General features: G+C 63.6%; 46 protein-coding genes and 2 pseudogenes. 20 read left to right on the top strand and 28 right to left on the bottom strand.

Going from position 1 to position 46,054, the window contains the following annotated elements; all coding sequences use genetic code 11:
- Both bamA and ACIPZH_RS25130 read left to right on the top strand, forming a co-directional pair.
- The coding region (gene bamA, locus ACIPZH_RS25135; protein WP_400638245.1) for an outer membrane protein assembly factor BamA at positions 1-1,098 on the top strand (1,098 nt) is incomplete at its 5' end.
- A 126-nt stretch (positions 1,099-1,224) separates the two neighbouring features.
- Entirely contained in the window at positions 1,225-1,632 is a 408-nt protein-coding gene (locus ACIPZH_RS25130; RefSeq protein ID WP_400638243.1) for a hypothetical protein, read from the top strand.
- On the opposite strand, the gene ACIPZH_RS25125 is transcribed toward ACIPZH_RS25130, so the two are convergent.
- Complete coding sequence (locus ACIPZH_RS25125) at positions 1,546-2,025, bottom strand: isochorismatase family protein (RefSeq protein WP_400638241.1); 480 nt, start codon at positions 2,023-2,025, stop codon at positions 1,546-1,548. The two genes, ACIPZH_RS25130 and ACIPZH_RS25125, sit on opposite strands and share 87 nt — an antisense overlap.
- Positions 2,026-2,258: 233 nt before the next feature.
- On the opposite strand from ACIPZH_RS25125, the gene ACIPZH_RS25120 reads away from it, so the two are divergent.
- From ACIPZH_RS25120 to ACIPZH_RS25100, 5 genes are all read left to right on the top strand, one after another.
- Entirely contained in the window at positions 2,259-2,657 is a 399-nt protein-coding gene (locus tag ACIPZH_RS25120) for a hypothetical protein (protein WP_400638240.1), read from the top strand.
- 377 nt (positions 2,658-3,034) lie between these two features.
- Positions 3,035-3,823 (top strand): formate/nitrite transporter family protein, encoded by a 789-nt coding sequence (locus tag ACIPZH_RS25115; RefSeq protein WP_241803599.1) that lies wholly within the window; start codon positions 3,035-3,037, stop codon positions 3,821-3,823.
- Positions 3,824-3,970: 147 nt separating this feature from the next.
- Positions 3,971-4,498, top strand: coding sequence for a (2Fe-2S)-binding protein (locus ACIPZH_RS25110; protein WP_400638238.1), 528 nt, complete (start codon positions 3,971-3,973; stop codon positions 4,496-4,498).
- Entirely contained in the window at positions 4,495-5,496 is a 1,002-nt protein-coding gene (locus tag ACIPZH_RS25105) for an FAD binding domain-containing protein (RefSeq protein WP_400638236.1), read from the top strand. Before ACIPZH_RS25110 ends, ACIPZH_RS25105 begins: the two co-directional genes overlap by 4 nt.
- Positions 5,493-7,694, top strand: coding sequence for a xanthine dehydrogenase family protein molybdopterin-binding subunit (locus ACIPZH_RS25100; RefSeq protein ID WP_400638235.1), 2,202 nt, complete (start codon positions 5,493-5,495; stop codon positions 7,692-7,694). Before ACIPZH_RS25105 ends, ACIPZH_RS25100 begins: the two co-directional genes overlap by 4 nt.
- A gap of 96 nt (positions 7,695-7,790) precedes the next feature.
- Here the strand turns inward: ACIPZH_RS25100 and ACIPZH_RS25095 are convergent, their stop codons facing one another.
- The gene (locus tag ACIPZH_RS25095; protein WP_400638233.1) at positions 7,791-9,338 is read right to left on the bottom strand and encodes a sensor histidine kinase; all 1,548 of its coding nucleotides are present in this window, start codon (positions 9,336-9,338) and stop codon (positions 7,791-7,793) included.
- A gap of 127 nt (positions 9,339-9,465) precedes the next feature.
- Complete coding sequence (locus ACIPZH_RS25090) at positions 9,466-9,990, bottom strand: hypothetical protein (protein WP_241803604.1); 525 nt, start codon at positions 9,988-9,990, stop codon at positions 9,466-9,468.
- Positions 9,991-10,185: 195 nt separating this feature from the next.
- Between ACIPZH_RS25090 and ACIPZH_RS25085 the strand changes: the two genes are divergently transcribed.
- Both ACIPZH_RS25085 and ACIPZH_RS25080 read left to right on the top strand, forming a co-directional pair.
- Positions 10,186-11,043 carry an SDR family oxidoreductase gene (locus tag ACIPZH_RS25085; protein WP_400638231.1) on the top strand — a complete coding sequence of 286 codons (858 nt, stop codon included), beginning with the start codon at positions 10,186-10,188 and terminating at the stop codon, positions 11,041-11,043.
- A gap of 39 nt (positions 11,044-11,082) precedes the next feature.
- Complete coding sequence (locus ACIPZH_RS25080) at positions 11,083-11,547, top strand: hemerythrin domain-containing protein (protein WP_241803606.1); 465 nt, start codon at positions 11,083-11,085, stop codon at positions 11,545-11,547.
- A 92-nt stretch (positions 11,548-11,639) separates the two neighbouring features.
- Here ACIPZH_RS25080 and ACIPZH_RS25075 read toward each other — a convergent pair whose 3' ends face one another.
- The 6 genes from ACIPZH_RS25075 to ACIPZH_RS25050 all read right to left on the bottom strand — a co-directional run bounded on the left by ACIPZH_RS25075 (position 11,640) and on the right by ACIPZH_RS25050 (position 16,717).
- The gene (locus ACIPZH_RS25075; protein WP_400638230.1) at positions 11,640-12,404 is read right to left on the bottom strand and encodes a hypothetical protein; all 765 of its coding nucleotides are present in this window, start codon (positions 12,402-12,404) and stop codon (positions 11,640-11,642) included.
- A 105-nt stretch (positions 12,405-12,509) separates the two neighbouring features.
- A complete protein-coding gene (gene crcB / locus ACIPZH_RS25070) occupies positions 12,510-12,893 on the bottom strand; it encodes a fluoride efflux transporter CrcB (protein ID WP_267816315.1) in 384 nt (127 codons plus the stop codon).
- Positions 12,887-13,066: a DUF2986 domain-containing protein gene (locus tag ACIPZH_RS25065; protein ID WP_241803609.1), complete on the bottom strand. Its 180-nt coding sequence runs from the start codon at positions 13,064-13,066 to the stop codon at positions 12,887-12,889. Before ACIPZH_RS25065 ends, crcB begins: the two co-directional genes overlap by 7 nt.
- A gap of 76 nt (positions 13,067-13,142) precedes the next feature.
- Positions 13,143-13,343 carry a DUF1289 domain-containing protein gene (locus tag ACIPZH_RS25060; protein ID WP_241803610.1) on the bottom strand — a complete coding sequence of 67 codons (201 nt, stop codon included), beginning with the start codon at positions 13,341-13,343 and terminating at the stop codon, positions 13,143-13,145.
- A 76-nt stretch (positions 13,344-13,419) separates the two neighbouring features.
- A complete protein-coding gene (locus ACIPZH_RS25055) occupies positions 13,420-14,070 on the bottom strand; it encodes a methyl-accepting chemotaxis protein (protein ID WP_400638251.1) in 651 nt (216 codons plus the stop codon).
- A 1,714-nt stretch (positions 14,071-15,784) separates the two neighbouring features.
- Complete coding sequence (locus tag ACIPZH_RS25050; RefSeq protein ID WP_267816321.1) at positions 15,785-16,717, bottom strand: LysR family transcriptional regulator; 933 nt, start codon at positions 16,715-16,717, stop codon at positions 15,785-15,787.
- Positions 16,718-16,848: 131 nt separating this feature from the next.
- Between ACIPZH_RS25050 and ACIPZH_RS25045 the strand changes: the two genes are divergently transcribed.
- A complete protein-coding gene (locus ACIPZH_RS25045; RefSeq protein ID WP_400638249.1) occupies positions 16,849-17,118 on the top strand; it encodes a DUF2790 domain-containing protein in 270 nt (89 codons plus the stop codon).
- A gap of 1 nt (position 17,119) precedes the next feature.
- Here the strand turns inward: ACIPZH_RS25045 and ACIPZH_RS25040 are convergent, their stop codons facing one another.
- The gene (locus tag ACIPZH_RS25040; RefSeq protein ID WP_400638228.1) at positions 17,120-17,815 is read right to left on the bottom strand and encodes a tRNA (adenine(22)-N(1))-methyltransferase; all 696 of its coding nucleotides are present in this window, start codon (positions 17,813-17,815) and stop codon (positions 17,120-17,122) included.
- Between the two features lie 150 nt (positions 17,816-17,965).
- On the opposite strand from ACIPZH_RS25040, the gene ACIPZH_RS25035 reads away from it, so the two are divergent.
- The 3 genes and pseudogenes from ACIPZH_RS25035 to ACIPZH_RS25025 all read left to right on the top strand — a co-directional run.
- A complete protein-coding gene (locus tag ACIPZH_RS25035) occupies positions 17,966-18,325 on the top strand; it encodes a RidA family protein (protein WP_400638227.1) in 360 nt (119 codons plus the stop codon).
- Between the two features lie 152 nt (positions 18,326-18,477).
- Positions 18,478-20,478: a U32 family peptidase gene (locus ACIPZH_RS25030; protein ID WP_400638226.1), complete on the top strand. Its 2,001-nt coding sequence runs from the start codon at positions 18,478-18,480 to the stop codon at positions 20,476-20,478.
- Between the two features lie 147 nt (positions 20,479-20,625).
- A pseudogene (locus ACIPZH_RS25025) lies at positions 20,626-20,742 on the top strand (hypothetical protein); the annotation flags it as partial.
- Here ACIPZH_RS25025 and ACIPZH_RS25020 read toward each other — a convergent pair.
- From ACIPZH_RS25020 to ACIPZH_RS25010, 3 genes and pseudogenes are all read right to left on the bottom strand, one after another.
- Positions 20,722-22,038 (bottom strand): annotated as a pseudogene (locus ACIPZH_RS25020) (aspartate aminotransferase family protein); the annotation flags it as partial. The pseudogenes ACIPZH_RS25025 and ACIPZH_RS25020 overlap by 21 nt on opposite strands.
- Positions 22,039-22,060: 22 nt before the next feature.
- On the bottom strand, positions 22,061-23,551 hold the full coding sequence (locus tag ACIPZH_RS25015) for an aldehyde dehydrogenase (RefSeq protein ID WP_241803617.1): 1,491 nt from the start codon (positions 23,549-23,551) through the stop codon (positions 22,061-22,063).
- 69 nt (positions 23,552-23,620) lie between these two features.
- Positions 23,621-24,469 carry a helix-turn-helix transcriptional regulator gene (locus ACIPZH_RS25010; protein ID WP_241803618.1) on the bottom strand — a complete coding sequence of 283 codons (849 nt, stop codon included), beginning with the start codon at positions 24,467-24,469 and terminating at the stop codon, positions 23,621-23,623.
- Positions 24,470-24,592: 123 nt separating this feature from the next.
- On the opposite strand from ACIPZH_RS25010, the gene ACIPZH_RS25005 reads away from it, so the two are divergent.
- Positions 24,593-25,504, top strand: a complete 912-nt coding sequence (locus ACIPZH_RS25005; protein WP_241803619.1) for a LysR substrate-binding domain-containing protein — start codon at positions 24,593-24,595, stop codon at positions 25,502-25,504.
- Positions 25,505-25,552: 48 nt separating this feature from the next.
- Here the strand turns inward: ACIPZH_RS25005 and madM are convergent, their stop codons facing one another.
- From madM to mdcA, 9 genes are read right to left on the bottom strand one after another with little or no spacing between them, the layout of a single operon-like run.
- Positions 25,553-26,317, bottom strand: a complete 765-nt coding sequence (madM, locus tag ACIPZH_RS25000) for a malonate transporter subunit MadM (protein WP_241803620.1) — start codon at positions 26,315-26,317, stop codon at positions 25,553-25,555.
- Between the two features lie 5 nt (positions 26,318-26,322).
- Positions 26,323-26,724: a malonate transporter subunit MadL gene (madL, locus tag ACIPZH_RS24995; RefSeq protein WP_241803621.1), complete on the bottom strand. Its 402-nt coding sequence runs from the start codon at positions 26,722-26,724 to the stop codon at positions 26,323-26,325.
- Between the two features lie 60 nt (positions 26,725-26,784).
- Entirely contained in the window at positions 26,785-27,705 is a 921-nt protein-coding gene (mdcH, locus tag ACIPZH_RS24990) for a malonate decarboxylase subunit epsilon (RefSeq protein WP_400638224.1), read from the bottom strand.
- A complete protein-coding gene (locus ACIPZH_RS24985; protein WP_400638223.1) occupies positions 27,702-28,316 on the bottom strand; it encodes a malonate decarboxylase holo-ACP synthase in 615 nt (204 codons plus the stop codon). Before ACIPZH_RS24985 ends, mdcH begins: the two co-directional genes overlap by 4 nt.
- 1 nt (position 28,317) lies before the next feature.
- A complete protein-coding gene (gene mdcE / locus ACIPZH_RS24980) occupies positions 28,318-29,109 on the bottom strand; it encodes a biotin-independent malonate decarboxylase subunit gamma (RefSeq protein ID WP_400638222.1) in 792 nt (263 codons plus the stop codon).
- Positions 29,106-29,954 (bottom strand): biotin-independent malonate decarboxylase subunit beta, encoded by an 849-nt coding sequence (locus ACIPZH_RS24975; RefSeq protein ID WP_400638221.1) that lies wholly within the window; start codon positions 29,952-29,954, stop codon positions 29,106-29,108. The genes mdcE and ACIPZH_RS24975 overlap by 4 nt, the downstream gene beginning before the upstream one ends.
- A complete protein-coding gene (locus ACIPZH_RS24970; protein ID WP_012314731.1) occupies positions 29,947-30,246 on the bottom strand; it encodes a malonate decarboxylase subunit delta in 300 nt (99 codons plus the stop codon). Before ACIPZH_RS24970 ends, ACIPZH_RS24975 begins: the two co-directional genes overlap by 8 nt.
- Position 30,247: 1 nt before the next feature.
- Entirely contained in the window at positions 30,248-31,186 is a 939-nt protein-coding gene (locus ACIPZH_RS24965; RefSeq protein ID WP_400638220.1) for a triphosphoribosyl-dephospho-CoA synthase, read from the bottom strand.
- Positions 31,186-32,847: a malonate decarboxylase subunit alpha gene (gene mdcA, locus ACIPZH_RS24960; RefSeq protein WP_400638218.1), complete on the bottom strand. Its 1,662-nt coding sequence runs from the start codon at positions 32,845-32,847 to the stop codon at positions 31,186-31,188. The genes ACIPZH_RS24965 and mdcA overlap by 1 nt, the downstream gene beginning before the upstream one ends.
- A 282-nt stretch (positions 32,848-33,129) precedes the next feature.
- On the opposite strand from mdcA, the gene ACIPZH_RS24955 reads away from it, so the two are divergent.
- Entirely contained in the window at positions 33,130-34,200 is a 1,071-nt protein-coding gene (locus tag ACIPZH_RS24955) for an enoyl-CoA hydratase/isomerase family protein (protein ID WP_400638217.1), read from the top strand.
- 16 nt (positions 34,201-34,216) lie between these two features.
- A complete protein-coding gene (locus ACIPZH_RS24950) occupies positions 34,217-35,368 on the top strand; it encodes an acyl-CoA dehydrogenase family protein (RefSeq protein ID WP_267816353.1) in 1,152 nt (383 codons plus the stop codon).
- 93 nt (positions 35,369-35,461) lie between these two features.
- Here ACIPZH_RS24950 and ACIPZH_RS24945 read toward each other — a convergent pair whose 3' ends face one another.
- Positions 35,462-36,418, bottom strand: coding sequence for an AraC family transcriptional regulator (locus tag ACIPZH_RS24945; protein WP_400638215.1), 957 nt, complete (start codon positions 36,416-36,418; stop codon positions 35,462-35,464).
- Between the two features lie 310 nt (positions 36,419-36,728).
- Between ACIPZH_RS24945 and ACIPZH_RS24940 the strand changes: the two genes are divergently transcribed.
- Complete coding sequence (locus ACIPZH_RS24940; protein ID WP_400638213.1) at positions 36,729-37,613, top strand: alpha/beta hydrolase; 885 nt, start codon at positions 36,729-36,731, stop codon at positions 37,611-37,613.
- A gap of 6 nt (positions 37,614-37,619) precedes the next feature.
- Here ACIPZH_RS24940 and ACIPZH_RS24935 read toward each other — a convergent pair whose 3' ends face one another.
- Together ACIPZH_RS24935 and hisN are read right to left on the bottom strand one after the other, a co-directional pair.
- A complete protein-coding gene (locus ACIPZH_RS24935; protein ID WP_400626860.1) occupies positions 37,620-38,351 on the bottom strand; it encodes a hypothetical protein in 732 nt (243 codons plus the stop codon).
- Positions 38,352-38,522: 171 nt separating this feature from the next.
- Positions 38,523-39,314 carry a histidinol-phosphatase gene (hisN, locus tag ACIPZH_RS24930; protein ID WP_400638211.1) on the bottom strand — a complete coding sequence of 264 codons (792 nt, stop codon included), beginning with the start codon at positions 39,312-39,314 and terminating at the stop codon, positions 38,523-38,525.
- 158 nt (positions 39,315-39,472) lie between these two features.
- Between hisN and ACIPZH_RS24925 the strand changes: the two genes are divergently transcribed.
- Both ACIPZH_RS24925 and ACIPZH_RS24920 read left to right on the top strand, forming a co-directional pair.
- Positions 39,473-40,363: a universal stress protein gene (locus ACIPZH_RS24925; protein ID WP_241803634.1), complete on the top strand. Its 891-nt coding sequence runs from the start codon at positions 39,473-39,475 to the stop codon at positions 40,361-40,363.
- Positions 40,364-40,564: 201 nt separating this feature from the next.
- Entirely contained in the window at positions 40,565-42,700 is a 2,136-nt protein-coding gene (locus ACIPZH_RS24920) for a TonB-dependent siderophore receptor (protein WP_400638209.1), read from the top strand.
- Between the two features lie 32 nt (positions 42,701-42,732).
- Here ACIPZH_RS24920 and ACIPZH_RS24915 read toward each other — a convergent pair whose 3' ends face one another.
- Positions 42,733-43,254, bottom strand: coding sequence for an acyloxyacyl hydrolase (locus ACIPZH_RS24915; RefSeq protein WP_400626428.1), 522 nt, complete (start codon positions 43,252-43,254; stop codon positions 42,733-42,735).
- A 172-nt stretch (positions 43,255-43,426) separates the two neighbouring features.
- Positions 43,427-44,293, bottom strand: coding sequence for a putrescine utilization regulator PtrR (locus tag ACIPZH_RS24910; protein WP_012314743.1), 867 nt, complete (start codon positions 44,291-44,293; stop codon positions 43,427-43,429).
- 105 nt (positions 44,294-44,398) lie between these two features.
- Here ACIPZH_RS24910 and ACIPZH_RS24905 point away from each other — a divergent pair, with 105 nt between their 5' ends.
- A complete protein-coding gene (locus ACIPZH_RS24905) occupies positions 44,399-45,784 on the top strand; it encodes an aldehyde dehydrogenase family protein (protein WP_400638207.1) in 1,386 nt (461 codons plus the stop codon).
- A gap of 163 nt (positions 45,785-45,947) precedes the next feature.
- On the opposite strand, the gene ACIPZH_RS24900 is transcribed toward ACIPZH_RS24905, so the two are convergent.
- A partial coding sequence (locus tag ACIPZH_RS24900) for an IS3 family transposase (RefSeq protein ID WP_400638247.1) occupies positions 45,948-46,054 on the bottom strand: 107 nt, incomplete at its 5' end.

Below are 46,054 nucleotides of genomic sequence, written 5' to 3'. Positions count from 1 at the left end.
GGCTCGATCACTGCCAGCGTGGGCTTCGCCCAGAGCGCCGGCCTGATCCTGGGCGGTTCGATCAGCCAGACCAACTTCCTCGGTACGGGTAACAAGGTTTCCATCGGTTTGACCCGCTCGGAATACCAGACCAAGTACAACTTCGGCTTCACCAACCCGTACTTCACCGACGATGGCGTAAGCCTGGGCTCCAACCTGTTCTACAGCAGCACCGACTACAGCGATTACTACGATGACGGGGTTTCCTACTACGCCATCAACAGCTATGGCGCGGGCGTCAGCCTGGGCTACCCGATCAGCGAAACATCGCGCCTGACCTACGGCCTCACCCTGCAACACGACGACATCTCACCCGGCACCTACAGCGCCGACGAGATCTATGACTTCATCCAGCGCGAGGGCGAAAGCTTCAACAACCTGAAGGCTTCGATCGGCTGGTCCGAGTCGACCTTGAACAAAGGCGTGCTGGCAACCCGAGGCCACTCTCAGAGCCTGACGCTGATGGCCACCACGCCCGGCAGCGATCTGTCGTTCTACAAGCTCGACTACAGCGGCCAGACCTATCTGCCGCTGAGTGACCGCACCACGCTGCGCCTGCATACCAGCCTGGGCTATGGCAATGGGTACGGCTCCACCGAAGGCCTGCCGTTCTATGAGAACTACACAGCCGGTGGCCAGGGCTCGGTGCGCGGCTTCAAGGATGGCTCGCTGGGCCCACGCAATACGTTGTCCACCGGTACTTACGCAAGTGCCGGTCAGGCCTATTACTCCGACCGCGACACCGATGCACTGGGCGGCAACATCCTCATAACCGGCGGCGCCGAGTACATCTTCCCGATGCCCTTCATCAAGGACCAGCGGCAGCTGCGCAGCTCGGTTTTCGTGGACGCTGGGAACGTGTTTTCCGACACCTGCTACCTGTCCACCACCCAGGGTTGCGGCAGCGTGAGCCTGGACCAACTGGCGGTGTCACTGGGCGTCGGGGTGACTTGGTACAGCCCCATGGGGCCGCTGACGTTCAGTCTTGCCACGCCGGTGAAGAAGCCGGAGAACGCCGAGACGCAGATATTCCAGTTCTCGTTGGGGCAGACCTTCTGACTTTGCCAGGAGCGGGGTGGTGCCCTGGGCGCGAGTCTTACACGCTTTTACCCCGGCTTAACCCAAGTTGACAGTCCGTTTGCCTAAGCTGACTCCCCCTAGAACTCGCCTGTCAGGTATCCCTCCATGCTGCAACAACAATTACCCCACGCGTTGCTAGAGCAGGTGCAGCGACGCCTGGCCACGGTGCTCGGCCCAAGCTGCATCGTGACGCTGGCCAGCAGCCAAAACGACCACGGCGTGAACCACTACCATCTGGCGATCCAGCACGAAGGTCATGGTGTGTCCGTGGAAGACAGCGGCATCATCAACGCAGATTTCGCCGACCACCTGCTTGCCAAGGTCGGCCAGGTAAGCGCCATGCTCGATTCAGAAACATTCAAGCGCATGGCCAGCGCTGATCCATCGCGCCCACTCGTGTGGATCAGCGACCAGCCTGGACCGTGTTCAGTCGCCCCGTTCGGCCAGCACCTGAGCCCGGGTGATGACGTTACCGAAGTGGTGCTTCCACAACGCGATGCCCATTTTCCCTGAGCGATCCAGGGAAGACCCCACTGTCAGGTCGGTGATCAACGTCGGCATGAGCCCTGCGTCGAACAGCGCGAAGCCGGCGGCAAGCACACACGTCTCGGTCTGCAACCCGCAGACCAATACCCGTTCCACGCCTAGCGCCCTGATGTACTCGATGGTCTCGGCAGTCTGCCTGTAACCATGCTTGATAAAGACCTTGTCGGCCTCCACCAGGCTCTCGTCTTCTGCTGCCGGGTGCCAGCCCAGTTGCCGCTCGAACGGCGTGACCTGTTCATCGTGCAACTGCACCGAGGCAATGGTCGGGATCATCGCAGACAGCGCACGCACACCATCGACCAGCCACTCGGGCGGGCTGAAGGTGGACTGTACGTCGATGATGAGTAAAACCTGCCGCATGGCTGTCTCCGGGGCGCTGGCAAAGGTACGGAGTATACCGTTGCTGGCGGCCGATGACGCCCTTGGACGAGCACACGGCGTTGCAACCCAGATGACTAAGTTACGGTTTTCCAGAACTTTTTTTTGATTACGGGTCTATGTGAACAGGCAGATGAACGTCGCTGGCTGCCCCTGGGTTTGCCCGCGACGCCATGGCCCAACGTCCCGATGTCCATCAGAGGTTGTCTTCGCTCATGAAATTCCAAGTTCCACGGACAGTGCTGCTGGGCCTGTTCGCGTTCGCGGCAATGGGCTCGGCCTGCGCAACACCGGCGAAGGCACCCGCGCCGCGCCTTGCCACCGAAGCTACCCCTGTTCAGGCGTACAACGAGGCCGCCAACAACCCTTGGCCGAGCCTGGCGAGCATGGCGGCCGCCCAACCCGGCGCGCTACTGGCTCATGATGACCGTTACCGGCGCGACGGCCACTGGCACGACCGCAGAGACGACTGGCGTCGTGACCAATGGCGCCGCGACCAGTGGCGCCGTGAGCAGGCGCGCCGTGAAGCCGAACGCCGCCGCGAGTGGCACCGCCGCCATGAGCGGGCCATGCACCACCGCTACGAAGCCGATCACCACTACTATCGCCGCTGATTTTCGGTGCAATCGAGGCCTCGGGGGTTTCCCGCAGCGTGGCCCCCAGCACTACCTCCTGAGTTTTCTCAACAGCCCAAGCCCCACGTTTTCAACGGTGGCCGGTTCGATGCCGGCACGCGCTGCGAACCCTGACAGGTATCAGGCCAGCGCCCACATTTCCCCCATCATCGAGTGCCTCTATCAAGCCATCCAGTCTATCGATTTGACTGCGTCAAATTGCCTCAGATAACGTGCCCCGCTCCACGAAGTCGATCGAGTTTGTCTGTGTTGCCCTTCTGCTGAATACCTCGCTGACTGCCCTGCGCCCTCTGTTAACCCCCGACCGCGAACATGCCTCATGGCGTGACCGCCGTCCTTGCGTTCGAGTTACTGAAATGTCCGTCAATACCCCCTCCCGCATCACCGAGCTGGTCATCGAAGCCGGCACCCGCAAAGCCCACATGCCCGCCCGTGCCACGCTCATCCTGGGCTTTCTGGCCGGGGCCTTCATTTCAATGGGGTTTCTGCTGGACATCCATGTCAGCGCCATGATCCCTGCGCCCTGGGCCTCGTTGGGCAACTTGCTGGGCGCCGCGGTATTCCCGATCGGGCTGATCCTGGTCATCCTGGCCGGCGGCGAGTTGCTCACCGGCAACATGATGAGCCTGCCCCTGGCGATGTTCGCCCGGCGCATCCGCCTGGTGGACGTCGCGCGCAACTGGGGCCTGGTGACCGTGGCAAACCTGCTGGGCGCGCTGTTCGTGGCCTACTGCTTTGGCCACTTGCTTGGGCTCACTGAAGGTGCCTACCTGAGCAAGACGCTGGCCGCGGCAACCAGCAAGGCCAGCGCCGATTTCCTCCATGCCTTCGTTTCCGGCATCGGCTGCAACTGGCTGGTGTGCCTGGCTGTGTGGCTGGCCTACGCCAGCCGTGAGATGAGCGGCAAGGTGCTTGGTATCTGGTTTCCGATCATGGCCTTCGTCGCCATCGGCTTCCAGCACGTGGTAGCCAACATGTTCCTGATCCCGGCAGCGATCTTCGCCGGTTACCTGAGCTGGGGGCAGCTGGTGCACAACCTGGCGGCAGTCTTCCTTGGCAACGCAGTGGGTGGCGCGATCTTCGTGGGGTTGGCGTACTACCTGTCCTTCGGCGCCTCGGCAGAAGAACAAGCCGTCGCCCGTTGAGCCCGTTTGCCATGGATGGCTTAGCCTGCCGGCACGGCGCATGACCGCGAGCCCCAAATAAAACCTGAACGTTTGGCAAAACCCTCCAGTCGCAGGGAATAGACGCACTTGATTGCGCGAATGCATTCCTGACCGTGAGGTTTTCCCATGAGCACCAACTCCCAACAGGGTGTCGATGGGCATCCCATCAGCCTGACACTCAATGGCACACGCACGTCGCTGCACGTCCAACCCTGGACCACCCTGCTCGATCTGCTGCGTGAGCAACTCGACCTGATCGGCAGCAAGAAAGGCTGTGACCATGGCCAGTGCGGCGCCTGCACGGTGCTGCGCGACGGCAAGCGGGTCAATGCCTGCCTGACCCTTGCCGTGATGTGCGACGGCGCCGACCTGGTCACGGTCGAGGGGCTGGCCCAAGGCGAGCAACTGCACCCCATGCAGCGCGCCTTCATTACCCATGACGCCTTCCAGTGCGGCTATTGCACACCCGGCCAGATCTGTTCTGCCGTCGGGCTGGCCCACGAAGGCCGCGCCGTCACCCGTGAAGACATCCGCGAACACATGAGCGGCAATCTCTGCCGCTGCGGCGCCTACAGCAATATCATCGCGGCGGTCGAAGAGGCATTGCCGCTGATGCAGGCTGCCGCCGAGCCGCAGGGAGGGCCGAAGCCATGACCCCTTTCAGCTACCACAGGCCATCTTCTGTCAGCGAAGCGGTGAACCTGGCGGACGGCGCCAGCCGTTTCATTGCCGGCGGCACCAACCTGGTCGATCTGATGAAGGAAAACGTGGTCCGCCCGGCGCGCCTGATCGACATCACTGCCCTGGACTTGAAAGGTATCGAGCCCACTGCGAACGGCGGGGTGCTGATCGGCGCATTGGTCAGCAACGCCGACCTGGCCTGGAATGCCTTGATCGAGCAGCACTACCCGTTGCTGTCCCAGGCGATCCTTGCCGGCGCATCGCCGCAGTTGCGCAACATGGCGACCACCGGGGGCAACTTGCTGCAGCGCACCCGCTGCTATTACTTCTATGACACCGGCACCCCCTGCAACAAACGTGAGCCGGGCAGCGGGTGCCCTGCCCGCTCGGGCCTCAATCGCAGCCACGCCATCCTGGGCGCCAGCGATGCCTGCGTCGCCACCCACCCTTCGGACATGTGTGTGGCACTGGCAGCACTCGATGCGGTGGTCCACGTGCAAGGCCGGGCGGGCACGCGGCAGATACCCTTTGCCGACTTTCACCGTTTGCCGGGCGACACACCACAACACGACAACCACCTCTCAGCCGATGAGCTGATCACCGCGATCGAGTTGCCGCCCCCTGAATTTGCGCAGCACGCCCGCTACCTGAAGATTCGTGACCGTGCCTCCTACGCATTTGCCCTGGTGTCCGTCGCTGCCGCACTGAAACTTGATGGCGAAGTGATCCGGGACGCCCGAGTGGCCCTGGGAGGCGTGGCACACAAGCCTTGGCGAGACCGGGCCGTGGAAATGACCCTGCAAGGGCAAAAGGTTTCCGAGGCGCTCTTCGACCGCGCAGCCCAAGCGTGGCTACAAGCGGCTCAACCGCTGAGCCACAACGCATTCAAAGTGGAACTCGCCAAGCGCGCGATCGTCCGTGCGCTCAGTGAAGCCGCTGGTGGCGCCAGCATTCAGAGGACAACGCCATGACCCAGACGACCAACGTGGTGGGCAAACCCCTGGACCGAGTGGATGGCGTGGCCAAGGTGACTGGCACAGCGCGGTATGCCGGTGAGTACCCCGAGGCGGGGCTGCTGCACGCCAGTGTGGTATCGAGCACCATCGCCCGCGGCCGGGTGCGCGCCATCGACACGACCCAGGCAATGCAGTTACCCGGCGTGGTCGCGGTGCTGCACCACGCCAATCGCCCACGCATTTCCAGCTATGACGACGATTACAGTGATGCCGACTCGGCCGAAGGCTCCCCGTTCCGGCCGCTGTTCAACGACCGTGTGCTGTACAGCGGGCAACCGCTGGCACTGGTGGTCGCCGAGAGCCTTGAACTGGCACGCCATGCCGGCGCCCTGGTGCGCATCGACTACAGCGAAGAGCCGCACCAGACCGACCTGGGCGCGGTGCTCGACCAGACGCACACGGCACCCGCTGAAACGCCAGAGCCCCGCGGTGATTTTGCTGGGTATTACGCTCAAGCCGCAGTACGGGTCGATGCCACCTACGACACGCCCATCGAGCATCACAACCCGATGGAGCCCCACGCGTCGACCGTTTTCTACAAAGCGGGGGACACCCTGGAAATTCATGACAAGACCCAAGGCACGCAGAACTGCCAGGACTACCTGCACAAGGTGTTCGGCCTGCCCAAACAGAACATCAGGGTGCTCGCCGCTTTTGTCGGCGGTGCCTTCGGCTCCGGGCTGCGGCCGCAATACCAGTTGCCGCTGGCCGTGATGGCAGCCCTGCACCTGAAACGTTCGGTGCGCCTTACCCTCACACGCCAACAGATGTTCACCTTCGGCTACCGCCCCCGTACCCAGCAACGGCTGCGCCTGGGCGCGGCGGCCGATGGCAAGCTGCTGGCGATTGCCCACGACGCGCTCGGCCAGACCTCGCGCTTCGAAGACTTCACCGAACACCTGGTGGAATGGAGCGGCATGCTCTACCACTGCGACAACGTTGCGCTCAGTTATCGCCTTGCGCCGCTGGACGTCTACACCCCGCTGGACATGCGTGCGCCGGGTGCCGCGTCCGGCGTGCTGGCGTTGGAGTGCGCGATGGATGAGTTGGCATGTGCCGCGAACCTTGACCCCCTCGAACTGCGTCGCCGCAACTTCGCCAGCCACAATGGCAACGACGGCAAACCCTATTCCAGCAAAGAGCTGTTGGCCTGTTATGACCAGGGCGCCGCGCGCTTCGGCTGGGGCAAACGCACTACAAAGCCACGCAGCATGCGCCAGGGCCAGCAATTGATCGGCTGGGGCGTGGCAGGTGGGGTCTGGGAAGCGTTGCAGATGAAGGCCAGCGCCAGGGCCTGCTTCGACAGCCGCGGGCATTTGACCGTCAGTAGCGCTACCACCGACATAGGCACCGGCACCTATACCGTGATGACCCAGATTGCTGCGGACGCTGCCGGGGTCTTGCCACAGGACGTAACCTTCCTGCTGGGCGACTCCTCACTGCCGCCCGCGCCGTTGCAGGGTGGTTCGTTCACGGTGTCCTCAGTGGGTTCGGCGGTGCAGCAGGCCTGCCAGACCCTGCGCACCAAGGTCCTGGAACTCGCACGGCAGAATTTCCCCGAAATAGCTGCAATACCGGTAGAGAATGTGGCCTTCGCGCAAGGCTACCTGCAAGCGGGGGAACACCGTATCGCCATCGCCAGCATCGCCGCAACGGCCAGGGACGGCGAGCTGCAGGTGCAGATCGACGCCGAGCCTGGTGCCGGACGCACGCCGTTCTCGACCGCTACCCATTCGGCCGTCTTCGTAGAGGTACAGGTGGACGAGGCCCTGGGTACGATCAAGGTCACCCGGGTGGTCAGCGCAGTGGCCGCCGGGCGTGTGGTCAACCCGAAAACCGCCCGTAGCCAGATCCTCGGGGGCGTGGTCTGGGGCTTGGGCATGGCGTTGCAGGAAGCGACCCAAACCGATCATCAGCTCGGGCGCATCCTCAACCACAACCTGGCCGAATACCACATCCCGGTGCACGCCGATATCGCTGATATCGAGGTGATGTTCGTTGAGGAGGATGACGACATCGTCAATGAGCTTGGCTCCAAGGGGGTGGGCGAGATCGGTATCGTGGGGGTCGCGGCGGCGGTTGCCAATGCCGTTTACCATGCCACCGGCAAGCGCGTCAGAGCGTTTCCGATAACGCTGGACAAAGTGCTGTAGCAGCAGGCGGGGCTCAGGGGATCGGGCGCCGCACAGGCGGCGCTCGATTCACGGGTATCAGTGCATTCCAGACATGACGCCGGGCGCGCTTGGCCGTCAAAGTTTGAAGCGAACGTGGATGGTGCTTTTGCCTTTGTAGGCATCGATCGAGATCGCCGAGCTCCCATAGCCTGAGTAACTTCTGACAAGCCGCATTCCAAGGCCCGTCCCACTCGGTTTGGGATAAGTAGCAGGAAAACCATCACCCTCGTCGGTCACCGTGATCAAGGCGTGGTCACCGGCATCGCGCACACTGACTTCGATGGTGCCTTTGCCGTACTTCAGGGCGTTGGTGATCAGTTCTGAAATGACCAGCCCCAGCGGTGCCATCCTTGCCGGCAACAGGGTGAACGGGTCAGCGTCAAGGACGATCTTGCGGTCGGCCAGCGCCCTTCCCAGGTCACCGAGCAAGGCGCTGAGGTAGTCGCAGGCAAGTACCTCCTGGTCGGCCGTCTGATAGAGCCGTTCGTGCACGCTGGCAATGGTCAAGACCCGCCCCGCTGCCGTCTCCAGCTGCAGCTTTACCGCGGCATCCGGCGTCAGGTTCGCTTGCAACAGCAGCAGCGTATTGACCAGGTGCAGGCTGTTCTTGACGCGGTGATGGATTTCTTCGAGATGCAGGTCGGTCTTGTTGAGCCTGGAATTCTGAGAATCGATCAGCGACAGCAACTGCGCCTCGTAATAGTGCCGTTCGGTGATGTCTCTGGATACGGCAATGATCTTTTCCAGCTGGCCATCGACGCCCAGGACCGGGGCGACCGTGACGTCCCACCATTTGAGCACTTGCTGGCCAGTAGGGCAGACCCCTTCGAAGCGGGTCGACTCGCCTCTGGCGACCTTTTCCAAAGCCTCCTGCACCGCCGGGCGCGAATCGTCAAGCCAAAGCTGCAACCATGGCTGGCCTTTGACCTGCGCCAGGTCGTCGATGTGCATCAACGCCAGCCCGGCCTCGTTCATGAACTCGATGTCACCGCTGCTGGACAGCACGTTCACACAGTCCGGGCTGGCGTTGAGCATGCTTTCCGAATAGGGGTCGACCAACTGAGCGTCAGCCCCTGCGGTCAGCCGCTCTACCGCCATGGAGATGACGTTGGAGATACCTTCAAGGAAGACCAGATCGCTTTCAATGAAGTCTTCACCATCGCTACTGTCCGCCTCAAGTACCCCAAAAGGCAGCAATGCGCCCCTGATAGGCACGTTGATGGCACGCTCGATACCGTACTTTTTCAGCAAATCCGGCGTTCTGAAGCGCTGTTCCTGGCCCAGATGATTGGAAATCACAGGCCGGTAGGTCTGGATGGCAAACCCGGCAGGGCTGGCCTCGTCGGCGCCCACGGTGGCGTGGCCGATATCGGCTTCATCCCACCCTACCCCATGCGTCAGCAGGAACCGGTCAGTATCGGGAATGGGCATGAGGATCTTGGCGAATCGGGTTTGCATGCCTTTTGCGACCAATGCGCAAGCCTGGTCCAGCAAATCATCCAGGTTGGTGGATTTAAGCGACATGACCGCGTACTCGACCACCAGCTCATGCTGCCTTTGCAGCCGGGCTTGGGATCTCCTGAGGGCGGCACGGATGGTCTCATCAGGGGGCAGCTGCTGCATCAATAGTCTTCCAGGGCGCTGAGAAATGCCGTTCTAAGGTTAGCCCCTGCAGAAGCGGCTGTAGGCTACATCGGATCTGGTGTACCACCGCTTATCGCTTTGGTGCAACTCCCAGCAGTGAATCTGATCATGCCAGCTGGATATAAATCGAGTAACTGCCCAGCAACAGCCAGAAACCGAGAAAAAGCCAAGGCGTACGCAGCGAAAAGAGCAGTGACTTGCGGTGCCCTGCACGGGAGGTTTCCGCCTCGCAGAACAGCGGCGATTCATCGTAGGCCAAGCCCATCATGGGCTCACTGAGCAGCAGGTTGCTTTGCTTGACCTGCCAGTGATCGATGATGCGATATGCCGCGCGAATGCCTGGCCAGGCATTGAGCGTACTCATCACGCCCAGCAAGGCCAGAAAGGCAGGCACCAGGAGGGTGAACATCTCCCCCCAGCTCTGGTTGAGGTTGCCCATGGACGACACGAAAGCGATGACCAGGAATGACTGAGCGGCCAGATAGGCATCGGTGCGGTTGGCCAGGATGGTGGTTTCGTACTGGATTTCCCTGCGGTAGAAGTCCAGCCGCTCCTTCGGCGAACCAAACATCCTCGCATTGTGTGCATCGATCTCGTGTTCAGGGGTGGTAGGGGTGATGATTCGCGGCACGTGGCGACTCCTGGCACTGGCTGAGCCATACCCCGGATGGCGGTAGGCGCTTGAGCGGTAGAACCGGGTGGGCAATGAAAATTCAGTCACGATGCCGACCCAACCGCTCGTCGGTCCAATGCGCGATCGCGCTCAACAAACCCTTGGGGCATCTTTCGAACAGGTATGCGCTTTCCAACTGCAGGAGCTTGCACCATGCGTGACTACCCCACCCCTCCGTTTCCCTCACAACCGCAAAGCGTTCCGGGTTCACAGCGCAAGATGGAGCCCACCCCGGACTGCGGAGAGCACACCTACACCGGCAGCGGTCGGCTCACCGGCAAGATAGCGCTGATCACCGGCGCCGACAGCGGGATCGGCCGTGCAGTCGCCATCGCCTACGCCCGCGAAGGCGCGGACATTGCCCTCGCTTATCTCGATGAGCACGACGATGCGCAGGAAACCGCCCAGTGGGTCCAGGCTGCTGGCCGGCGCTGCCTCCTGCTGCCTGGGGACCTGGCCCATAAACAGCACTGCTACGACATCGTTGACAAGACCGTGGAGCAGTTCGGTCGTATCGACATCCTGGTCAATAACGCCGCGTTTCAGATGGCGCACGAAAACCTCGATGACATCGACGATGACGAATGGGTCATGACGTTCGACGTGAACATCACGGCCATATTCCGCATTTGCCAGCGGGCGCTCCCGTCGATGCCCAAAGGCAGCTCGATCATCAACACCAGTTCGGTCAATTCCGATGACCCGTCACCCCAGTTGCTGGCCTATGCCACTACCAAAGGTGCCATCGCCAACTTCACCGCCGGGCTGGCCCAGTTGCTGGGAGACAAAGGCGTGCGGGTCAACAGTGTGGCACCAGGCCCGATCTGGACCCCACTGATCCCTGCCACCATGCCCGATGAGGCGGTGAAGAACTTTGGGTCAGCCTATCCGATGGGCCGGCCGGGCCAACCGGTCGAGGTGGCCCCGGTTTACGTCCTGCTGGGCTCCGATGAGGCCAGCTACATCTCCGGCGCGCGCTATGCCGTGACTGGCGGCAAACCCATTCTTTGATCCCAAGGCCTTGATTCCCCAACCGTGATGAGGTGCAACATGAACGCTATCGATCTGCTGATCCAGGACCACAAGCTGGTTAAGAAGCTGCTGGACGAACTGTCTTCGACCACCGAACGCGCCGTGAAAAAGCGTGCCGAACTCCTGCACCGGATCGAACAGGAGTTGCAGATCCATACCGCACTGGAAGAGGAGATCCTTTACCCAGCCATCAAACAGGCCGGGGGCAAGGAGGAAGCGAAAATGTATTACGAGGCGAAAGAGGAACACCGCACCGTCGACGCGCTGGTGTTGCCCGACCTGCTGCACACCGAAACCGGCACGCTCGAATTCGCTGGCCGGGTCAAAGTGATGAAAGAGTTGCTCGAGCACCATATCGAAGAAGAGGAAGACGAGTTGTTTCCCACTGCGAAAAAGCTGTTGAGCAAAGACCTGCTGGAAGAAATGGGCCAAGCCATGCAAGCGCATAAAAAGATGCTCAAGGGTGAGCAGCGCGCCGCGTGAAGCAAAAACTGCAAAGCAGAAGGCCTGAAATGCGCTGGCAGATGCTGCAGGGCCTGTGGGCAGGGCTTTGAAACCCTACGCCTGCCCTCCCCTCAGCGTTTGCCGAGCATTTTTGCCAGCACGAACGTTGCCACCACGGCCAGCACGACTGCACCCGTAATGGACGGCACCGTACCCAACGGCTCGATCGAGCTTTTCACCGCCAGGTAGAAGCCCAGCACCCCTACAGCGCCGATGGCATTGCCACGCACGATCGCCCCCAGTTCCTGATGGCCGCCCTGAACATGGGCGAACACCGCCAGCGGCCAGGCGATCACCGGGATGGGTGCCAGCAGGCCGCTGGCTACCGGCCCCAGCCATTGGGCACTGGCAGTGATCGCCAGCAACAGCAGGGTTGCCGTGAGCATGCGCATGGGAATCACCCAGCGCGGCAATGGCACAACCTTGGCGACGCCGGTCTGCGTGTTGTTCGAGCTGAGGATGATGATCAGTGTAAGCAGGACCAACGTCACGCCGACGGACAATGCCACCCCACCCAAGCGGCTCATCATAAAGGCGGTACAGGCGTAAACCGCCAGGGCCGTGATGCAACCGGTGAAGGCGGACACACGCCGTGTCACCAGGAAGTAGAACAGATAGGTTGCCTGTACCGCAGCCACCCCTGCCAATGCGCCAGGCACCGCCTGCAAGGCAAAACCCGGGCCCTGTTCAAGGCTGAGGAACAACATGACCAATGCCGAGGTGACTGGCAACCCGGAGAGCAGCCCACCGATCTGCGTGCCCCAGCGCCTGGCCGCCAGTGAGATGGCCAGCATGAGGGTCGGGGTGATCAGGAACTTGAGGTAGAAGGCAGTCATTGAGGGCAGCGTCGGTTTCAAAAGACAAGGGTGGGCTCATCGTGCCTGAAAGGCAGCAGACAAGCGCCCAATGCTAATGGAACCGCAGCAGCTTTACTCCGATTTTTAGCGCCCGCTGAAGAAGTAGAACGTCGCAAGGCCTGCTGCAGTCATCAACAAAGAACCCGTGACATGCACAGCGATGGAGCCCAGGGCCCATGAAATACGCCCCTCCTGAATAAGCGACACGACCTCTGCGGAAAAAGTGGAGAACGTGGTCAAGCCGCCACAAAACCCGGTGATCAGCAGCAGGCGCCATTCGGGGCTGAGCGACGGCGATGCAGAGAAGAAGGCGATGGACAAGCCAATGATGTAGCCACCAATGAGGTTGGCCAGCAGCGTACCGGGCGGCACGGCGGGGAAAAGTGCATTGAGCTTGACGCCCAGCCCCCAGCGTAGCCAGGCACCGACCATGGCACCGACGCCAATGGCCAATAGCGACTTCAACATACGGCATCACGCTCCGGGCAAAGAGTTGGCGGGCACTCGGTAGCGGCTTCAGCTGCCAGCTTCAACCGATCGGCCTTGCAAATGTATTTAGGCTTGCTGCGCGGTGCCAGTTTGGCGGCGGCCTTTTTCTGGTGTGCTTGCAGCAACTGTTTGATTTTCTTGCGACGGTTCATGGTGCCACTCGGTACAAAGGGTTGATCAGGCAGGCAACATCTTGGGATGTATTCTGGCCCTGGGCGCTGGGGTGAATCACTCGTTGCCCTGGCGCTTGGCGTTTTTCTTGACGATGGCCTTCATCCGCGTCGCAGCGCGCTGCACGGTGGCCATCTTCTCCGGGCGTTTCATGCCGCGCCACTTGCGGATTTCATCACGTGTTCGGCCACAGCTTACGCACAGTTCGCTGTTGAGCTGGCAAAGCGAGACGCAAGGGTTATCGATGTCTTTGGCCATGGGCTGCTCCGGTCGTGGCCGCGGATGATAACGTACGGCGGCCAGATGCGGTGAAACCGGAACGTCCCAGTGGCCCTCAAGCCGCCGCGGCCGGCCTGGTGTCGCTGCTGACCTCGAACTGCCCGACCAGTTTCTGCAGCTTGCTGGCATTGGCCTTCACCGTCTCAGCGCTGCTTTGCAGGACCACCGCCGTCTGGCGCATTTCGCTGGAAGACTGGTTGACCTGCTCAATGGTCTTGCCATAAGCCAGGCTGCGCTGGTTGAGCTGCTGGATGATCAGGAACATGCTCTCTACCGCCTGGTGCAGCTGGACGTTCTCCGATGAAGCGTCCTCGGCCAGGCGCAGGCTGTCATCGACGTTCTGTACGCCCTGCTCCATGAAGCTGACGGCTTGCCCGGTTTCGCTCTGCAGCCCGGTGACCATGTGCCGGATGTCGTCGGCCGCGCGCGCCGTGCGCGCCGCCAGGCTGCGCACTTCATCGGCCACCACCGCGAAACCTCGGCCATGCTCGCCCGCGCGGGCGGCCTCGATGGCGGCATTGAGGGCCAGCAGGTTGATCTGGTTGGTGATGTCGCTGATCAGCCCGCTGATGTTGCTGATCTGCGCCATCCGGCTGTCGAGCAGTTGCACACTGGAAGACGAGCGCGCTACCACATCCCGAATCGACTGGGTGCCCGCCTGCACCGCCAGGTACTGCTCGCGGGCACGGCTGACCACCTCGTCCATGGCCTGCTTCATCTGCTCTGCGCTGACCGAGGCCTGCTGCAGCTCGCCCAGTTGCTCCTCCATGATGATCATCATCTGGTGCACCGCCTCGGCCACCTCGGTGGAGGTGACGCTCGCTTCGTGGCTGCGGCCCAGCATCATCTGGTTGGTGGCGCCCACCGTGCGGCTGGCCTTGACCACCTGGCCTACCACCGAGTCCAAGCGGTCGATGAAACTGTTGATCCAGCGCGCCATGTCGCCACTTTCGTCATTGGCCATGGTCGTGGTATCCAGCCGTTGGCGCAGGTTGCCCTCACCCTCGGCGATGGTACGCAGCACATCGGTCATGCCATTGAACCTGGCAGCCAGCCGCCTTGGCCCCACTGCACTGAACAGCAGCGTGGCAGCCAGCATGGCCAGCGCCAGCAACGCATCGGCGATGCCTTGCCCGAAGCCCGCGTAGTGTTGCACCAGAAAGTTGCAACCAAACACGCCCGCCATGATGGCGATGTAGGGCTTCATCAACCCGTAGCTGAGCGAGCGGCGCCGATAGACCTCCTCCAGATCGGCTTCGCACATCATGCCCCACCGGTCCGGCGAGCCCGGCACCTGGAAAGTGACGCCTTTGCCCACCACGGGCACATGGCGATAGTCCGAATAGCCAGGGTAAGTCACGAACAGGTTGGCGCCCTGGCGGATGGTTTCCCGAACACCGGGATGAAGCTCGCCGGTGGCAGGGTCGGTAAACCGCAGTTCGAGCTCTGTGTGGCGCTGGACCTGTACGGTGCTCCACGCCGTATGCACCCCACTCTTGAGGTTCTCCCCGTGGGTGAAGGTGCCATCCTCGAAACGTGAGCGCGACAGGGCGGTACCCGGTGCGATAGCAGGGTCGAAATGCGATTGCGCCATGAACAGGTAATTGTCACCGGACTCGGCATAGATATGCCCGGCTTCGCGCTGGATCAGGTCGCCCACCACATCGTTGGGCACCCGGCCGCAGAGGCAACCGTAAACCTTCCCTTGGGCTTTGAGCGGTTGGTAGAACATCAACGTGACTTCATCGTGAAACCGCGATGAAGAAGGGCCGATCTGCAAGGTCAGCGGATCGACATACGGGCCGTGCAGGAACGGCGCTTTCAGCCCTTGGGCCAACGCGCCACGCTGTGCGATGGGTTGGCCATTGCTTCGTTGCGCCCAGCTCGACAGCACAACCCTGCCATCGGTATCGACGACGAAGAGTTCCGAGAAATCGTTCGCCTGGGCGAGCTTGTCCAGTAAAACAGTGCAGTCGGCGTGAGCCAATGACGGGGCAAGGTTCTCAGCGAGTTCGGCCAGGTGCTCCCACTGTTCTCGCGCCCAGCTTTGCAACAATTGCACGCGCGTCTGGGCCATGGCTTCGAAAGTCTGTTCGATGACCGGATACATCGCTCGGTTGAGCCCGCATGACCAGCCCATGCTGAGCTTGCCGGTTTTTCCGAACCACGGCAGCCAACGCTGCTCACCCGATGACAACTGCATGGAACCACTTGAAAGCGACATTATCTTCACCATACGCGACACCACAATGGCAAAGTGACAGCAAGCACTGCGCCAACTCGTATGCAAGCTAATGATTAGGTAGGTAGCCATGCCCTCTGGACGCCAACTTTGCACCAATGCCGGGCAAAAATTGGCACATGGTCCAATAGGGGTCGGTGTTTACTGCCACCTTTTCCGCGAGAGCCCCGGATCTGATTCAACGCCAGTACTGGGTGTCATCGACAATCTGTTCATGCCCCGCAAACAGCGCCGGCAGCTGCTCCTTGAGATAGTCGATCCAGGTCCGCACCTTGGCATCCAGGTAGTGCCGCGAAGGGTACATGGCATACAGCGCACACTCGCGCAGACGGTAAGGCGCCAGCAGCCGCCGCAAGCGCCCCTGCTCGATCGCCTGGCTGGCGGTGTAGAACGGCAATAGCCCGATGCCCATGCCCAGTTCACTGGCCACCAGCATCGCGTCGGCGACGTTGGTCATGAAGCCGTCGCGCGGCGATATCACGCAATGGTCCAACCCCTCCGGGAATACCCAGTCGCCTTCATACATCGGGTACGCCATACGCAGGCACCGGTGCTCATGCAGGTCTTCGGGCCGCTCGGGAACGCCATGGGCATCCAGGTAACTCGGCGCGGCGCAAGGGATACTGAACACCGTGCCCAGCGGCACAGCGATCAGCTGCGAGTCGGGCAGCGCCTCGTTCAGGGTGATCACCACGTCGTGGCCTTCGACCAGCGGGTCGGGGTTGCGCTGGGACAGGGTCAGCTCCACCACCACCTCCGGGCATAGGGCGTTGTAGCCGGCCACCAGCGGCATCAGCAACAGGCCAAGGCCGTGCGGGCAATGCAGGCGCAGCCTGCCACGGGGGGTCAGGTGCGCGCCACGCGCTTCGCCCACCGCCTCCTCGGTCAACAGCATGATCTGCCGCGAGCGTTCCAGAAACCGCTCGCCGGCCTCACTCATGCGCAGGCGCCGGGTGGTGCGGTGCAGCAGGCGGGTCTGCAGCTGGTTTTCCAGCTCGGCGACGATCCGCGACACCTGGGCGGCAGAAATGTCCAGGGCGTTGGCCGCGGCGGCGAAGCTGCCGCACTCCACTACCCGGGTGAAGGTACGCATGGCGTGCAGCATGTCCATGGGGCTGGTCTCCTTGGTTCGTGCTTATTCGTACACTAAAGGCAGGAATCTATCACGATTTAGCCCATTTATTGTGCACAGCAAAACAATACATCATGGGTTAAACATTGATGAAGGAGCTTTCCATGAACATCAAACGCTCGATCGCGTTGCTTGCCTTCTCTGCCGTCTTTGCTTCGTTCGGTGCCTTGGCCGCCCCGGCCGCCGCCCAACCTGCCGCCAGCGACAGCGCCAACTACGAATACGGCATGCCGCTGGATGTCGCCAAAGTCGTCTCGATCTCCCCGGCCAGCAACATTGCCGATTGCCAGGTGGGCACCGCGCACATGGTCTACGTCGACCATCAGGGCCAGACCCACGAGGTCAACTACCGGGAAATGGGTAACTGCTCGCAGCAATGAATCAGGCCAGCACCTGGGTGATCCAGCCAACCTGCCTGGCAAAGTCCTGCAGCTTGTGTGGCGCGATCGCATCCCGGGCGCGTTCGAAGTTGGCCAGGGTCTGCTGCTTCTGACGCAGCATGCGTTGCCACTTGGTGACGAACGCTGGGCTTTTCTCGCGCATCAGCACCGGCCCGAAATACAACTCTTCGGCACTGTAGACCACCGCTGCGCCCGGCTCGGCAACGATGATCTCGTAATCGAAGCGGTTTTCACGCAACACCTCTTCGCAGACGATCCGATACCCGTTGGCCATCAGCCAGGCCCGTAGCTCGCGCTCACCGCCGTTGGGCTGCAGGATCAAACGCTCGCCGCCGCTCAGGCGTGCCTTGCCCCGCTCCAGGATTTCGCACATGGTGTCGCCACCCATGCCGCAGATACTGACCGCCGAGATGCGGTCCTGCGCCTGGATCGCCTCCAGGCCATCGGCCAGGCGAATGGTGATGCGTTGCTCAAGGCCGTTGCGGCGCACATTGCGCTGGGCCGACGCATAAGGCGTATGCGCCACTTCCCCGGCCACGGCCGCTTCGATCGTGCCACGCAGCGCCAAGGCCACCGGCAGGTAGCCGTGGTCCGAGCCGATATCGGCCAGGCGCGCGCCTTGCGGCACATGCGCCGCCACGCGTTCCAGGCGCATGGACAATGTCTGTTCGTTCAACTCAAGCCCCTTGCTCAACAATCGGCGCGATTCTGACCGCCGTGGCGCGGTATTACAATGCGCATGGGCCAAGCGGCGCCCTGTGGCTCGACCCCTGCGCCGTGCTCGCGTAGGCTTGCGGCTTTCCTTCCGTCGCAAGGCAAACACTTCATGACCGACATCATCTTCACCCCCGACTCCGATGCCGAATCCATTTCTTCCGACGTCGCCGAGTTCAACGGCGTGCTGGTCACCACCCAGATTCCTGCTGATCTGGACGGCGATATCGTGCAGCAGAGCGAAAGCACCCTGCAGGCCCTCAAAGAGGCCCTGGAAAAGGCCGGCAGCGGCATGGACCGGGTCATGCACCTGACCATCTACCTCACCGACATGGCCGACCGCGCCGCTTTCAACGAGGTGTACCAGCAGTTCTTCAGCAAGCCGTGGCCGGTGCGTGCTGCCGTGGGCGTGGCGGCGCTGGCGTACCCGCAAATGCGTGTGGAAGTGACCGCCATGGCCGCCAAGGGCTGACACAGCCGGTACCACCGCCAGGGGCTGCAAAGCGGCCCCAACCCAAGCAGCACGCAGTACCGGCCAAGCACCTCCGGGCAGGCAGAGCATGCCACTGGCCCATTTCCCCGCTACAATGCCGCCCTACCGTGACAGCCCGAACCTATAACGACATGTCCCTTCCAAAGAATCACCTGGAACTGCTCAGCCCTGCCCGTGACGTGGCCATCGCCCGTGAAGCGATCCTGCACGGCGCTGACGCCATCTACATCGGTGGCCCGAGCTTTGGCGCGCGCCACAACGCCTGCAACGAAGTCGGCGAAATCGCCGAGCTGGTGGCGTTCGCCCGGCGTTACCACGCCCGCGTGTTCACCACCATCAACACCATCCTGCACGACAACGAGCTGGAACCGGCGCGCAAGCTTATTCATCAGCTGTACGATGCCGGCGTCGATGCACTGATCGTGCAGGACCTGGGGGTGATGGAACTGGACATCCCGCCGATCGAGCTGCATGCCAGCACCCAGACCGACATCCGCACCCTGGAGCGGGCCAAGTTCCTCGACCAGGCCGGCTTCTCCCAGCTGGTACTGGCCCGTGAACTGAACCTGCAGCAGATCCGCGCCATCGCCGCCGAGACCGATGCAGCCATCGAGTTCTTCATTCACGGCGCGCTGTGCGTGGCCTTCTCCGGCCAGTGCAACATTTCCCACGCCCAGACCGGCCGCAGCGCCAACCGTGGCGACTGCTCGCAGGCCTGCCGCCTGCCGTACACCCTCAAGGACGACCAGGGCCGCGTGGTGGCGTTCGAGAAGCACCTGCTGTCGATGAAGGACAACAACCAGACCGCCAACCTGCGCGACCTGGTCGATGCCGGGGTGCGCTCGTTCAAGATCGAGGGCCGCTACAAGGACATGGGCTATGTGAAGAACATCACCGCCCATTACCGCAAAGAGCTCGACGCCATTCTCGAAGACCGCCCGGACCTGGCCCGTGCCTCCAGCGGCCGCACCGAGCACTTCTTCGTCCCCGATCCCGACAAGACCTTCCACCGCGGCAGCACCGACTACTTCGTCACCGACCGCAAGGTGGATATCGGCGCCTTCGACTCACCCACTTTCACCGGCCTGCCGGTAGGTGTGGTGGAAAAAGTCGGCAAGCGCGACCTGCAGGTGGTCACCGAAGTACCGCTGACCAACGGCGATGGCCTCAATGTGCTGGTCAAGCGTGAAGTGGTGGGGTTCCGAGCCAACATCGCTGAGCCGCGTGGCGAGTTCGAAGAAGACGGCCACAAGCGCTACCGCTACCGGGTCGAACCCAACGAGATGCCTGAAGGCCTGCATAAGTTGCGGCCCAATCACCCGCTGTCGCGCAACCTGGACCACAACTGGCAGCAGGCCCTGCAGCGCACCTCGGCCGAGCGCCGTGTCGGTGTGGAGTGGCACGCCGTGCTCACCGAGCAGCGCCTGATGCTGGGTGTTTGCAGTGAGGAAGGCGTCAATGTGCAGGTCGCTCTGGATGGCCCGTTCGGCGTAGCCAACAAGCCCCAGCAGGCCCTGGACCAGTTGCACGACCTGCTCGGCCAGTTGGGTACCACGATGTACCACGCCAACGCCATCGTGCTGGACGCACCGCAGGCTTACTTCATCCCCAACTCGCAGCTCAAGGCCCTGCGCCGCGAAGCCATCGAGGCGCTGACCGAAGCGCGCATCAAGGCCCACCCGCGTGGCGGGCGCAAGGCCGAGACCACGCCGCCGCCGGTTTACCCGGAGTCGCACCTGTCGTTCCTGGCCAACGTGTACAACCAAAAGGCCCGCGACTTCTACCACCGCCACGGCGTGCAATTGATCGATGCGGCGTACGAAGCGCACGAGGAGCATGGTGAAGTGCCGGTGATGATCACCAAGCACTGCCTGCGTTTCTCGTTCAACCTGTGCCCCAAACAAGCCAAGGGGGTGACCGGCGTGCGCACCAAGGTGGCGCCGATGCAGCTGATCCAGGGTGATGAAGTGCTGACCCTGAAGTTCGACTGCAAGCCATGCGAAATGCATGTGGTTGGCAAGATGAAGAGCCACATCATCGACCTGCCGACACCCGGCAGTGCCGTGGCACAGGTAGTCGGGCACATCAGCCCGGAAGACCTGCTCAAGACCATCCCCCGGGCACCGCACTGAGGGTGGGCCTGTAAAGGCCCATCGCCGGCAAGCCGGCTCCCACCACGACCGCGCAGTTCTTCAGGCCTGCGCTTTACCTGTGCAAGCAACGGTCTTGCCCAATTTCCAAAAGCCGGCGCAATCCAGGTGGGAGCCGGCTTGCCGGCGATGGCTCGCAACGCGAGCCTCCTCGGAACCTTACAAAATCCCCAGGCCCCGCGCCGTCCGGTCCACGGCAATGCGCGTCTTGTCCACCAGCTCATCGAGCTCGCCATGCGTGGCCACCAGCGCCGGCGCCATGATCATCCGCCCCAGCGTCGAACGAATGATCACACCTTCCTCGAACCCGTAGGTGCGGCACTGCCAGGCCAGGTCATTCTCATTGGCGTAACGCTTGCGGCTGCCCTTGTCCTCGGCGAACTGCAACGCCGCCACCAGCCCCGCGCCCTGCACCTGGCCAATTAACGGATGGTTGGCAAATACCTCACGCAGGATGCGCTGCAGGTACGGGCCAGTATCGTCCTTGACCTGGCGCACGATGCCTTCGTCGCGCAGCGCCTTGAGGTTGGCGATGGCCACTGCGGCTGCCACCGGGTGGCCGGAATACGTCAGGCCGTGGGCAAATACCCCGCCCCGCTCCACCAGCGCCTCGGCGATGCGCTTGCTCAGCACCAGGCCACCCATGGGCACATAACCCGACGTCAGGCCTTTGGCGATGGACAGCGTGTCAGGCTCGAAACCGAAGTACTCATGGGCGAACCATTCACCGGTACGGCCAAAGCCACCAATCACCTCGTCCGCGCACAGCAACACATCGTACTGGCGGCAGATACGCTGGATTTCCGGCCAGTAGCTTTCCGGCGGGAAGATCATCCCGCCTGCGCCCTGGAACGGCTCGGCGATGAAACCGGCAACGTTCTCTGCACCCAGTTCAAGGATCTTTTCCTCCAGTTGCAAAGCACAGCGGCGACCGAACTCGGCCGGGCTCAGCTCGCCGCCTTCGGCGTACCAGTACGGCTCATCGATGTGCGCCACATCCGGAATAAGCCCACCCATCTCATGCATGAACTTCATGCCGCCCAACGCTGTGGCGGCCAGGGTCGAGCCGTGGTAGCCGTTCCAGCGGCCGATCATGACCTTCTTGTTCGGTTGCCCGACCACCTGCCAGTAACGGCGGACGGTGCGGATCAGCACCTCGTTGGCCTCGGAGCCGGAGTTGGTGTAGATCGCGTGGCTGTAGTGCCCGGGCAGCAGGCTGAACAACAGTTCGGACAGCTCGATCACCGCCGGGTGGGTGGTGTGGAAGAACATGTTGTAGTACGCCAGCTGGTCCATCTGCGCGGCGGCGGCGGCAGTCAGGTCCTTGCGGCCGTAGCCCAGCTGCGTGCACCACAGGCCGGACATGCCGTCCAGGTAGCGCCTGCCGTCGTTGTCCCACAGGTACAGGCGCTCGCCGCGGGTGATCACCCGCGGGCCTTCGGCGTTGAGCGCCTTCTGGTCAAGGAAGGCGTGGATGTGGTGGGCCGCGTCACTGGCCTGGTAGTCGCGGGTGTCGCGTTGCGGCTGGAAGGGGGCGTTCATTGTTGTTCTCCGTGAGTGAGGGTCAGCGCAGCTGGAACCAGGTGGTCTTGAGCTGGGTGTACTTGTCGAAGGCGTGCAGCGACAGGTCGCGGCCAAAGCCCGACTGGCGGCCACCACCAAAGGGCACCGCCACATCGAGGGCATCGACCGTGTTGACCGAGACAGTGCCCGCCTTCAACTGCCGGGCCACGCGGTGGGCGCGGTTGAGGTCGTCGCTCCACAGCGAGGCGGCCAGGCCGTAAACGCTGTCGTTGGCCAGGCGTACGGCCTGCGCTTCGTCGTCAAAGGCGGTGATCGCCAGCACGGGGCCGAATACTTCTTCGCGGGCCAGGGCCGAATCCGGGCGCACGTCGGCGAACACCGTCGGCGCGATGAAGTTGTTCGAGCCGTTGAAGCTCAGCCGCTGGCCGCCGCACAACAGGCGGGCGCCGTCGCCCTGGGCCTGCTCGATGGCCGCCATGACGCGTGCGCTCTGCGCGTCGTCGACGATGGCGCCGGCACGGCTGGCCGGGTCCAGGGGATCGCCGGGCAGCCACTGGCGGGCCTTGGCCAGCAGGCGCTCGACGAATTCGTCGTGGACCGAGCGCTGCACATAAAGGCGCGAATTGGCAGAGCACACCTCGCCCTGGTTGAAGAAGATGCCGAAGGCCGCTTTCTCCGCTGCCAGGTCCAGGTCCTGGCAGTCGTCGAACACCAGGTTCGGGCTCTTGCCACCACACTCCAGCCACACCTGCTTGAGGTTTGATTGCGCCGAGTACTGCATGAAGTACTTGCCCACCTGGGTCGACCCGGTGAACACCAGGCAATCCACATCCGGGTGCAGGCCAAGGGCACGGCCAGCGCTTTCACCCAGGCCCGGCACCACGTTCAGCACCCCTTCGGGCACCCCTGCCTCCAGCGCCAGCTCGGCCAGGCGCAGGGCAGAGAACGGCGACTGCTCGGCGGGCTTGAGCACCACACTGTTGCCGGCGGCCAGTGCCGGGGCGACCTTCCAGGCAGCCATGTCCAGCGGGAAATTCCATGGCACCACGGCGCCGACCACACCCAGCGCTTCACGCGTGACCGTGGCCAGGGCATTGCCAGCCGTTGGCGCGACCTGGTCGTAGACCTTGTCCAGCGCCTCACCGTACCAGGCGAATACGTTGGCCGCGCCTGGCACGTCGATGGTGTAGGCGTCCATCACGGGCTTGCCCATGTTCAGTGAGTCGAGCAGCGCCAGCTCCTCGCGGTGGGCCATCATCAGTTCAGCCAGGCGCAGCAACACGCCCTTGCGCGCCGCAGGTGCCATGCGCGCCCAGGGGCCTTGCTCGAAGGCGCGCCGCGCGGCACGCACTGCCTGGTCGATTTCGGCATCGCCGCACGCGGCGACCTGGGCCAGCAACTGCCGGTTGGCCGGGTTGATCGCATCGAAGGTCTCCCCGGACTGCGGGGCCAGCGGGCGGCCGTCGATCAGCGCCGTGGTGATGAAGCTTTGCCGTGCAGCGCGCTGCTGCCAATCGCTTTTCGTATGCACGCAGGTCTCCCTTTCGGCCGCGCGTGCGGCCGGTTGCAGGTGTTGTAGAGGTGGGTGGACGTGGCGCCGTCAGCGCCTTCGCAGGTAACTTTCCAGCGGGTCCTTGCTCAGGCCTTCCTGGGCCTGGGCCAGCGAATCGATGAACAGCGAAAACAGCTCGGACTGCTTGGCGATGTCCAGCTTGGTGTAGAGATTCTTGCGATGGGTCTTGACCGTGTCTTCACTGATGCCCAGGCGCTCGGCCAGCGAGCGTGTCGAGTGGCCGCGCAGCAGGTACTGGGCGATACGGCACTCGCGCTCCGTGAGCAGTGAAGAGCCGAAGTTGTTCAGCGCGGCGTTGATCTGCCGGCCCAGGGCACTTTCGAAGCGCCCGCCCACGGCGTCGACATCCAGGTGGCTCCACTGGCGACGCACCACGGCCACCACCCAGGGCGCCACACACTTGAGGTCACTGACCTGCTGACGGTCCAAGCGGCGGGTACTGGCCAGGGCCACGGCGATGGTCAGGTGTTCATCCAGAGGGACGATGAAGTTCAGTTCGTCCTCAAGGTGTGCGTGCTGGTAGAACGACAGGTAGTACTCGCTGCGCTTAAAATGGTCCGGGGCAACGTCGCTGAGGCGAAAGCAGCCGGCCGCCACACCGTCCATGCAGGCACGGTAGAACGGGCACAGCAGGTAGTAGCCTTCCAGGTAGCGCTGCACGTTGCCTTCCGGCAGCCAAGGGCCCTCCTCGTCCTTGACGAACAGCGCCGAGGGCAGGCCCTTGCGTGGGTAAAGAAACACCGTGATGGCCTGGCACGGCGCCAGCAACTTGAGCGCGGCGAACAACGCCTCGACAAAACCCGGCGTGCCTTGGGCGTCGATGACACGGCCCATCTGCGCGTACCAGTCGGGCGATTTCAGCCGGTCTTTGCTCATTGTCGTTGTCCCATGCCGGGGTGGTCATGGTTGGGATTCTTGCATGGGATGCCGGGGCCGGCCATCACCCTTCGGGGTGAGGTTGTGGCATGCTCTGCAGCTCTTTCATTTCAGGGCCTGAACATGCTGATCGACGAAGAACTGACCCTGAAAAAGCTCGAGACCTTCCTCGCGTTCATGCGCAGCGGCAACCTCGGCCGCGCCGCCGCCGAGTTGTCCACCAGCGCAGTCAGCGTGCACCGGGCCATTCATTCGCTGGAAAGCGCCCTGCGCTGCCCGCTGTTCAAGCACGAAGGTCGTCAGCTGATTCCGCTCGAAAGCGCCTATGTGCTGGAGAAGAAGGCCCGCCAGTTGATCCAGGACGCTGAGCAGATGGTGCGCCAGACCCGCGAGGCGGCCGGCTTCTACGCCGAACGCTTCCGCCTCGGGGCGCTGTACTCGCTGACCGTCAAGACCGTGCCCAAACTGGTGATGGGCCTGAAGCTGCGGCGCAGTGCACTGAACATCGACCTGACCCTGGGCTCGAACGTCGACCTGCTGCAGCGGCTGAAAAATCATGAACTCGAAGCGGTGCTGGTGTCGCTGGATGAAAGCGTGGCCGACCCTGCCTGCGAGCAGTTGCCGCTGTTCTCCGACGATATCTACCTCGCCGTGCCCACCGATTCGCCGTTTGCCGAGCAGCAGGAAGTGGACCTGGCGGACCTGGCCGAGTCCACCTTCATCACCCTGACCCAAGGCTTTGCCACCCACCGTGATGGCGCACGGGTGTTCCAGCAGGCAGGGTTCGAGCCGAAGGTGGCGATGCAGGTGAACGACATCTTCACCCTCCTGAGCATGGTCAGTTCGGGGGTGGGCTTTGCACTGTTGCCCGGTCGCATTGCCGCGGTGTACGAAAACCGTGTGAAGCTGATTGCGCTGCAGCCGCGTTACCGGCTGCAGCAGCATATCGGTGTGGTGTTCCTCAAGGCCCGCGAGCGCGAGCCCAACCTGCTGGCACTGCTGGCGGAGTGCCGAATGTACAGCCGGGAAAACTGAGCGCCGCGCACCGCGGCGGTTCGGCAGAACCACCACGGCAAGGCGCGGCTAGGCCATCAGGCCACGCATGCAGAAGTACAGCAGCGAAGGGCCCAGCAGGCAGCCCAGGGCGGTGTAGAACGCTGCGGTCAGGCAGCCATAGGGGACCAGCTTGGGGTCGGTCGCCGCCAGGCCGCCCGCCACGCCGCTGGAGGTGCCCATCAAGCCGCCGAAGATCACCGCAGTGCGCGGGTTGTTCAAACCGATCATCGGGGCCACGAAGGGCGTCACCACCATGACCAGTATGGCTTTGACCAGTCCGGCGGCAATCGACAGCGCCATCACCTCGGAACTTGCACCAATCGCAGCGCCCGTCACCGGCCCGACGATATAGGTCACTGCCCCGGCGCCGATGGTGGTCAGGCTGACCGCATCGGTGTAACCAAAGGCCATGGCCACCCCTACCCCTGCGACGAACGAGGTGCCGATACCGAAGAACAACGCGATCACCCCGGACAGCCCGGCGCGCTTGAGTTCTTCGATGTTGACGCCAAAAGCCGTGGCGACGATGGCGAAGTCGCGCAACATGGCCCCACCCAGCAGGCCGATGCCAGACAGCAGCGGAATGTCCACCAAGCCTTTCTGCCCGCCGGTCATCACCCCACCGACGTAAGACAACGCCAGGCCGAGGAAAATCGCGATGGCAGAGCCATGCAAACGCCCGCGGGTCAGCTTGTCGGACATCCAGTAGGACAGCCACATGGTTACGCCGATCACTGCGAAACCACTGACCAGGCCATACCCGTTGATCACTTTCATCATCGATTCGTACATGGCGGTCACCGTTGCGCAGCAGTCAGGGGTTTGTCGGTGCCCGCCTCAGGCTTCTTTTGCCCGATGCGGTCCAGCAGCGGCACCATGGCGAAGCTTGCGATCACCGCCACGACGCCGGCCGTTATCGCCATCGGCCCGCCGGACAGCGCACCCAGTACGTTCTGCTGGGCGGCCATGGCGACTACGATGGGAATGTAGATGGCGCTCCAGAATTCCACGCCCTGTTCGGACTTGGCCTTGATCAGGCCACGCGTGTTGAGGTAACTGCCGATGAAGATCAGCAGCAGCATGGCGATGCCGACTCCGCCGACGTTGGCCGGGACACCCAGGAGCTTGCCCAGGAGTTCGCCGATGAACAGGCCTACAAGGGTACACAGGGCCAGAAAGGCCACACCGTAAATGATCATTGTTGTTGTCCTCGCGTTGGGTCGAAGTTGCTTGTTGTTGTCCTTCGAAAAACACGGCATTTATGGGCGCTGGCTGACCTCCTGACGCAGCAGGGCGTCCACTGTATCGAATCGGGTTTGCTCCAGGGCAAGTACACGCCCCTGCTCGAACACCGGGCGGGCCAGGCCGGTCAGCACGCTGCCGGGCGGTAGCTCCAGGTGCAGGCGCACGCCGCGCTCATAGGCGTTGCGCAACGTAGCACGCCAATCGACGAGCCGGGCCATGTTGCCGGCCAGGTCGTCACGCAGGCGTTGCGGATCGAACAGCGGCCGCGCGCTGCTGCCACTGAGGTAGGTGATGTGCGGGCGGATTATCTGCACACCTGCAAATGCCTGTGCCAGCTCGGCCGCCGGGCCGTCGAGCAAGCGGCAATGAGACGGCACGCTGACCGCCAGGCGCCGGGCCACGCCCTGGCCACGGCTGCGCGCCTTGGCGGCGACCTCGGCCATGGCCTTGTCGCTGCCGGCGATGACGATCTGGTTGTCGCTGTTGAGGTTGGCCAGGTACACCTCGCCGCCCACCTGGGCCAGCAAGCGCTCGACACTGGCCAGGTCCAGGCCACTGAGGGCGGTCATGCCGTAGCCTTGAGGGTAGGCCCGTTGCATCAGCTCACCGCGCAGCGCCACAAGGCGTACGGCATCGGCAAACGCCAGGGCGCCCGCCGTGACGGCGGCAGGGTAGGCGCCGATCGACAGCCCTGCCACATACTCAGGCGCCGGGCTGCGCTGCAACAACGTGCGCGCCCAGGCCACCCCGGCCAACAGCAGGCACAACTGCACGGCGCGGGTGGTTTGCAATGCCTGCGGGCTGTCCAGGGCCAGCACCTGTTCCCCGAGGGTGTCACTGGCCTCCTCCAGCAACGCTGCCGAGCCCTCGGGAAGGCGGTGAAGCATCCCCGCCTGCTGGGCGCCCTGCCCAGGGAACGCGAACAGGCTGCTCACGCTGCGCACTCCAGCAGGTTCCACGGGTCGGCCACCAGCCGGGCACCAAGCGCCGACTTGAGCAGCACACGCGGTGCCGCCCCGGCCCATTCACGCAGGGCGATGCCACCTGCGGGGGTTTGCAGTTGCACATCGATTCCGCAAGGCCCGCAGTCGAGGCTATCGAGCAACTCACGCGCCGCGGCCCGGCTCATGGGCCGCGGTGTGCGTAGCAGCAGGTCAAGGTCGCTGGCCGCGTGCAGCACCTCGACCCCGGTAGCCAGCTGGTAACCCACCCCGCCTGTCGGCCCCCAGGCCAGCCCGCTGGCGTCGAGCAGCGGGGCCACGCTGGCCAGCGCCTGTAGCGCTGGCCAGGGGCTCGCGCCCTGCCCGCGCAAGGCTTCCGGGCGCAGATGCCGGCGAATGTCCGCCAGGCGCATCTGCACACCCAGGCGCTGGGCGCGCCCCTCCCCGCGCAACCCCACCGCCACCCACCCTGCCGCGCAGAACGCTCGGCGCACCACCACCGGTTGCCCGGCTGCCAGTACCTGCGTCGCCCAGGCAGGGGCATCGGCAGGGAGCGCGGCCGGGGGCATCCCCCAGAGCAGGTCATGTGGCTGTGGCGCGCTCATCTCAGGCCTCCTGCCAATGGCTGCGCAAGCGTGCACGCACTTCGCGCGAAGCGCTGCGGTGCTCGCCGGCCAAACGTGACGTCAGGTCGGTGCTGTTGCCGATATCGCGCAGCGCTTCGGCCAGGCAGGCACGCACCTGGGCCAGATCGCTTGCGCTCGGGGTATCCGCGTTATCCACGCGCAGGCGCCGCCACAAAAGGCCCAGCGAGGCATAGCTGGCCAGGTCGTAGGCCATCGGCGGAATCTCGGCGGCCAAGGCCTCCAGTTCGTCGACGCTGCGCAAGGTGATCCGCGCCGCCGCCGCCTTGCCCATGGCGTGCACCATCACCCCGCTGTCATCCAGTGCGATCAGCCGCTGGGCCTGGTAGCCGTGGGCCAGAAACGCGCCAGACATGGCCTTGCCCACCAGCAGGCCGATCACCGGGTGGCCGGCCAGGCGTGCCTGGGCATAGGCCTGCACGGCAGCGGCCAGCGCCTGGTGGATGCCCAAGGCTTCCTCGCGGCGGCCGTAGGCCTGGCTGGGCACATCGATGACCGCGACGATGGCGCGCTTCTCGCCATCGCGGTCCAGTTCGATCGCCTCGCTCACCGCCTTGGCCAGCGCCCAGCCTTCGAGCAGGCCGACTTCACCGTTGCGCGCCCGGGGGAACGGGTTGTGCGCATCCGGCACCACGGCGATGAAGCGCGCCGGGCGGTTGTCCAGTTCGCCATCGATGACCCGCAGCGAGGCGGGATAACCCGACAGTGCTTCGCCGCCGGCCAGGCCTGGCAGCCAGTTCAGGGCACGGTTCATGGGGCATCTCCTTGATAAAGGGCGCGTACGGCAGCGGCATCCAGTTGCGGGCAGGTGTTGCCCAGGCTTGCGAGCCGTTCGAGGTACCAGGCATGACGACCTGCACGGTCGGCACTGGGGGCGTCGAGCAACTGCAGCAGTTGCTGGCGAACGCTGTCGACGTCATCGGCCACATACGCATCCACCAGGCCACTGGCGTACCGCTGCTCGCCACCGGTCAGGCTCCAGATGAAGGGACGGTCCTTGGCGTCGTACTCGGCGATGCCGGCTTCCTGCTCGATCACCTGCGGGCCATTGAGGCCCAGGCGCGCCTCTCGGGTCACCAGCAGGTGGCTACACAGGCCCGCAGCGATGGACATGCCGCCAAAACAGCCCACCGACCCTGCGACCAGGCCCACCACCGGCTGATAGCGGCGCAGCTCGACGATGGCTGCCTGGATCTCGGCAATCGCCGCCAGGCCAAGGTTGGCCTCCTGCAGGCGCACCCCGCCGGTTTCCAGCAGCAGCACGGCGCAAGTCGGGATGCCGTTGCGGTTGTCTTCGATGGCCAGCTCCAGGGCACCGGCAATCTTGGCACCGCCCACTTCGCCCATGCTGCCCCCCTGGAAGGCGCCTTCGATGGCGGCGATGACCGAGTTGCGGCCACCCAGCAAGCCCTTGGCGATGACCACGCCGTCGTCGGCCTGGGGCACGATGCCCTGGCGCGGCAACCACGGCGACATCAGCCGCTCGAACGGGCCGAGCAGCTCGCGAAAACTGCCCGGGTCGAGCAAGGTGCGGGCACGCTGGCGCGCCCCCAGTTCGACGAAGCTGCGGCTTTGCAGCAGGCGTTGGGTGTCAGTCATGGGCGATCTCCTCGAAACCTTGCTCAAGGCGCAGGCGTACCACCCCAGGCGTGGCGCCAAAGTCATGGATGTCGATGTTTACCGCCGGCCATGTGCGCCCTTGGAACAGGCGCTGGAACAGTTGCTCCCAGCGGGCGCCGCTGCCGTTGACCGAGGTCACCACCTGAATGTTCAGGCTGCCGGCGGTGCCGGGTTCCATCAGGACTTCCAGGTCGCCCGAGCTGACGCAACCCACCAGGGTGCGGCCACGGCCAGGCTCGGCGGCAGGGAATTGAAAGGTCAGGGTTTCCATGTCACAGGCTCCCGGCTTTGTCGAGAAACAGGCAGGCGGCCAGCAGGTCGGCGGCACCGCCCGGTGAGGCGTTCAGTTGCAGCAGTTGGGTGTCCAGCAGACGCAAGTGGCGGCGGCCGTCGAGGGTGGCACTGCCACCGGCTGCGAGCACACGGCGGGCGCCCTGCTGCAGCGTTTGCAGGCCCTGCGGGCCGGCGCGCCAGAGCACGCAGGTATCACTCAGCGCGGCCATGATCGCCAGCAAGGCATCGAGGCGTGCGTGGTTTTCGCTGGCACCGTTGGCGCGGCTGCGGCGCAGTTGCGGCAGGCCGTGGCCGATGACGGCAGGAAAGCCCTGCTGCGCCTGTTCGCGGGCACCGCCGGCGCCGTAACGGCGGCGTACCTGGGTGCCGTGGCTGTCCTGGGCGGAGGCGGCTGGGTCCTCGATCAGGGCGATGCGCCCGGCACGGGCTGCGACGGTACTCGCGTCGGCCGTGGCATCCAGGGCCTGGGCGGCCACCAGCAGGCCCAGGGCCCAGATCGCGCCACGATGGGTGTTGACGCCGCAGGTGGTGGCCAGCATCGCGGCCTCCCCTTCACGGCCGATACGGCCCAGCTCGATGCGCAGCGCCGGGCCAACCTCGCCGTGGGCCTGGGCGGCGCCGGCCATTTGCCGCAAGCAAGGCCAAAGGGCAAGCGCCGAGGCATGCATCATGGCCAGCGTCATGTCGCTGTGCGCGCCGCTGCTGCGCCGGTCCACCAGGCCAGGCTTGGGTGACAGGTCGGCCTCGTCGATCAGCGCTTCCACCGCCAGGTCGGCCAGGTGGTCGGCAAGGGGAATTGCGCTTTCAGCGGCCGGCGTGATCACAGGCAAGCCGGCTGCCAAAGGGATCGGGCAGTGTTCAAGCGGGCGCGCGGCCCGGTGAAACGGAGCATAGGGTTGCAGATTGAATAGTTGCATCACCAGCTCCTGAACCGTGCAGGTGGGTTGTACAGGCCACCGGACCACTCCACCAGGTCGGCGATGCTGCGTGCCGCGAGCAGTTCGCGGTTGGCATCGGTGCGGCGGATGCCGAGGTCTTCGGGCAAGGCGACGAGGCCTTGCTGGCGCAGACGTAAAGTGTCCTTGGGGTCGTGGCGCAAGCCAATGGCGGTGACCCCGGCCACGGCGGCAATCATCTGCTGGCGCTCTTGCAGGCTGCGCGCCTTGTACAGGTAGGCGATCCCCTCTTCGGTCAGCAGGTGGGTGACGTCATCGCCGTAGATCATCACCGGTGCGAGCGGCATGCCGGCCTTCTTCGCCACGTCCACGGCGTCCAGGGTTTCGACGAAGGTCGGTTTGCCGCCTTCCTGGTAGGTTTCGACCATCTGCACCACCAGTTTGCGGCCGCGTTCGAGCAAGGTGTCGGGCACCGTCATGTCGAGCCAGGCCGCAGTGGCGTGGCGCCGGCCGCGGGGGTCATGGCCCATGTTCGGCGCGCCGCCGAAGCCGGCCAGGCGGCCCCGGGTGACGGTCGAGGAATGGCCATCACCATCGACCTGCAAGGTGGCGCCGATAAACAGGTCGACCGCGTACTGCCCCGCCAGCTGGCACATCATGCGGTTGGAGCGCAGCGAGCCATCGCGGCCGGTGAAAAACACGTCCGGGCGTTGCGCGATGTAGTCCTCCATCCCCAGTTCAGTGCCAAAGCAATGCACGCTTTCGACCCAGCCGGTCTCGATGGCCGGGATCAGCGTGGGGTGCGGGTTGAGCGTCCAGTTGCGGCAGATCTTGCCTTTGAGGCCCAGCGACTCGCCGTAGGTCGGCAAGATCAGCTCGATGGCGGCCGTGTTGAAACCAATGCCGTGGTTGAGCGACTGCACCTTGTGCTTTTCATAGATGCCACGGATGGCCATCATCGCCATCAGCACGTGCACCGGTTTTATGTGCCGCGGGTCGCGGGTGAACAGTGGCTCGATGTAGAACGGCTGGTCGGCGACCACCACGAAGTCTACCCAGGAGGCCGGAATGTCCACCCGTGGCAGGTCGTCGACGCGCTCGACCAGCTGGTTGACCTGCGCGATCACCAGGCCATCGCTGAAGGCTGCCGGCTCCACCAGGGCCGGGGTGTCCTCGGTACTGGGGCCGGTGTACAGGTTGCCGTCACGGTCGGCCATGAACCCGGCGACCAGCGTGACATTGGGGATCAGGTCGACCAGCAGGCGCGAATACAACTCGATGTAGGTATGAATGGCGCCGACTTCGAGCAGGCCGTCTTCGAGCAGTTGGCCGATGCGCAGGCTCTGGGGCCCTGCGAACGAAAAGTCGAGCTTGCGTGCGATGCCCCGTTCGAACAGGTCCAGGTGCTCGGCACGGCTGACGCTGGGCATGATCATGTGCAGGTCGTGCAGCTGCTCGGGGTTGGCCTTGGCCAGCGAACGGGAGAGGAAGTCGGCCTGCTTCTGGTTGTTGCCTTCGAGCACCACCCGGTCACCTGGAGCGATCAACAGCTCCAGTGCCTCGACGATGCGTTCGGTCGGCAGCACCACACCGTCGGCCAGGTGACGGACCCGCTCCAGGCGGCGCAGCTTCTCGGCGCGCCGCCTGGACCACTGCGGCGGTGGATTCTTCGTTATGGTCATGGGTGACTCCACGGTTCGCTGTCGTAGAGGCACAGTAGGACTGGGCGGTTGAGCGATCAATCAAGCTGGCGGCGTGATCGTTACGCTCAGGGTAATGATTGCACTTAGCTTGCCTGCGGTGCACTAGCCTGAAAGACTCAACGCCGGAGCCCTGGCAAAAACGCACGCCTCACCTGCAGATATATCCATTGTGCAGGGCAATTTTGCATGACAGGATCCATCGATCCTCCAGCGCACTCCAGACTTCACTTGGAAAATCAATAACAAAGCAGGGAGAACGCGATGACCGCGCACGCTCATACCTCGGCAACGGCCCATGTTCTGGCCGAGGTCCGCAACCAGATAGGCCACCTCACCCTCAACCGCCCCAGTGGCCTCAATGCCCTGACCCTCGACATGGTGCGCAGCCTGCGCCAGCACTTGGACCGCTGGGCCGATGACCCGCACGTGCAAGCCGTGGTGCTGCGCGGCGAAGGCCCCAAAGGCTTTTGCGCCGGCGGCGACATCCGCTCGCTGCATGACAGCTACAAGGCCGGCGACACGCTGCACGAAGACTTCTTCGTCGAGGAATACGCCCTGGACCTGGTGATCCACCGCTACCGCAAACCGGTACTGGTGCTGATGGACGGCTTCACCCTCGGTGGCGGCATGGGCCTGGCACAGGGCTGCGACCTGCGTATCGTCACCGAGCGCAGCCGGCTGGGGATGCCCGAGGTCGGCATCGGCTATTTCCCGGACGTTGGCGGCAGCTACTTCCTCTCACGCATCCTGGGCGAGCTGGGCACCTATCTGGGCGTCAGTGGCGCGCAGATCCAGGCGGCGGACGCGCTGTATTGCGGGCTGGCCGACTGGTACCTGCCAAGCGAAAAACTTGCTGAACTCGATGAAGGCCTCGACCGCCTGGACCTCGGCGCCCATCCGCTCAAGGCCCTGCAGGGGCTGCTGGCCAGGCTGGGCAAGCAGGTGCTGGACGACGCACCACTGGAAAGCCTGCGCCCGGTCATCGACCACTACTTCGCTCAGCCTGATGTGGCAGCGATCATCGAGCAATTGCGGGCAGTGAGCATCGGCGACAGCCACCAATGGGCACTGGCCACTGCCGACCAGCTGGAAAGCCGCTCGCCACTGGCCATGGCGGTTACCCTGGAGATGCTGCGCCGCGGCCGTCATCTGCCGCTGGAAGCCTGCTTCGCCATGGAGCTGCACCTGGACCGCCAATGGTTCCGCCACGGCGACATCATCGAAGGCGTGCGCGCCCTGATCATCGACAAGGACAAACAGCCACGCTGGAACCCGCCGACCCTGGCGGGGCTGCAACGCCAGCGCGTCGACCAATTCTTCGAAGGCCTGTGAGCCGGGGAGTACTCAGATGCAAGACGTAGAACTGAGCGAAGAGCAGATCATGATCCGCGACATGGCCCGGGACTTCGCCCGCGGCGAAATCGCCCCGCATGCCCAGGCCTGGGAAAAGGCCGGCTGGATCGATGACGGCGTGGTGCGCAAGATGGGTGAACTGGGGCTCCTGGGCATGGTGGTGCCGGAAGACTTCGGGGGCAGCTACACCGACTACGTGGCCTACGCCCTGGCCGTGGAGGAAATTTCCGCAGGCTGCGGCGCCACCGGGGCGATGATGAGCATCCACAATTCGGTGGGCTGCGGCCCGCTGCTGGCCTACGGCACACCCGAGCAGCAGCAAGCCTGGCTGCCGCGCCTGGCCAGCGGCGAAGTGATCGGCTGCTTCTGCCTGACCGAGCCGCAGGCCGGCTCTGAAGCGCACAACCTGCGCACCCGCGCCGAATTGATCGACGGCCAATGGGTGATCAATGGCGCCAAGCAGTTCGTCAGCAACGCCCGCCGCGCGGGCCTGGCCATCGTCTTTGCCGTGACTGACCCAGCGCTTGGCAAGAAAGGCCTTTCGGCATTCCTGGTACCCACCGACAACCCGGGGTTCAAGGTCGACCGCAGCGAGCACAAGATGGGTATCCGCGCCTCCGACACCTGCGCCGTCACCTTCGACCATTGCCGCATCCCCGCCGCCAACCTGTTGGGTGAGCGTGGCAAGGGCCTGGCCATTGCCTTGTCCAACCTTGAAGGCGGGCGTATCGGCATCGCGGCCCAGGCCTTGGGTATCGCCCGCGCCGCGTTCGAGGCGGCGCTGGCCTATTCCCGCGACCGGGTGCAGTTCGGCAAGCCGATCAACGAGCACCAGAGCATCGCCAACCTGCTGGCCGACATGCAGGTGCAGGTCAATGCCGCACGCTTGCTGATCCTGCATGCCGCACGCCTGCGCAGCGCGGGCAAACCCTGCCTGTCGGAGGCGTCGCAGGCCAAGCTGTTCGCATCGGAGATGGCAGAGCGGGTGTGTTCGATGGCGATCCAGGTGCATGGCGGCTATGGCTACCTGGAAGACTACCCGGTCGAGCGCTATTACCGTGACGCGCGCATCACGCAGATCTATGAAGGGTCGAGCGAGATCCAGCGGATGTTGATTGCCAGGGAGTTGAAGCACTATCCGTTGTGATGGTTCTCACCGGGCCCCAGGTCAAGCCCTGCCCGCCAGGCCGGCAGGGCTTTATTCGAAGTGGCTGGCTTGCCAGCGATTGCCCCCGTCAACTCAGCGCCGTTGCTTGAAGGTCTGCGAAGGCAGCTGCCCAAAACGCTCACGGTAGGTGTCGGCAAACCGCCCCAGGTGCAGGAAGCCGTAATCCATCGCCAGTTCCGTCACACTGCGCACCGCGCAACTGCTATCGCTCAGGCACGCATGCACCCGCTCCAGTTTACGTTGCCGTACGTACTGTTTGGGCGTGGTGCCCAGGTGGCGATCGAACAACGCATAAAGTGAGCGCACACTCATGCAGGCCTGTTCGGCCAGGGTCTCGGCTGCCAGCTCCAGTTTGAGGTTGCGCTCGATGTAGTCGAGGATCCGCTCCAGGCTGGCCCCCGGCGTGCCCAGGCTTTCCCGGCGGATGTTGGTGCTCATCAGCGTCAACAGCTTGCTGGCGACGATCTGGCTGTAGTGGCCCTGCACCCGCGGCAGCGCATCACTCACCTCGGCCTCATGGCAGACCATGGCCAGCAGGTTGACGAAACCGTCCAGCTCTTCGAGCCGGTAGTGGTTGCGCAAAAAACGCACCCCGCCCGCAGGCCGCTGCCAGCGCTGCTCCTCGCAGATCGAGTCGAGCATGTGCGTCGGTACCTTGAGGATGAACTTCTCGCAGTCTTCGGAATAGGTAAGGTCCACCGGGTCGTCGGGGTTGATCAGCAGCAGTTCGCCTGGCACCAGGTGATGTTCGCGCTGTGGCCCGCGCCACAGGCAGTTGCCATGGAGCAGCACCTGCAGGTGATAAATGGTTTCCAGGGCCGGTGACGTGACCCGCACGCTGCCCCCGTAGCTGATACGGCAGAGGTCGAGTTCGGCGAACTTGCGGTGGCTGAGGCTGGCCTGCGGGTGGGTGCTGCGCGACAGGCCGATGCAGTGCTGGCCGACGTGGCGGTTGACGTAATCGGACACCGCATAGGGGTCGGCGTGATGGAACACGCTACTGCGCTCGCTCAGCAGGCGGCTTTCCATAGGCAAGGCACTCGGTATCGTTATTGTTCTGGGCGCCGCGTCCTACTGGCCCGGGGCCTGTGGTTGCGGTCAACGGTCATTCTACCGGGCCGGGGTCGGATTTCAGGGGGCAGCTGACCGCCGGTGGCTTGATGACACACTAAGCAAATGAGCGGAGCTGGGCAATGCGATGTTCAGATTGGGTGGGCGGCTATCGGATAGGCGAAAGCAGCGTTTGGGCGGTTATCGCACGAAACAGTTTGCAACCAAGCTGCACGTCCACCCGGTAACTTTTCCGACATCCTAACCTGCGTATCTGTTAAAAAACCGCATGTCCATTTCCTTACGCACCCACCTGCGCCGTCGCTGGTTCACCTGGCTGTGCGCCACCTTCCTGGTTGTCGGCCTGCCAGCCGGCTGCGCCGTGCTGCAGCACAAGGAACGTGAACTGGTGTTCCGCATCGAGCCGGGCCAAGCAAGCTGGTTCCGTGGCCTGCCCAGTGGCGTGCAGGAACTGGACCTGCGCCCGCGCAGCTTCGCCGCCAACCAGAGCCTGCACGCCTGGTGGTGGCCGGCCCGCCGCGCCGATGCGCCGGCCATCCTCTACCTGCACGGCGTACGCTGGAACCTCACCGGCCAGCTGTTTCGCATCGAACAGCTGCATGCCATGGGGTATTCGGTGCTGGCCGTGGATTACCGAGGTTTCGGCCAAAGCCGCGGCGGCCTGCCGTCCGAGGCGACCGTCTATGAAGACGCACGCATTGCCTGGGAGCGTTTTGCCCAGCTGCAACCGGATGCGGGCAAACGCCTGATCTTTGGCCATTCGCTGGGCGGCGCGGTAGCGGTGGAGCTGGCTGCCGACCTGACGCGCCAGGCGCAGAAAGAAGGCGGGGCAGTGCCCGCACGGGGGCTGATCCTGGAGTCGACCTTCACGTCACTGGGCGATGTCGCCGCTGCCGTGGCCGATACCACCCTGCCGGTGCGTTGGCTGCTGTCGCAGAAATTCGATTCGCTGGACAAGATCAAGGACGTCGGCCTGCCGCTGCTGCTGGTGCACGGCCTGGACGACCGTTTCGTGCCGCCGCGTTTCAGCCAGCAGTTGTTCGAGGCAGCGCAGCAGCCCAAGACCTTGTTGCTGGTACCGGGGGCCAGCCACAACAACAGCATGAGCCGCGCCGGCCAGCGCTATCGAAATGCGATTCAGGCGTTGCTGTGACGGCGTTCACTGCACCGGCAGGAAGTTCATCAGCAGCAGGCTTTGCGCGTAGTTGAGCCCGATCCGCCGGTAGCGCTCGTCCAACATTTGCGCCAGCAAATCCAGGCGCGCCACGATCTTGCCGAACTCCACCGCGAAACTCAGGTTGCTGCCCTCCTCCGAGATCTCGTTGGAAAACAACAGCAATACCCCATTGGCATCCTGGCGCTGGCTGAGCATCCAGGTAGCCTTTTCGATGTTGCGAGCGGCGTTGTTGACGAACAAAGGGTCGATGGTATCCGTCATGAAGAACTCCGTTCGCCCGCCGTGCGCGGTAATCAGCATGCTGCCGATGGCGTAGATGAACGCCCCGACACGATCGCCGCGAAACTCCGGGCTAAGGGCGTAACTCAAGGCAGCCAGGTCACGACGGTTGCCCAACTGCGCCAAGGGTTGCCGCTGTTCGATGGCGATGCGGATCTGCCGTTCTGCAGTTGTGGCATCGAGATAACCGGACATTTTCCACTGGCTGGGGTTGCGCAGGTACAGCTTGTTCATCAGCAGGAACAGGCTTTGCAGGTTGTCGCGCATGGCCAGCGTCGCCATGCGGTCGACACTGGTCTGGAACAGCTCGCTGGGTTTGCCATTGCCGAACTGGCTGACGATGTCCTGGCCTTGCTGCTGGGTGCAGGCGCCCAGGCAGGCCAGCGCGCCTGCCAGCAGCAGGCGTGGGAAGATTACGGGTTTGCTTGCAACCATCGGCACCGGGTCGAAATCGGCGGCCGCGCCGGGGATCGGCGCGGCCTGGCCAAGCATAGAGCCCGTAAAGCGGAAAAAGTGCGATGGTGGGGTGACCGAACGTCAGTGCGCCTGCTCGCCCGTTTGCTCACGCCTGCGTGGCGGGTGGCCATGAACCCTTGCCAGCAAGGCTCACATGGCGTGGCGCAGCATCTGCACCATTTGGGCGTGCAGTACCGGGTCACCGCAGGCCACCACACAGCCGCCGTGCTGCGCCGAACTGCCATCCCAAGCGGTGATCACCCCGCCCGCCCCTTCGATGATCGGCATCAGCGCCTGCACGTCATACGGTTGCAGGCTCGCTTCGACGATCACATCGACAAACCCCGAGGCCAGCATGCAGTAGGCATAGCAATCGCCGCCGTAGCGCATCAGCCGCGCCTGGTCAGCCACGGCCTGGAACGCAGCCTTGCGCGCCGGCGTGTCGAACATGTCTGGCGTTGTGCACATCAAGGTTGCCGCGGCAAGGTCTGTGCAGGTGCGGGTCTTCAATGGCGTGCCGCTACGCCACGAGCCATCAGCGGTGCCGACGAAACGCTCCCCGGTGAAAGGTTGGTTCATCACCCCCAGCACCGGGCGGCTGCCATCGTTCAGGGCGATCAGCGTCCCCCACAGTGGCAGGCCGGTGATGAAGGCGCGGGTGCCATCGATGGGGTCGAGCACCCAGGTCAAGGGGCTGCTGCCGATTGCCACACCCTGCTCTTCGCCAAGAATGCCGTGTTCCGGGTAACGCGCCTGGATCAGCGCACGCATGGCATCTTCGGCCGCCTTGTCGGCCACCGTCACCGGGTCGTACAGGCGCCCGCCCTTGTCCTCGACGTCCAGGCTGGCTCGAAAGTACGGCTGGATCGCGGCAGCAGCGGCATCGGCCAACTGCTCGGCGAAGGCGCGGAATTCGCCGGTCTGTTCAGCACTCAGGGACATGGCACGGGCCTCGTGAAAATGATGGGGTGGCATCATACCCGACAAACACTGTGCCGGTAGACGCCTTGGCATTCGCGGGCAAGCCCGCTCCCGCCTAGACTGAACAGACCAGATCGACAGGCATGAACCGGGGGGCTGCCCACACGTGGAGGTGTGCGATGAGCCAGTTCAAGCGTTTGTTAGTGATGCTCGGCCCGCAGATGCGTTATACGCCCGCGCTGCAGCGCGCGGCGGCATTGGCTGAATCCAGTGATGCCCTGCTGGATATCAATGTCTTCGTCGACGATGTCGACACCTTTGGCCTGATGAGCGACGGCCGTGAACGCGAGCGACTGCTTGCCGACAACCGCCAATGGCTGGCCGACGCCACCGAGCAATTGCGCGATGCCGGCTTGGATGTGTCCACCGAGCTGCTGCTCACCCGCGACCCTTTGGGCAGCGTGATCGAGCGCATCGAGCAGCTGGGCTGTGACCTGCTGATCAAGGATGTACAGCACGAACCGGTGCTCAAGCGCCTGCTGGTCACACCGCTGGACTGGCAACTGCTCAAGGACAGCCCGGTGGCCGTGCACCTGGTCAGCGACATTCGCCTGCCGCTGCCCCGGCAAATCGCCGTCGCCGTCGACCTCAACAGCCACGGTGCCGGCGAACACCTGGACGAGCAGGTGATCCACTGCGCCCACGCCCTGGCGCTGCAGTGCAACGCCGAGATGCACCTGCTGCATGTGTGCGATGCGGCCAGAACCCACCTCGCCGACTTCGGCGCCGGCACGGTGACCATGCCTGGCTTCGAGGGCAACGTGCGCACCGCGCAACGGGCAGCGTTCAACCGCCTCGGCGACCATCACCAGATCCCGCTGGAACGCCGGCACTTTCTGGAAGGTGCGGCGGTTCGGGCGATTGCCCAGTTCGTCAGCCACAGCCGGGTCGATGTGATCGTGATGGGCAACCACCGGCATGACGCCCTGCAGGCGTTCCTGGGCGGGACCACGGCGCATGTGCTGGAGCATCCGCTGTGCAATGTGCTGGCGGTCAAAGGCGTGCGTTGACGCATCGGCTGAGATTTTTGCAGTGGTCAGATCGAGCGCCGGCTGCGCTGCGCTCGATCTGACAGCGGAAATCGAATGCACGAGCGGCACGCAACTGGCACTCCCGCTCCATTTAAAAACAATGCATTTGATAATGATTCGTAGTACCTTTGCGCCGCTTAATTCCTCTTCCTCGCGCCCTAGTTCAGGATCGTACCGTCGATGCGTCGCACGTTCGTTTCGCTTTGTGTACTACATGCTGTCTCCCCGTTGGCTTTCGCCGAGCCCGAATCACTCGGTGACCCCGCCCAGATCGAACTTCAGGCCCTGAACATCAGCGGTATCGCCGACAGTGAACGCGCCGATGGGCCGGTAGACGGCTACAAAGCCAATCGTTCGGCCAGCGCCACGCGTACAGACACCGTGCTGCACGAAATACCGCAGTCGATCAGCGTCGTGCCCAAGGGGGTACTCGAAGACACCGGCGCCACGCGGCTGCAGGACGGCCTGGACTACGCCGGCGGCGTGGGTCGCGCTAATAACTTTGGCGGCCAGGGCCTGACCACGTTCACGGTACGCGGTTTCACCACGGGCGAGTTCTACCGCAATGGCTTCCCGATCAACCGTGGCTACCCGAATGCCCCCGATGCCAACAGTGTCGAACGGCTGGAAGTGATCCGCGGCCCGGCCACCAGCCTGTATGGCCGTGGCGATCCAGGCGGGACCTTCAACGTGGTCAGCAAGCAGCCACTGGCCGAACCCAAGGTGACCCTGGGCAGCCAGCTCGACGATCAAGGCATGCACCGGGCAACGCTCGATGCCACTGGGCCGCTCAACGCAGATGGCTCGCTCGCCTACCGCCTGAACGTGCTGGGCGAAGGGGGTGACAGCTTCCGCGATGATGTCGAAAGTGAACGCTACGACATTGCGCCCGTGCTCAGCTGGCAGGTGAACGACGCCACGAAGATCGTCTTCGAGGGCGACTTCATGCGCAACAATCACCCGCTCGACCGCGGCCTCACCCGCCTGCCCGGCCAGCGCGGCAGCGCCTCGCGTGACACCAATATCTGGGAAAAAGGCAGCGACAACCTGCTGCACAACGACAACAACATGGCGCAGTTGCGCTTCGAGCACGCGCTCAGCGATGACTGGACCTTGGGCGGCGGCATGCAGTGGCTGGATGGCTCACTCAAGGGCAACGCCGTGGAGGCCAATGCGTTGCAGGCCGATGGCCGCACCCTGGGGCGCAACTTCAACTACCGCAAGCTCGAATGGACCGACCGTGACTACCAGCTCAACCTGACCGGCCACTTCGACACGGGTGGTTTTGCCCACACCCTGCTGACCGGTATCGAATACGAAGATTACGACTACAGCTCGATCATTCAACGCTCGGCCGCCGGTGCCGACGCCTATCCGGTCGATATCTTCGACCCGGTGCTGGGCCAGCCCCGCCCTGCCCTGACCCGCACGACTACCCACGACAAGGAAAACCTCAAGACTTGGGCGGCCTTCATTCAGGACCAGGTCGCCCTGACCGAGCGCCTGAAAGCCCTCGCCGGGGTGCGTTTCGAGCGCTACGAGCATGATTACGACAACAAGCTGAACAACGCTGGCGACTTCAGTAAGGGTGAAAACGGCGTCACCCCCCGTTTCGGCCTGCTGTATGACCTCACCGACACGCTTGCCGTTTACGCCAATACCGCGCGCTCGTTCAAGCCCAACAGTGGCGCCAGCCTGCAAGGCAGTGGTTTCGACCCTGAGAAAGGCAAGTCGTATGAGCTGGGTATGAAGTGGGAAGCGCCGGATCGCCCGCTAAGCATCGACGCGGCCGTCTACCACATCGTCAAGGAAAACGTGCTGACCCGCGACCCCAACGACCCGTCCGGCACCTACAGCATCGCCGCCGGTGAGGTGCGCAGCCGCGGGCTGGACATCAACATTGCCGGCAACCTCACCCCCGAGTGGCGTGTGATCGGTGGCTATGCCTACGTCGACGCCGAGGTGACCCAGGACAACACCGTACCCAGCGGTACGCGCCTGGCCAACATCCCGCGCAACAGCTTCAGCCTGCTGAACACCTACGAGTTTCAGGACGGCCTGGCCAAGGGCCTGGGGCTGGGGGTCGGGGTGAAGTACATCGATGAGCGTGCCGGGCAGACCGCCGCCACGACCTACACCATGGCGAGCTACAGCGTGGTGGACCTGCACAGCTTCTACAAGGTCAACGAGCATGTGCGGCTGAACCTGGATGTGAACAACGTGTTCAACAAAGGCTACGACGAGGGGGCGTTCAACACTTACGTGTACCCAGGTGCACCGCGTACGGTGCAAGCCGGGGTATCGTACACCTTCTGAAATGGCCGGGGCCGCTGGCACGGCCCGCAGTCTCAGAACGCCTTGCTGTAGAACAGCGAGTAGGATTCGATGCCGTCGTTGGGCTGTTTGATACCGGCGTTGGAGTAGTGAATGGCACGTATGCCGACTTTCTGCTCGCCCGGCAGCTTCAGGCCGAAGCCGATGCGGTCCTCGAAGTTGACCGAGGAACCCAGGCGTTGATCACCGACATCAGTCTTGGAAAATGCTGCCAGGCCGATACCTGCCTCGACATACGGGGTGTAGGTGAAGCCACTGAATTCGTAGGTGAACACCGGGCTGAACGACAGCGAGTGGGCACCGCTGGCCTCACCACCTTCCCAGTAGGTGTAGGCCGCGTCCCAGTAACCGGACACGAAGCCGGTGCTGCTTTGCAGCCATTTCTTGTCCCAGTCGAAGGCCAGGCCGATACGGTAGGTCATGTCGCCCTGGCTGGTGGCGCCCACGGCGCCAGACACCTGCGCGGCCTGGGCCAGATTGGCCCCGGAAAAAGCCAATGCGGCGGCCGCCAGCATAGTGGCGAAACGGGTTTTCATCGATGACATCTCCTGATGGTCAACACGGGCAAGCGGGGGCTTCTCGCCCCTCGATTTTTACGGTGACCGGTGCATCCAACCGGTCACACGAGGTAATACTTTTCTGATTATCGTCCAAGTAATCAGGAAGTTGGAAGTAAATTGCCACTAATGGCTAATATGCAGCGCCGTCTCAGCCAGCGCGCCGCTCCTCGAGCAGCTTGACGAACATGCTCAAGCTGCGCGAGACGGTACCCCGGCGCCACACCAGCCAGGTCTTGAGGTAGCGGAAATCCTCCGACATCGGCCAGGCGCAGACCGTGCTGCAACCCGGCATGTTGTCGAGCATGCTGCGCGGCAACATGGCCAGGCCGGCACCGGCGCTGACACAGGCGAGCATGCCGTGGTAGGACTCCATCTCGTGGATCTTGCCCGGTACCGCCTGGTCCTGGACGAACCAGTTCTCGAAATGATGGCGGTACGAGCAGTTGGCACGGAAGGCATAGATACTCGCACCGTTGACATCCTGCGCTCGGGTTACCGGCGCGTGGTTGAGTGGCGAGATGATCACCATCTCTTCCTCGAATACCGGCATGCCTTCAAGCGTGGGGTGCAGCAACGGGCCATCGACGAATGCGGCCACCAGGCGTCCGGACAGCACGCCTTCAAGCATGGTCCCCGACGGCCCGGTGGAGAGGTCCAGATCGACTTTCGGGTAGCGCTGGTTATAGGCGGCCAGCAATGCCGGTATGCGCACCGCTGCGGTGCTCTCCAGCGAGCCCAGGGCGAAGGTGCCTTGCGGGTCTTCGCCCGCCACCGTCAACCGGGCCTCGTGCACCAGGTCGAGGATGCGCCGGGTGTACTCGAGGAAGTTCCAGCCAGCCGGCGACAGGCGCAGCCGGCTTTTTTCCCGGATGAACAGCTCGACACCCAGGTCTTCCTCCAACTGCTTGATACGCGTGGTCAGGTTGGACGGCACCCGATGAATGTGCTGGGCGGCGGCGCTGATGCTGCCCTGCTCGGCCACGGCCTTGAAGATCTCCAGTTGCACCAGGTCCACAGTCATTCTCCAAACGTGAATGTTTCGCTCATTATTATTCAGTTTTCATTAAAGCCCTAGCCCACTAGTCTGGCTTCACCCATGAACAACAATGAGTGTCCAGCCATGAGCGAGATCAGCAGCCTGACCCACGCCATCTCCATCGACCCGCACAGCGGCGAGCAGATCGGCACCTACCCTTTCGACACCGACGCCGCACTGGAAGCGGCGCTGCAACGTGCCAAGGCTGGTTACCGCCAGTGGCGCCAGGTGTCGCTGGGTCAGCGCAGCGAGTACCTGCTTGCCCTGGCCGACACCCTTGAGGCCAAAGCCGAAACCTTCGCGCAGATGATCAGCCGCGAAATCGGCAAGCCGATCAGCCAGTCCCGGGGTGAAGTGAGCAAGTGCGTCGGCCTGTGCCGGTGGTATGCCGAGCACGGCCCGGCGATGCTTGCGGCTGAGCCGACCCAGGTGGAAAAAGCGCGTATCGAATACCGCCCGCTGGGCCCGATCCTGGCGGTGATGCCGTGGAACTTCCCGATCTGGCAGGTGCTGCGTGGCGCCGTACCGGCGATCCTGGCCGGCAACACTTACGTGCTCAAGCATGCGCCGAACGTCATGGGCAGTGCCTACCTGCTGGGCGAGCTGTTCAAAGATGCTGGCTTGCCCGAAGGCGTGTTCGAGGTGCTCAACGTGACCCCGGCCGGTGTCACCCGCGCCATCAACGACCCGCGCATCGCTGCGGTGACGTTGACCGGCAGCGTGCGTGCCGGCATGGCCATCGGCGCCCAGGCCGGTGCTGCGCTGAAGAAGTGCGTGCTCGAGCTCGGTGGCTCGGACCCGTTCATTGTGCTGGCCGACGCTGACCTGGACGCTGCGGTTAAAGCCGCCGTGGTCGGCCGTTACCAGAACACCGGGCAGGTGTGCGCCGCAGCCAAGCGCCTGATCGTGGAAGAGCGCATCGTCGAGGCATTCACCCGCAAGTTCGTCGAGGCAACGCGCCAGTTGAAGGTCGGTAACCCGCTGGAAGATGACACCTACATCGGCCCGATGGCACGCTACGACCTGCGCGACGAGCTCGATGACCAGGTCCAGGCGACCCTCGCCGAAGGCGCCACCCTGCTGTTGGGCGGCAACAAGGTCGAAGGGGTGGGCAACTTCTATGCTCCGACCGTGTTCGCCGACGTCACCCCGGCCATGACCGCGTTCAAGCAGGAGCTGTTCGGCCCGGTGGCCGCGATCATCACTGCCCGCGATGCCGAACATGCAGTGGAGCTGGCCAACGACAGCGAATTCGGCCTGGCATCGACCATCTACACCGCAGACTATGCCCTGGCCGAGCGCATGACGGCAGCGTTGGACACCGGTGGGGTGTTCATCAATGGTTACTGCGCTTCTGACCCCCGCGTGGCTTTCGGTGGGGTGAAGAAGAGTGGTTTCGGCCGTGAGTTGTCGCATTTCGGCGTGCGCGAGTTCACCAACGCCCAAACCGTGTGGCTGGACCGCAACTGATGTGCTGAACCGGGGCTGCTTTGCAGCCCAATCGCCGGCAAGCCGGCTCCCACTGGAGACCGCGTAGTTCTTCAGGCCTGCGCTTTACCTGTGGAAGCAACGGTCTTACCCATTTCTAAAACTCGGCGCAATCCATGGACTGCCCCCCAAAAGTTGGACAGCTTTAAGCTGCAGGCCGAGTCCTGTACTCCACAGGGCTCAGGCCATTGAGCCTGAGCTTGATGCGATCATGGTTGTAGTAGTGAATGTACTCATCCAGACCCGCTCTCA

It is taken from the genome of Pseudomonas sp. NPDC089758 (genome assembly GCF_044748705.1).
Classification (GTDB): Bacteria; Pseudomonadota; Gammaproteobacteria; order Pseudomonadales; family Pseudomonadaceae; genus Aquipseudomonas; species Aquipseudomonas putida_X.
The sequence above is the reverse complement of the archived record's forward strand: the minus strand, read 5'-3'. Positions and strand labels throughout refer to the sequence as shown.

Excerpts from the sequence above, each read along its gene's own strand:
- ACIPZH_RS24975 (WP_400638221.1), bottom strand. The coding sequence starts at position 29,954 with ATGACTGACACCCAACGCCTGCTGCAAAGCCGCAGCTTCGTCGAACTG.
- ACIPZH_RS25055 (WP_400638251.1), bottom strand. The coding sequence starts at position 14,070 with ATGGACGAGGTGGTCAGCCGTGCCCGCGAGCAGTACCTGGCGGTGCAG.
- ACIPZH_RS24970 (WP_012314731.1), bottom strand. The coding sequence starts at position 30,246 with ATGGAAACCCTGACCTTTCAATTCCCTGCCGCCGAGCCTGGCCGTGGC.
- ACIPZH_RS25080 (WP_241803606.1), top strand. The coding sequence starts at position 11,083 with ATGAACGCTATCGATCTGCTGATCCAGGACCACAAGCTGGTTAAGAAG.
- ACIPZH_RS25050 (WP_267816321.1), bottom strand. The coding sequence starts at position 16,717 with ATGGACATGCTGCACGCCATGCGTACCTTCACCCGGGTAGTGGAGTGC.
- ACIPZH_RS25120 (WP_400638240.1), top strand. The coding sequence starts at position 2,259 with ATGAAATTCCAAGTTCCACGGACAGTGCTGCTGGGCCTGTTCGCGTTC.
- ACIPZH_RS25030 (WP_400638226.1), top strand. The coding sequence starts at position 18,478 with ATGTCCCTTCCAAAGAATCACCTGGAACTGCTCAGCCCTGCCCGTGAC.
- ACIPZH_RS24925 (WP_241803634.1), top strand. The coding sequence starts at position 39,473 with ATGAGCCAGTTCAAGCGTTTGTTAGTGATGCTCGGCCCGCAGATGCGT.
- madM (WP_241803620.1), bottom strand. The coding sequence starts at position 26,317 with ATGTACGAATCGATGATGAAAGTGATCAACGGGTATGGCCTGGTCAGT.
- ACIPZH_RS25130 (WP_400638243.1), top strand. The coding sequence starts at position 1,225 with ATGCTGCAACAACAATTACCCCACGCGTTGCTAGAGCAGGTGCAGCGA.
- mdcE (WP_400638222.1), bottom strand. The coding sequence starts at position 29,109 with ATGAACCGTGCCCTGAACTGGCTGCCAGGCCTGGCCGGCGGCGAAGCA.
- crcB (WP_267816315.1), bottom strand. The coding sequence starts at position 12,893 with ATGTTGAAGTCGCTATTGGCCATTGGCGTCGGTGCCATGGTCGGTGCC.
- ACIPZH_RS24920 (WP_400638209.1), top strand. The coding sequence starts at position 40,565 with ATGCGTCGCACGTTCGTTTCGCTTTGTGTACTACATGCTGTCTCCCCG.
- hisN (WP_400638211.1), bottom strand. The coding sequence starts at position 39,314 with ATGTCCCTGAGTGCTGAACAGACCGGCGAATTCCGCGCCTTCGCCGAG.
- ACIPZH_RS25110 (WP_400638238.1), top strand. The coding sequence starts at position 3,971 with ATGAGCACCAACTCCCAACAGGGTGTCGATGGGCATCCCATCAGCCTG.
- ACIPZH_RS25095 (WP_400638233.1), bottom strand. The coding sequence starts at position 9,338 with ATGCAGCAGCTGCCCCCTGATGAGACCATCCGTGCCGCCCTCAGGAGA.
- ACIPZH_RS25125 (WP_400638241.1), bottom strand. The coding sequence starts at position 2,025 with ATGCGGCAGGTTTTACTCATCATCGACGTACAGTCCACCTTCAGCCCG.
- madL (WP_241803621.1), bottom strand. The coding sequence starts at position 26,724 with ATGATCATTTACGGTGTGGCCTTTCTGGCCCTGTGTACCCTTGTAGGC.
- ACIPZH_RS24965 (WP_400638220.1), bottom strand. The coding sequence starts at position 31,186 with ATGCAACTATTCAATCTGCAACCCTATGCTCCGTTTCACCGGGCCGCG.
- ACIPZH_RS25010 (WP_241803618.1), bottom strand. The coding sequence starts at position 24,469 with ATGAGCAAAGACCGGCTGAAATCGCCCGACTGGTACGCGCAGATGGGC.
- ACIPZH_RS25065 (WP_241803609.1), bottom strand. The coding sequence starts at position 13,066 with ATGAACCGTCGCAAGAAAATCAAACAGTTGCTGCAAGCACACCAGAAA.
- ACIPZH_RS24940 (WP_400638213.1), top strand. The coding sequence starts at position 36,729 with ATGTCCATTTCCTTACGCACCCACCTGCGCCGTCGCTGGTTCACCTGG.
- ACIPZH_RS24935 (WP_400626860.1), bottom strand. The coding sequence starts at position 38,351 with ATGGTTGCAAGCAAACCCGTAATCTTCCCACGCCTGCTGCTGGCAGGC.
- ACIPZH_RS25005 (WP_241803619.1), top strand. The coding sequence starts at position 24,593 with ATGCTGATCGACGAAGAACTGACCCTGAAAAAGCTCGAGACCTTCCTC.
- ACIPZH_RS25075 (WP_400638230.1), bottom strand. The coding sequence starts at position 12,404 with ATGACTGCCTTCTACCTCAAGTTCCTGATCACCCCGACCCTCATGCTG.
- ACIPZH_RS25035 (WP_400638227.1), top strand. The coding sequence starts at position 17,966 with ATGACCGACATCATCTTCACCCCCGACTCCGATGCCGAATCCATTTCT.
- ACIPZH_RS25115 (WP_241803599.1), top strand. The coding sequence starts at position 3,035 with ATGTCCGTCAATACCCCCTCCCGCATCACCGAGCTGGTCATCGAAGCC.
- ACIPZH_RS25105 (WP_400638236.1), top strand. The coding sequence starts at position 4,495 with ATGACCCCTTTCAGCTACCACAGGCCATCTTCTGTCAGCGAAGCGGTG.
- ACIPZH_RS24955 (WP_400638217.1), top strand. The coding sequence starts at position 33,130 with ATGACCGCGCACGCTCATACCTCGGCAACGGCCCATGTTCTGGCCGAG.
- ACIPZH_RS24945 (WP_400638215.1), bottom strand. The coding sequence starts at position 36,418 with ATGGAAAGCCGCCTGCTGAGCGAGCGCAGTAGCGTGTTCCATCACGCC.
- ACIPZH_RS24950 (WP_267816353.1), top strand. The coding sequence starts at position 34,217 with ATGCAAGACGTAGAACTGAGCGAAGAGCAGATCATGATCCGCGACATG.
- mdcA (WP_400638218.1), bottom strand. The coding sequence starts at position 32,847 with ATGACCATAACGAAGAATCCACCGCCGCAGTGGTCCAGGCGGCGCGCC.
- ACIPZH_RS25100 (WP_400638235.1), top strand. The coding sequence starts at position 5,493 with ATGACCCAGACGACCAACGTGGTGGGCAAACCCCTGGACCGAGTGGAT.
- ACIPZH_RS25060 (WP_241803610.1), bottom strand. The coding sequence starts at position 13,343 with ATGGCCAAAGACATCGATAACCCTTGCGTCTCGCTTTGCCAGCTCAAC.
- ACIPZH_RS24915 (WP_400626428.1), bottom strand. The coding sequence starts at position 43,254 with ATGAAAACCCGTTTCGCCACTATGCTGGCGGCCGCCGCATTGGCTTTT.
- ACIPZH_RS24985 (WP_400638223.1), bottom strand. The coding sequence starts at position 28,316 with ATGAGCGCGCCACAGCCACATGACCTGCTCTGGGGGATGCCCCCGGCC.
- ACIPZH_RS24905 (WP_400638207.1), top strand. The coding sequence starts at position 44,399 with ATGAGCGAGATCAGCAGCCTGACCCACGCCATCTCCATCGACCCGCAC.
- ACIPZH_RS25085 (WP_400638231.1), top strand. The coding sequence starts at position 10,186 with ATGCGTGACTACCCCACCCCTCCGTTTCCCTCACAACCGCAAAGCGTT.